Source organism: Spiroplasma endosymbiont of Danaus chrysippus, from assembly GCF_902809815.1.
In the GTDB taxonomy this organism is placed as follows: Bacteria; Bacillota_I; Bacilli_A; order Mycoplasmatales; family VBWQ01; genus Spiroplasma_E.
Window position 1 is genome coordinate 57,672 of the sequence record NZ_CADDIL010000005.1, and the last position, 57,671, is coordinate 115,342.

Annotated in this window: 66 protein-coding genes, 3 pseudogenes and 1 riboswitch (1 of these 70 only partly in view); of the genes and pseudogenes, 30 read left to right on the forward strand and 39 right to left on the reverse strand. The window is 23.8% G+C overall.

The genetic code is table 4. The features are described from left to right. Positions 1 to 50 precede the first annotated feature (50 nt). From SPIRDC1_RS10345 to SPIRDC1_RS06920, 3 genes are all read right to left on the reverse strand, one after another. Entirely contained in the window at positions 51 to 182 is a 132-nt protein-coding gene (locus SPIRDC1_RS10345) for a hypothetical protein (protein WP_255495963.1), read from the reverse strand. Between the two features lie 107 nt (positions 183 to 289). After that, positions 290 to 880 (reverse strand): ankyrin repeat domain-containing protein, encoded by a 591-nt coding sequence (locus SPIRDC1_RS06915; protein ID WP_174481159.1) that lies wholly within the window; start codon positions 878 to 880, stop codon positions 290 to 292. A gap of 165 nt (positions 881 to 1,045) precedes the next feature. Further along, entirely contained in the window at positions 1,046 to 1,783 is a 738-nt protein-coding gene (locus SPIRDC1_RS06920) for an ankyrin repeat domain-containing protein (protein WP_174481160.1), read from the reverse strand. A 354-nt stretch (positions 1,784 to 2,137) separates the two neighbouring features. Here SPIRDC1_RS06920 and parE point away from each other — a divergent pair, with 354 nt between their 5' ends. The 25 genes and pseudogenes from parE (at position 2,138) to SPIRDC1_RS07045 (ending at position 21,808) form a co-directional block, all read left to right on the forward strand. Then, on the forward strand, positions 2,138 to 4,060 hold the full coding sequence (parE, locus tag SPIRDC1_RS06925) for a DNA topoisomerase IV subunit B (RefSeq protein ID WP_174481161.1): 1,923 nt from the start codon (positions 2,138 to 2,140) through the stop codon (positions 4,058 to 4,060). 20 nt (positions 4,061 to 4,080) lie between these two features. Further along, the gene (gene parC, locus SPIRDC1_RS06930) at positions 4,081 to 6,594 is read left to right on the forward strand and encodes a DNA topoisomerase IV subunit A (RefSeq protein ID WP_174481162.1); all 2,514 of its coding nucleotides are present in this window, start codon (positions 4,081 to 4,083) and stop codon (positions 6,592 to 6,594) included. 159 nt (positions 6,595 to 6,753) lie between these two features. Continuing rightward, complete coding sequence (locus tag SPIRDC1_RS06935; RefSeq protein ID WP_199188869.1) at positions 6,754 to 8,193, forward strand: NADP-dependent glyceraldehyde-3-phosphate dehydrogenase; 1,440 nt, start codon at positions 6,754 to 6,756, stop codon at positions 8,191 to 8,193. Between the two features lie 246 nt (positions 8,194 to 8,439). Further along, positions 8,440 to 8,655 (forward strand): annotated as a pseudogene (locus SPIRDC1_RS06940) (lactate/malate family dehydrogenase); the annotation flags it as partial. 105 nt (positions 8,656 to 8,760) lie between these two features. Then, positions 8,761 to 9,756 (forward strand): IS3 family transposase, encoded by a 996-nt coding sequence (locus tag SPIRDC1_RS06945; protein WP_174479968.1) that lies wholly within the window; start codon positions 8,761 to 8,763, stop codon positions 9,754 to 9,756. A gap of 193 nt (positions 9,757 to 9,949) precedes the next feature. Then, positions 9,950 to 10,099 carry a 50S ribosomal protein L33 gene (rpmG, locus tag SPIRDC1_RS06950; protein WP_174481164.1) on the forward strand — a complete coding sequence of 50 codons (150 nt, stop codon included), beginning with the start codon at positions 9,950 to 9,952 and terminating at the stop codon, positions 10,097 to 10,099. Positions 10,100 to 10,182: 83 nt separating this feature from the next. Beyond that, a complete protein-coding gene (locus SPIRDC1_RS06955; RefSeq protein ID WP_199188870.1) occupies positions 10,183 to 11,259 on the forward strand; it encodes a M24 family metallopeptidase in 1,077 nt (358 codons plus the stop codon). Between the two features lie 2 nt (positions 11,260 to 11,261). Then, entirely contained in the window at positions 11,262 to 11,825 is a 564-nt protein-coding gene (gene efp / locus SPIRDC1_RS06960) for an elongation factor P (protein ID WP_174481165.1), read from the forward strand. A gap of 14 nt (positions 11,826 to 11,839) precedes the next feature. Next, positions 11,840 to 12,208, forward strand: coding sequence for a hypothetical protein (locus SPIRDC1_RS06965; protein WP_174481166.1), 369 nt, complete (start codon positions 11,840 to 11,842; stop codon positions 12,206 to 12,208). Next, positions 12,174 to 12,578 (forward strand): transcription antitermination factor NusB, encoded by a 405-nt coding sequence (gene nusB / locus SPIRDC1_RS06970; RefSeq protein WP_174481167.1) that lies wholly within the window; start codon positions 12,174 to 12,176, stop codon positions 12,576 to 12,578. The genes SPIRDC1_RS06965 and nusB overlap by 35 nt, the downstream gene beginning before the upstream one ends. A 309-nt stretch (positions 12,579 to 12,887) precedes the next feature. Beyond that, positions 12,888 to 13,556 carry a rolling circle replication-associated protein gene (locus SPIRDC1_RS06975; protein WP_174481168.1) on the forward strand — a complete coding sequence of 223 codons (669 nt, stop codon included), beginning with the start codon at positions 12,888 to 12,890 and terminating at the stop codon, positions 13,554 to 13,556. A gap of 657 nt (positions 13,557 to 14,213) precedes the next feature. Next, a complete protein-coding gene (locus SPIRDC1_RS06980; RefSeq protein WP_174481169.1) occupies positions 14,214 to 14,489 on the forward strand; it encodes a hypothetical protein in 276 nt (91 codons plus the stop codon). A gap of 131 nt (positions 14,490 to 14,620) precedes the next feature. After that, positions 14,621 to 15,487 carry a hypothetical protein gene (locus SPIRDC1_RS06985; RefSeq protein ID WP_174481170.1) on the forward strand — a complete coding sequence of 289 codons (867 nt, stop codon included), beginning with the start codon at positions 14,621 to 14,623 and terminating at the stop codon, positions 15,485 to 15,487. Position 15,488: 1 nt separating this feature from the next. Further along, positions 15,489 to 15,722 carry a hypothetical protein gene (locus SPIRDC1_RS06990; RefSeq protein ID WP_174481171.1) on the forward strand — a complete coding sequence of 78 codons (234 nt, stop codon included), beginning with the start codon at positions 15,489 to 15,491 and terminating at the stop codon, positions 15,720 to 15,722. Position 15,723: 1 nt separating this feature from the next. Then, complete coding sequence (locus SPIRDC1_RS06995; protein WP_174480363.1) at positions 15,724 to 15,930, forward strand: hypothetical protein; 207 nt, start codon at positions 15,724 to 15,726, stop codon at positions 15,928 to 15,930. Between the two features lie 21 nt (positions 15,931 to 15,951). Beyond that, on the forward strand, positions 15,952 to 16,206 hold the full coding sequence (locus SPIRDC1_RS07000) for a hypothetical protein (RefSeq protein ID WP_174480864.1): 255 nt from the start codon (positions 15,952 to 15,954) through the stop codon (positions 16,204 to 16,206). An 11-nt stretch (positions 16,207 to 16,217) separates the two neighbouring features. Continuing rightward, positions 16,218 to 16,544: a hypothetical protein gene (locus tag SPIRDC1_RS07005; protein ID WP_174481172.1), complete on the forward strand. Its 327-nt coding sequence runs from the start codon at positions 16,218 to 16,220 to the stop codon at positions 16,542 to 16,544. 209 nt (positions 16,545 to 16,753) lie between these two features. Next, positions 16,754 to 16,945 (forward strand): hypothetical protein, encoded by a 192-nt coding sequence (locus SPIRDC1_RS07010; RefSeq protein WP_174481173.1) that lies wholly within the window; start codon positions 16,754 to 16,756, stop codon positions 16,943 to 16,945. A gap of 2 nt (positions 16,946 to 16,947) precedes the next feature. Next, positions 16,948 to 18,000 carry a hypothetical protein gene (locus SPIRDC1_RS07015; protein ID WP_174481174.1) on the forward strand — a complete coding sequence of 351 codons (1,053 nt, stop codon included), beginning with the start codon at positions 16,948 to 16,950 and terminating at the stop codon, positions 17,998 to 18,000. Between the two features lie 11 nt (positions 18,001 to 18,011). Beyond that, entirely contained in the window at positions 18,012 to 18,926 is a 915-nt protein-coding gene (locus SPIRDC1_RS07020) for a hypothetical protein (protein WP_174481175.1), read from the forward strand. Positions 18,927 to 19,024: 98 nt separating this feature from the next. Then, positions 19,025 to 19,189 (forward strand): hypothetical protein, encoded by a 165-nt coding sequence (locus SPIRDC1_RS07025; protein ID WP_174481176.1) that lies wholly within the window; start codon positions 19,025 to 19,027, stop codon positions 19,187 to 19,189. Positions 19,190 to 19,266: 77 nt separating this feature from the next. Beyond that, a complete protein-coding gene (locus tag SPIRDC1_RS07030) occupies positions 19,267 to 19,551 on the forward strand; it encodes a hypothetical protein (protein ID WP_174481177.1) in 285 nt (94 codons plus the stop codon). 156 nt (positions 19,552 to 19,707) lie between these two features. Further along, the gene (gene thyA, locus SPIRDC1_RS07035; RefSeq protein ID WP_174481178.1) at positions 19,708 to 20,577 is read left to right on the forward strand and encodes a thymidylate synthase; all 870 of its coding nucleotides are present in this window, start codon (positions 19,708 to 19,710) and stop codon (positions 20,575 to 20,577) included. After that, positions 20,577 to 21,068: a dihydrofolate reductase gene (locus SPIRDC1_RS07040; protein ID WP_174481179.1), complete on the forward strand. Its 492-nt coding sequence runs from the start codon at positions 20,577 to 20,579 to the stop codon at positions 21,066 to 21,068. Before thyA ends, SPIRDC1_RS07040 begins: the two co-directional genes overlap by 1 nt. A 2-nt stretch (positions 21,069 to 21,070) precedes the next feature. After that, positions 21,071 to 21,808 (forward strand): lysophospholipid acyltransferase family protein, encoded by a 738-nt coding sequence (locus SPIRDC1_RS07045; RefSeq protein WP_233215008.1) that lies wholly within the window; start codon positions 21,071 to 21,073, stop codon positions 21,806 to 21,808. 44 nt (positions 21,809 to 21,852) lie between these two features. Here the strand turns inward: SPIRDC1_RS07045 and SPIRDC1_RS07050 are convergent, their stop codons facing one another. Next, positions 21,853 to 22,929, reverse strand: a complete 1,077-nt coding sequence (locus tag SPIRDC1_RS07050; protein WP_174481180.1) for a sulfite exporter TauE/SafE family protein — start codon at positions 22,927 to 22,929, stop codon at positions 21,853 to 21,855. Between the two features lie 497 nt (positions 22,930 to 23,426). Then, a pseudogene (locus SPIRDC1_RS07055) lies at positions 23,427 to 24,284 on the reverse strand (Mbov_0401 family ICE element transposase-like protein); the annotation flags it as partial. Between the two features lie 217 nt (positions 24,285 to 24,501). On the opposite strand from SPIRDC1_RS07055, the gene SPIRDC1_RS07060 reads away from it, so the two are divergent. Next, positions 24,502 to 25,740 carry an IS256 family transposase gene (locus SPIRDC1_RS07060; RefSeq protein ID WP_174479940.1) on the forward strand — a complete coding sequence of 413 codons (1,239 nt, stop codon included), beginning with the start codon at positions 24,502 to 24,504 and terminating at the stop codon, positions 25,738 to 25,740. 145 nt (positions 25,741 to 25,885) lie between these two features. On the opposite strand, the gene SPIRDC1_RS07065 is transcribed toward SPIRDC1_RS07060, so the two are convergent. Continuing rightward, positions 25,886 to 26,866 carry an energy-coupled thiamine transporter ThiT gene (locus SPIRDC1_RS07065; RefSeq protein ID WP_174481182.1) on the reverse strand — a complete coding sequence of 327 codons (981 nt, stop codon included), beginning with the start codon at positions 26,864 to 26,866 and terminating at the stop codon, positions 25,886 to 25,888. A 127-nt stretch (positions 26,867 to 26,993) separates the two neighbouring features. Further along, positions 26,994 to 27,081, reverse strand: a riboswitch (TPP riboswitch). Positions 27,082 to 27,282: 201 nt separating this feature from the next. Between SPIRDC1_RS07065 and SPIRDC1_RS07070 the strand changes: the two genes are divergently transcribed. Further along, positions 27,283 to 27,642 carry a hypothetical protein gene (locus SPIRDC1_RS07070; RefSeq protein WP_174481183.1) on the forward strand — a complete coding sequence of 120 codons (360 nt, stop codon included), beginning with the start codon at positions 27,283 to 27,285 and terminating at the stop codon, positions 27,640 to 27,642. A gap of 386 nt (positions 27,643 to 28,028) precedes the next feature. Here the strand turns inward: SPIRDC1_RS07070 and SPIRDC1_RS10540 are convergent. The 7 genes and pseudogenes from SPIRDC1_RS10540 to SPIRDC1_RS07110 all read right to left on the reverse strand — a co-directional run. Then, positions 28,029 to 28,563, reverse strand: a pseudogene (locus tag SPIRDC1_RS10540) (transposase); the annotation flags it as partial. A gap of 142 nt (positions 28,564 to 28,705) precedes the next feature. Beyond that, positions 28,706 to 29,266 (reverse strand): hypothetical protein, encoded by a 561-nt coding sequence (locus SPIRDC1_RS07085; protein ID WP_174481186.1) that lies wholly within the window; start codon positions 29,264 to 29,266, stop codon positions 28,706 to 28,708. Beyond that, positions 29,238 to 30,737, reverse strand: coding sequence for an AAA family ATPase (locus SPIRDC1_RS07090; RefSeq protein WP_174481187.1), 1,500 nt, complete (start codon positions 30,735 to 30,737; stop codon positions 29,238 to 29,240). The genes SPIRDC1_RS07085 and SPIRDC1_RS07090 overlap by 29 nt, the downstream gene beginning before the upstream one ends. Positions 30,738 to 30,847: 110 nt before the next feature. Beyond that, the gene (locus SPIRDC1_RS07095; protein WP_174481188.1) at positions 30,848 to 31,270 is read right to left on the reverse strand and encodes a hypothetical protein; all 423 of its coding nucleotides are present in this window, start codon (positions 31,268 to 31,270) and stop codon (positions 30,848 to 30,850) included. Positions 31,271 to 31,487: 217 nt separating this feature from the next. Then, complete coding sequence (locus SPIRDC1_RS07100) at positions 31,488 to 33,074, reverse strand: ankyrin repeat domain-containing protein (protein WP_174481189.1); 1,587 nt, start codon at positions 33,072 to 33,074, stop codon at positions 31,488 to 31,490. A 146-nt stretch (positions 33,075 to 33,220) separates the two neighbouring features. Continuing rightward, on the reverse strand, positions 33,221 to 35,944 hold the full coding sequence (gene mgtA / locus SPIRDC1_RS07105) for a magnesium-translocating P-type ATPase (RefSeq protein ID WP_199188871.1): 2,724 nt from the start codon (positions 35,942 to 35,944) through the stop codon (positions 33,221 to 33,223). Between the two features lie 405 nt (positions 35,945 to 36,349). Next, positions 36,350 to 37,345: an IS3 family transposase gene (locus tag SPIRDC1_RS07110; protein WP_174481190.1), complete on the reverse strand. Its 996-nt coding sequence runs from the start codon at positions 37,343 to 37,345 to the stop codon at positions 36,350 to 36,352. Between the two features lie 1,085 nt (positions 37,346 to 38,430). Here SPIRDC1_RS07110 and SPIRDC1_RS07115 point away from each other — a divergent pair. Then, complete coding sequence (locus tag SPIRDC1_RS07115; protein WP_174481191.1) at positions 38,431 to 39,873, forward strand: hypothetical protein; 1,443 nt, start codon at positions 38,431 to 38,433, stop codon at positions 39,871 to 39,873. A gap of 260 nt (positions 39,874 to 40,133) precedes the next feature. On the opposite strand, the gene SPIRDC1_RS07120 is transcribed toward SPIRDC1_RS07115, so the two are convergent. The 25 genes from SPIRDC1_RS07120 to SPIRDC1_RS07235 form a co-directional block, all read right to left on the reverse strand. Then, positions 40,134 to 41,372 carry an IS256 family transposase gene (locus SPIRDC1_RS07120; RefSeq protein ID WP_174479940.1) on the reverse strand — a complete coding sequence of 413 codons (1,239 nt, stop codon included), beginning with the start codon at positions 41,370 to 41,372 and terminating at the stop codon, positions 40,134 to 40,136. A gap of 210 nt (positions 41,373 to 41,582) precedes the next feature. Then, positions 41,583 to 42,050, reverse strand: a complete 468-nt coding sequence (locus SPIRDC1_RS07125; RefSeq protein ID WP_174481192.1) for a retropepsin-like aspartic protease — start codon at positions 42,048 to 42,050, stop codon at positions 41,583 to 41,585. Then, complete coding sequence (locus SPIRDC1_RS07130) at positions 42,038 to 42,307, reverse strand: hypothetical protein (protein WP_174481193.1); 270 nt, start codon at positions 42,305 to 42,307, stop codon at positions 42,038 to 42,040. Before SPIRDC1_RS07130 ends, SPIRDC1_RS07125 begins: the two co-directional genes overlap by 13 nt. A 47-nt stretch (positions 42,308 to 42,354) precedes the next feature. Then, a complete protein-coding gene (locus SPIRDC1_RS07135; RefSeq protein ID WP_174481194.1) occupies positions 42,355 to 42,510 on the reverse strand; it encodes a hypothetical protein in 156 nt (51 codons plus the stop codon). A gap of 3 nt (positions 42,511 to 42,513) precedes the next feature. Then, positions 42,514 to 42,792, reverse strand: a complete 279-nt coding sequence (locus tag SPIRDC1_RS07140; protein ID WP_174481195.1) for a hypothetical protein — start codon at positions 42,790 to 42,792, stop codon at positions 42,514 to 42,516. A 3-nt stretch (positions 42,793 to 42,795) separates the two neighbouring features. Further along, complete coding sequence (locus SPIRDC1_RS07145; protein WP_174481196.1) at positions 42,796 to 42,978, reverse strand: hypothetical protein; 183 nt, start codon at positions 42,976 to 42,978, stop codon at positions 42,796 to 42,798. After that, complete coding sequence (locus SPIRDC1_RS07150) at positions 42,978 to 43,178, reverse strand: hypothetical protein (RefSeq protein WP_174480441.1); 201 nt, start codon at positions 43,176 to 43,178, stop codon at positions 42,978 to 42,980. Before SPIRDC1_RS07150 ends, SPIRDC1_RS07145 begins: the two co-directional genes overlap by 1 nt. A gap of 105 nt (positions 43,179 to 43,283) precedes the next feature. Then, positions 43,284 to 43,853 carry a hypothetical protein gene (locus SPIRDC1_RS07155; protein ID WP_174480440.1) on the reverse strand — a complete coding sequence of 190 codons (570 nt, stop codon included), beginning with the start codon at positions 43,851 to 43,853 and terminating at the stop codon, positions 43,284 to 43,286. After that, the gene (locus tag SPIRDC1_RS07160) at positions 43,846 to 44,013 is read right to left on the reverse strand and encodes a hypothetical protein (RefSeq protein WP_174480439.1); all 168 of its coding nucleotides are present in this window, start codon (positions 44,011 to 44,013) and stop codon (positions 43,846 to 43,848) included. The genes SPIRDC1_RS07155 and SPIRDC1_RS07160 overlap by 8 nt, the downstream gene beginning before the upstream one ends. After that, on the reverse strand, positions 44,006 to 44,134 hold the full coding sequence (locus SPIRDC1_RS10350) for a hypothetical protein (RefSeq protein WP_255495900.1): 129 nt from the start codon (positions 44,132 to 44,134) through the stop codon (positions 44,006 to 44,008). The genes SPIRDC1_RS07160 and SPIRDC1_RS10350 overlap by 8 nt, the downstream gene beginning before the upstream one ends. Then, entirely contained in the window at positions 44,134 to 44,271 is a 138-nt protein-coding gene (locus tag SPIRDC1_RS07165; protein ID WP_174480438.1) for a hypothetical protein, read from the reverse strand. Before SPIRDC1_RS07165 ends, SPIRDC1_RS10350 begins: the two co-directional genes overlap by 1 nt. Then, a complete protein-coding gene (locus SPIRDC1_RS07170) occupies positions 44,264 to 44,989 on the reverse strand; it encodes an ERF family protein (RefSeq protein ID WP_174480437.1) in 726 nt (241 codons plus the stop codon). Before SPIRDC1_RS07170 ends, SPIRDC1_RS07165 begins: the two co-directional genes overlap by 8 nt. Beyond that, positions 44,989 to 45,165: a hypothetical protein gene (locus tag SPIRDC1_RS07175; RefSeq protein WP_174480553.1), complete on the reverse strand. Its 177-nt coding sequence runs from the start codon at positions 45,163 to 45,165 to the stop codon at positions 44,989 to 44,991. Before SPIRDC1_RS07175 ends, SPIRDC1_RS07170 begins: the two co-directional genes overlap by 1 nt. A gap of 15 nt (positions 45,166 to 45,180) precedes the next feature. Continuing rightward, positions 45,181 to 45,387, reverse strand: a complete 207-nt coding sequence (locus SPIRDC1_RS07180) for a hypothetical protein (RefSeq protein ID WP_174480552.1) — start codon at positions 45,385 to 45,387, stop codon at positions 45,181 to 45,183. 5 nt (positions 45,388 to 45,392) lie between these two features. Then, positions 45,393 to 45,575, reverse strand: coding sequence for a hypothetical protein (locus tag SPIRDC1_RS07185; RefSeq protein ID WP_174480551.1), 183 nt, complete (start codon positions 45,573 to 45,575; stop codon positions 45,393 to 45,395). Continuing rightward, positions 45,565 to 45,723 (reverse strand): hypothetical protein, encoded by a 159-nt coding sequence (locus SPIRDC1_RS07190; protein WP_174480550.1) that lies wholly within the window; start codon positions 45,721 to 45,723, stop codon positions 45,565 to 45,567. The genes SPIRDC1_RS07185 and SPIRDC1_RS07190 overlap by 11 nt, the downstream gene beginning before the upstream one ends. A gap of 134 nt (positions 45,724 to 45,857) precedes the next feature. Further along, positions 45,858 to 46,346: a hypothetical protein gene (locus SPIRDC1_RS07195; RefSeq protein ID WP_174480549.1), complete on the reverse strand. Its 489-nt coding sequence runs from the start codon at positions 46,344 to 46,346 to the stop codon at positions 45,858 to 45,860. Positions 46,347 to 46,698: 352 nt separating this feature from the next. After that, the gene (locus SPIRDC1_RS07200; RefSeq protein WP_174481197.1) at positions 46,699 to 47,208 is read right to left on the reverse strand and encodes a hypothetical protein; all 510 of its coding nucleotides are present in this window, start codon (positions 47,206 to 47,208) and stop codon (positions 46,699 to 46,701) included. A 4-nt stretch (positions 47,209 to 47,212) separates the two neighbouring features. Beyond that, on the reverse strand, positions 47,213 to 47,695 hold the full coding sequence (locus SPIRDC1_RS07205; RefSeq protein WP_174481198.1) for a hypothetical protein: 483 nt from the start codon (positions 47,693 to 47,695) through the stop codon (positions 47,213 to 47,215). 16 nt (positions 47,696 to 47,711) lie between these two features. Next, complete coding sequence (locus tag SPIRDC1_RS07210; protein ID WP_174481199.1) at positions 47,712 to 50,573, reverse strand: hypothetical protein; 2,862 nt, start codon at positions 50,571 to 50,573, stop codon at positions 47,712 to 47,714. After that, entirely contained in the window at positions 50,542 to 51,837 is a 1,296-nt protein-coding gene (locus SPIRDC1_RS07215) for a hypothetical protein (RefSeq protein ID WP_174481200.1), read from the reverse strand. The genes SPIRDC1_RS07210 and SPIRDC1_RS07215 overlap by 32 nt, the downstream gene beginning before the upstream one ends. A gap of 3 nt (positions 51,838 to 51,840) precedes the next feature. After that, positions 51,841 to 53,193: a phage terminase large subunit gene (locus SPIRDC1_RS07220; RefSeq protein ID WP_174481201.1), complete on the reverse strand. Its 1,353-nt coding sequence runs from the start codon at positions 53,191 to 53,193 to the stop codon at positions 51,841 to 51,843. Continuing rightward, positions 53,187 to 53,582, reverse strand: coding sequence for a terminase small subunit (locus SPIRDC1_RS07225; protein WP_174481202.1), 396 nt, complete (start codon positions 53,580 to 53,582; stop codon positions 53,187 to 53,189). Before SPIRDC1_RS07225 ends, SPIRDC1_RS07220 begins: the two co-directional genes overlap by 7 nt. Positions 53,583 to 53,743: 161 nt before the next feature. Further along, positions 53,744 to 53,950: a hypothetical protein gene (locus SPIRDC1_RS07230; protein ID WP_174481203.1), complete on the reverse strand. Its 207-nt coding sequence runs from the start codon at positions 53,948 to 53,950 to the stop codon at positions 53,744 to 53,746. 287 nt (positions 53,951 to 54,237) lie between these two features. After that, the gene (locus SPIRDC1_RS07235) at positions 54,238 to 54,504 is read right to left on the reverse strand and encodes a hypothetical protein (RefSeq protein WP_174481204.1); all 267 of its coding nucleotides are present in this window, start codon (positions 54,502 to 54,504) and stop codon (positions 54,238 to 54,240) included. 218 nt (positions 54,505 to 54,722) lie between these two features. On the opposite strand from SPIRDC1_RS07235, the gene SPIRDC1_RS07240 reads away from it, so the two are divergent. Then, a complete protein-coding gene (locus tag SPIRDC1_RS07240; protein WP_174481205.1) occupies positions 54,723 to 55,415 on the forward strand; it encodes a UPF0236 family transposase-like protein in 693 nt (230 codons plus the stop codon). Here SPIRDC1_RS07240 and SPIRDC1_RS07245 read toward each other — a convergent pair. After that, positions 55,402 to 56,543 (reverse strand): IS256 family transposase (locus SPIRDC1_RS07245; protein WP_233215009.1); only part of this gene is annotated, 1,142 nt, incomplete at its 5' end. The genes SPIRDC1_RS07240 and SPIRDC1_RS07245 overlap by 14 nt on opposite strands. Before the next feature lie 635 nt (positions 56,544 to 57,178). Between SPIRDC1_RS07245 and SPIRDC1_RS07250 the strand changes: the two genes are divergently transcribed. Continuing rightward, on the forward strand, positions 57,179 to 57,671 hold the 5' portion of the coding sequence (locus SPIRDC1_RS07250) for an ABC transporter ATP-binding protein (RefSeq protein ID WP_174481207.1). Its footprint extends 239 nt past the window's final position; 493 of the gene's 732 nt are visible here — the first part of the coding sequence; its start codon is at positions 57,179 to 57,181; its stop codon lies off the right edge, out of view.

Here is a 57,671-nt window from a genome sequence, read left to right on the forward strand (position 1 = left end):
TTTGGCATATAATAGTCAATAATTTTTTTCTATTTTCACTGGCATTTTTATTAATTTCTTTTTTTTTCAATTAGATTTCAATTTGGAGATGAAGGAATTAATTGTTTTATAAATAGTTTATTTTTATAAGTTAATTGATGTTCTTTTTTAGTAGTTAAAGTATTTTTTGATTGTAATAACATACAAGCATGATTTCATGCCGAATTTCCTGAATTATCTTTATAATCAATATCAACTGGTCATTCATTTATTAAATAAGTTACTAATTTTTGTCAATCATTTAATACTGCTATATGTAATAATGAATAATTTTCTTTTCCAAACTTGATAATATTAATAAAATCTTTTTTTTTAGAGAATGATTATTAAGTTCTGAATTAATATTTTTAAGTTTTTGATTTAAATTATGTTCATAGTTATCAATCATTTCAATAATTTCTTCTTGATTATTTTTTCAAATTTCATTATCATTTTGATTATCTTTTATTTCATTAGTTTTTTTTAGTTGTTCATTTAAAACATTATTAATGTTTAGTATCATTTCTTTAGCATTTATTAAATTTATTAAATTTGCTGCTTTTAGTTGATTTAGTTGATTTACTTGCATGATTATCTTTTTTATCTGTCAATGATTATATTTGGTTGCAAATAATAAAGCAGTATTACCATTTACATCTACATCATCAATATTAGCATTATTATGTGCTAATAAAGTTTTAACTATATCCAAATGTCCATTTTTAGCAGCTATCATTAAAGGACTGTAACCAGATTGATCTGAATAATTAACATTAACATTTTTTGTTAGTAAAGTGTTAACTATTTCCAAATAGCCTTTTCAAGTACTTCATATTAAAGCTGTATCACCTTTTTCATTCACATAATTAATATTGGTATTATGTACTATTAAACTATTAACTATATTTAGATAGCCATTTCGCGCGCTTCATATTAAAGCATTATTATTTATTTGATTTGTATGATCAACATTAGCATTATGCGCTATTATAACATTAGATATATCTAAATATCCGTTTCTGGCGGCTTACTTGAAAGCAGTGTAACCTTCTATATTTTCATGATTAATATTAATATTATGTTGCATTATTAAACTATTAACAATATTTAAGTGTCCGTTTCTAACGGCTCATATTAAAGTTGTATCACCATAACGATTTTCATGATTAATATTAGCAAAATTATCGATTAAGAGATTAATGATTTCATGGTGTCCGTTTCTGGCGGCTAAGATTAAAGCGGTTTCATCATTATCTTCATTTATATGATTAACATTGGCATTATGTGTTATTAATACATTAACGATATTTAAGTGTCCATTTTTAGCAGCTAGTGTTAAAGCAGTATTATTAAAATTATTAGAATGATCAATATTAATATTATGTTGCATTATTAAACTATTAACGATATTTAAGTGTCCATTTTTAGCAGCTAGTGTTAAAGCAGTTTCATTACCATTATTTTCATGATTAATATTAGCGTTATTTTCTATTAGTGTATTAACTATTTCAATATGATTATTTTCAGCAGCTAATAATAAAGCAGTATTACCAAATATATTAGCATGATTGATATTAGCACCATTTTCTAGTAAAGTTTTAACTACATCTAGGTGTCCATTTCAGTCGGCTAGTGTTAAAGCACTAAAATTATTTATAGTTAAATAATTAACATCAGCACTATTATTTGTCAGTAAAATTTGAATTGTATCTAAATCACCATTTCAAGCATTATTTATTAATTTTTCATTTAAATCGTCATTCATTTTTTTACTCCTTTAACAATAAAAACCCATTTACTTTGTAAATATTAAAATAAGTAAGCGATAAAATTCTATAATCTTTATAAGATTATTATATTTATTTTTTTTATGATTCAAATATTAACTTTTAAATTAATTAAAAGTTAATAGTTTTTTTATATTTATTTTATAACTGTTTTATTAATAATTAAAATTATTAGATAAATATTTATTTTAAATGTATTATATTAAATTTTGTTTAGAAACTCTTAACTTTAAATTATAAAATTGATTTAGTTATTTTATCGACATTATCTTTAAATAAATAAATATATGATAAAATGAAAATGAAATAAATTGTAGTAAGGAGTTTTTTTCATGGCAAATAAACCAAAAAGCAGTGTTTATAATGAATCATCAATTCAAATTTTAGAAGGTCTAGAAGCAGTTAGAAAAAGACCTGGAATGTATATTGGTTCTACTGATAATCGTGGTCTTCATCATCTAGTTTGAGAAATTGTTGATAATGGTATTGATGAAGCATTAGCTGGCTTTTGTACTAGTATTGTTGTTACTATTAATGTTGATAAGTCAGTTACTGTTGAAGACAATGGTCGTGGTGTTCCAACTGGTATGCATGCTTCAAAAAAAAGTACTCCCGAAGTTATTTATACGGTTTTACATGCTGGTGGAAAATTTGACACTAATAGTTATAAAACCTCGGGTGGTTTACATGGTGTTGGTGCTTCAGTAGTAAATGCTTTAAGTAATTGAATGATTGTTACTATTCATCGTGATAAAAAAATTCATGAAATTAAATTTAAAAATGGTGGTAAGATTGATCAAAGTTTAAAAATGATTGGTAGCACTTATAAAACAGGAACTAGGGTACAATTTTTACCTGATTTTCATCGTGTTTTTCTAGGTTGTGATTGAAATGTTCATTTATTTGAACAACATTTACGTGAAAGTGCTTTTTTAATTAATGATTTAAGTATTCAATTAATTGATAAGAGGACAGGTACTGAAGAAACTTTTCATTATGAAAATGGCTTAGTTGCTTTCATGCAATATTTAAATAAAGATAAAAAAAATTTATCACCAATTGTTAGTTTAAAAGGTAAACAAAATAATATTGATGTTGAAATTGTATTACAATATACTGAAGATTATAGTGAAACGTTAGTAGGGTTTGCCAATAATGTTAAAACTGTTGATGGTGGAAGTCATTTAGTTGGTTTTAAAAGTGGTTTAACGAAAGCTATTAATGAATATGCAAGAAAACAAGAATTATTAAAAGCAAAAGATAAAAATTTAGAAGGTAATGATTTGCGAGAAGGTTTGGTTGCTATTGTTTCATTGCGTATTCCTGAAAATTTAATTCAATATGAAGGTCAAACAAAAGGTAAATTAGGAACGCCCGAAGCAAGAATTGTTGTTGATAATATTGTTAATGAAAGATTTTCATTTTGACTTCACGAAAATAGTGATGCTGCTAAAAAAATTATTGATAAAGCCATTAAGGCTCGTGATATTCGTAATGCTTTAAGAAAAGAACGCGAATCATTGCGTAATAAAAGTAAAGATACGCAAAAATTTTTAGTAGGTAAATTGGTGCCTGCACAAAGTAAAAATCCTAATATTAATGAATTATTTTTAGTGGAAGGAGATTCCGCTGGTGGCAGTGCCAAGTCAGGTCGTGATCGTAAGTTCCAAGCGATATTACCGTTAAAAGGAAAAGTAATTAATGCCGAAAAAACTAAAGTAATTGATCTTTTTAATAATGAGGAAATTAGTATGATTATTAATGCGATTGGTGCTGGTGTTGGTAACGAATTTAGTATTGAAAATTGTAATTATAATAAAGTCATTATTATGACTGATGCCGATACTGATGGTGCCCATATTCAAATTTTATTACTAACTTTTTTCTATCGTTATATGCGAGATTTAATTACTTCGGGTAATATTTATATTGCATTACCGCCTTTATTTAAAATTTCTTTTAAAGAAGAAGAGCAAGAGAAACATTTATATGTTTGAAATGAGTTAGAATTAAAAGATAAAGTTGAAACAATTAAAGGTAAATATGACCTGCAACGTTATAAAGGTTTAGGAGAAATGAATGCTGAACAATTATGAGAAACAACTATGGATCCAAATGTCCGTCAATTAATTAAAATTACTATTGAGGATGCTCTATCAGCAGAAACAGAAATTCAAATATTAATGGGTGATAAACCAGAAAAAAGACGAAAATGAATTGAAGAAAATATTTCTTTTGAAGCTAGTGATTATTAAGAAAAAGGAGTTTATAAGTTATGAATAGTAAAGAAGAGATTCAACAAAATAATGAACAAATTTTATCTTATCCTATTGATGATATTGTTGCAGAACGTTTTGGTCGATATGCCAAATATATTATTTTAGAACGAGCATTGCCCGATGTCCGTGATGGTTTGAAACCAGTTCAACGTCGAATTTTGCATGCTATGAATGATTTGGGTTTAACCAATGATAAAGCATATAAAAAAGCAGCTCGTGTTGTTGGAGAAGTAATTGGTAAATATCATCCTCATGGTGATACAGCGGTTTATGCTGCGATGTGTAGAATGGCACAAGAGTGAAAGGTAGCATGACCATTAGTACAAATGCATGGTAATAAAGGTTCAATTGATGGTGATAATCCTGCTGCGATGCGATATACAGAAGCGCGTTTATCATTAATTTCAGAATTATTATTGAAGGATATTAAGAAAAATACTGTTAGTTTAATTAAAAATTTTGATGAATCAGAAACAGAACCAACAGTTTTACCTGCCTATTTTCCAAATTTATTAGTAAATGGTGCTTCTGGAATTGCTGTTGGAATGGCAACTAATATTCCACCTCATAATTTACAAGAAGTAATTAATGCAATTGTCATGAGAATTAATAATCCACAATGTAATTTAAGCGAATTAATGCGTGTTATTAAGGGTCCTGACTTTCCAACCGGAGGAATTATTCAAGGTATTAAAGGTATTAAAGAAGCTTATCGTTCTGGTAAAGGACGAATTGCAATTCGTGCTAAAACTCATATTAATAATGAAGGTGAAATTCCACAAATAATTATTACCGAAATTCCATTTGAAGTTATTAAACAAGATTTGATTAAAAAAATTGATGATGTTAAAACATTAGCAAAAATTCATGGTATTAAAGAAGTACGTGATGAAACGGATCGTTTTGGTTTACGAATAGTTATTGATTTAGTAGAAGATAGTAAACCTCAAGAAATTTTAAATTATTTATTTAAAAATACCAATTTACAAATTTATTATAACTTTAATTTAGTAGCAATCGCTAACAAAAAACCAGTACAAATGAGTTTAATTAATATGTTAGATTTTTATATTAATCATCAAATTGATGTTGTTACTAAGCGTTCACAATATGACTTAGCACAATTAGAACGAAGATTAGAGATTGTTAATGGTTTAGTTATTGCATTAAGTGAAGTTGATAAAGTAATTAAAATTATTAGAACATCAACTGACCGTATGCAAGCAAAATTAAATTTAATATCAGCTTTTAATTTTACTGATATTCAAGCAGAAGCAATTGTACAATTGCGTTTATATCGTTTAACTGCTACTGATATTCAATCATTAGTTTTAGAAAAAGCAGATATTGAAAGTAAAATTATTGTTTTACAAGAAATTCTTAATAATGAAAATTCACTACGTCAAGTTATTATTACTGAGTTAGAACAAATTAATTCTCATTTTTCTGGATTAAGAAAATCACAAATTCAAGGTGAAATTTCTGAAATTACAATTGATGAAAAAGCAACATTGCGACAAGAAAATGTATTTGTTAGTATTAGTTATGATGGTTGAATTAAGGTAATAAGTAGTAAAGTATTTTTACAAAATCTTGATAATCAAGATTTTGGACGTAAGCCAAATGATGTTATTATTGGTGGAGCAATGTTCAATAATTTTAATAATTTATTATTTTTTACAAATAAAGGTAATTATTTTTTAATACCAATTTTTAAATTAGAAGAAAATAAATGAAAAGATAATGGTATTCATGTTAATACGTTATGTAAACTTGAAGGAAATGAAAAAATTATTAGTATTGCGCAAGTTAATAGTTTTGAACAGCCAAATGTAAATATAGTAGTCGCTACTAGATATGGTTTAATTAAAAGAATGCCACTTTTAGAGTTAGCAACTACTAAATTTAATAAAACCGCCAAATATGTTAAGTTAAAAGAGAACGATAGTGTTATTAGTGTTAATAGTACTACTGGTCATGATTTTATTGTTATTAGTACTCGCAAGGGTATGACTTTAAAATATTTAGAAACAAAAGTTCCATTATTAACTAAAACTGCAACAGGTGTTAAAGCTTTGAAAATTAATTCTGAAGAAGATGAAGTGGTAGGAATGGCTTGTGGTAATAGTAATGATATTTATGCAATGTTAACATCAGTTGGAACAATTAAACGAATGTTATTCAATACTATTGAACAAACTTCACGAACAACAAAAGGCAATAAAGTAATAAAAGTTCCTAAAAGTAAAAGTATTAGTATTATTAAAACCTTCTTATCACCAGCAACATCTTTTATTAATATATTAACGAAAAAAGAAAAATGATTAGTGATTAAAGCAAGTGACATTAATCTTAGCAAGGTAAATGAAGGAACTGGCAAAGTAGTTGCTGATGATATTATTGCTGGTGGTAATAATTTAGTGATTGATTTAAAAACTGATGTTATTGATGCTGATATATCATCAATATCAGAAAATTTTAATACAAAAGAAAGCAACAATGGTATTTAAAATAAACTTTTTTATTGAAAATTATGAACTTTTTTAAAGAATTAGTTTTTTTGAATTTCATAATATAAATTTAAATAATAATTTTAGTTAAGAGTGAATAGGATAGGACTTATATCAATGCTATAATTATTATAGTAGTGATTTAAGGAGGAAGTATAGATGACAAATAATATTATTAAATATCAATCTCTAATTAATGGTGAGTTGTATGAAAATGGTAATTGAATATCAGTTATCAACCCCACTACTAATAAAATAGCAGGTCAAGTTCCTGCCTTAACTAAAGTTGAAATTAAAAAAGTATATGAATCTGCAAAATTTGCTCAAAAAAATTGAGAACAAATGCCTATTTTAAAAAGAATTTCTTTTTTAAATTCTTGAAAACAATTAATTATTCGCGATAAATTAATACTTGCTGAATTAATGACCAATGAAATTGCTAAAGGCACAAAAGCGGCTTGCAGTGAAATTGATAGAACAGTTGAATATATTGAATATACTTTACAAGAAGCATTACGTCTTCATCCTGAATCTTATACAGGTGATAGTTGAGGAAGTATGAACAAATTAGCTATTTTTGAATACGTACCAAAAGGAATTGTTCTTGCTATTTCCCCTTTTAATTATCCGATAAATTTATCAGTCTCTAAAATATTTCCAGCACTTGTGACCGGTAATAGTGTTGTTTTTAAACCCGCAACACAAGGATCATTGGTGGGATTACACTTAGCTAAATTAGCCAAAGAAGTTAACATTCCTAATGGTGTTTTTAATGCTATAAGTGTTAAAGGTAGTGAAATTGGTGATAGTTTAGTTGAAAATGAAGCAATTAACGTTATTTCTTTTACTGGTAGTGCTGTTGTTGGTAATCGTATTTCACAGAAATCTTTAAAAGCTGATTTGATTTTAGAATTAGGAGGTAAAGATCCAGCAATAGTGCTTAATGATGCTGATCTTGAAGATACAGCAACCAAAATCATTAAAGGTGCATTTAGTTATTCAGGACAACGATGTACTGCTATTAAGAGAGTGTTAGTACAAAGAACAATTAGTAGCAAATTAATTCCAATTTTAAAAGAAAAAGTTGAAAAATTAACTGTTGGTTTGCCCACAGATGATTGTGATATTACTCCTGTTATTGATCAACCAACAGTTGATAATGCTAAAAAATTAATTAAAGATGCTTTAGATAAAGGAGCCAATTGTTTAATTGGTAATAAATTTAAAGAAAATTTAATGTGACCAACTATTATTACTGACGTAACAACAAAAATGAATTTAGCATGAGAAGAACCTTTTGCACCATTGTTGCCGATTATTATTTTTGATGAAGTAAAAGAAGCAATTAATATTGCAAATGATTCACAATATGGTTTACAAGCTTCTGTTTTTACTACTAATATTAATAGTGCAATGAGTATTGCTAAATTATTAGAAGTTGGAAGTGTTAATATTAACGATCAGTCACAACGTGGTCCCGATCACTTTTCTTTTGTTGGTGTTAAGGATTCGGGACTTGGCGTACAAGGTATTCGTCCTTCGTTACTTGCTTTTACTAGACCAAAAGGGATTGTCATTAATTGAAAAACAAAAATTTAAAAGAAAAAATAAAACTTATTTTAATAAAAAAATAAGTTTTATTTTTTTATTAAAATAGTGGTAAGATAAAAATGTAATAAATTTTTGTCCTTGTTAATTAGATTTTTATTTTTTTAACATTCTTATATAAAAAGCATAATAAAAATATTACATATCATTGTAACTTTTATTTTAAAAAATAAGTTATTAAAATAGTGCCGAGGATAAAGTACTGTTACATGAAATGCAAAAAATATGGAGGTAAATATGGCAAAACGAAAAATTGTCCTTGTTGGATGTGGAGCTGTTGGTAGTAGTTTTATTTACAGTGCCATTAATCAAGGTTTAGTCCAAGAATATGTATTAATTGATGCTTTTGAAGGTATAGCTGAAGGTAATGCGATTGATTTTGCTGATTGTCAATCAGCTTTAGATCATCCTTTTATTTCAATTAAGGCTGGAAATTATAGTGATTGTAAAGAGCTACTTGCTACTTGCTACTTAGCCCTTTTTACTAGACCATTAATTTAAAAAAACTTGAATGTATTCGAAAAACAATTGTGTTATACAATTAACACTAATTTTGACATGAAAGGATTTTTAATAATGGATAAAATTAAACAAATAGCATTAGTAATTAACAAGTTAAATATCAAACAAAAAATTCAAATTATTGATGATAGCAAAAACCAATATTCAATTAGATATCTTTGCCAACATCTTCAACTAAACCGATCAACATATTATTTTGTAAAAAACAAACAAAACCCTATTAAAAAAGAAAAAAATCAAATTAGTAATTGTACACATAAATATCAAGAATTATGCCAACTTTTACTTGAATTTCATTTTACAAGAAAAGGACAAATTTATGGCTATTTACGAATTTTTTCAGCATTTAAAGAATGATTAAAACAATACAAACATATTATTTTAAATCTAGAATTATCAACAAAACAAATGCGAAAAATTATGAAAGATCACAATCTTCAAGGATTAAAACAAACTAAAAATAACTATCCTAAAAACAAAAAAAATCCAAATAAGTGAATACCTACAATGGATAAAGTAAACAAAGATTATAAAAGTACAACCTCTTCAAATCAAATTTGATCAATGGACACTAAACAAATAAATACTAAAGAAGGTTGATTATATCTTTTTGTAATTATTGATTTTTATTCAAATAATATTGTAAGCTATAATACATGTTCAAACAAATCCTATCAAGATTTAATCCTTCCTGCACTTGAAAAAATAAATCAACAATTCTCTTGAAACCAAGTAAAAAACGTTATTTTACACTCAGATAACGCCAACGAATTTTATTGTCAAGACATCACAAATTGAGCTGCTGATAAGCAAATAATTTTAAGCAAAAAACAACCTTATGATATTGGTGGCAATGTAATATCTGAAAACTGATTTTCTCATTTATCTCAAGAATGACTACCTAAAGGTTCAAATCAATATTTTTCTCTCAATGAAGCTATAAATGATGTAAACCAATATATTATGTTTTATAATTACGAAAGAATACATTCTAAATTTCTAAAACCACCAATTTCACAAATAAAAATTTAAAACTGTCTATCCAAAAGTGGTCCAGTATTTAGGGCTAACCACCACCACCCTGATATTTTTTATTTTTAATATTAGTAACATTTTTTTATATAAGGAAGTTTAAAAATAATTCCTTTATTTAATTGAACTAACTATTTAATTATGCAATAATATTGTATTGTATATAACTCAATTATTATTAAGGAGGCGCACAATGCGTGATGGATTAACTTTAAGATGTGAAGTTTGCAAAGAAGAAAATTATATTGCTGATCGTAATAAAAAAACTAAGCCTGAAAAATTAGAAACAAAAAAACATTGTTCTCGTTGTAATCAACATACACTACATAAAGAAAAGAAATAAGTTTTACTTATTTCTTTTCTTTAATTTGCAGTACAATATACTTAGTTATTAATTAATGATTTATTAAAAGGATTGAATTTAAAATGAAAAATTTAAATAAAAAAGAAATTATTGAAACAATATTAACCAAAAATAAAATAGATGCTATGTTATTTTATTCTCCCGAAAATCGCTTTTGATATAGTGATTTTATTTCAACGTTAGGTTATTTATTGATTAGCAAAAATGACGCAAATTTATTATTAGATGGAAGATATATTACTGAGGGAAAAGAAAATGCCAAAAATGTTAAATGCATTCAATTTAGTAATATTTTTTCTTCATTGAAAGATTTATTAAAATCACAAAAAATTAAAAAAATTGGTTTTGAAGCAGAATATATTACTATTGCTCAATTAGAAAGTTGAAAGCAAGAAATTAAAGATATTGAATTTGTTCCAATTTATGTTAGTTCACTAAGAATGATTAAAGATGAAATCGAAATTGCACGAATTGCAAAAGCGTGTGCTATTGGTGATTTGGCTTTTAATGAAGTTTTAAGCTTTATCCGACCTGGTGTTAGTGAAAAAGATGTTGAAGATATAATATTACGTTCATTTGTTAAAAATGGTGCAACAAAAGCATCATTTGATACTATTGTTGCTTCTGGAGAAAGAGGAGCAATGCCTCATGGTAAAGCTAGTAATAAAAAAATTGGCAATAATGAGTTAATTACTTGTGACTTTGGTTGTGTATATGAAGGTTTTTGTTCAGATATGACTAGAACTTTTGCGATTGGTAAAATTAATCCAAAATTAATTGAAATTCATGAAATAGTTAAGTCAGCACAAATGGCAGGAATTAAGGCTATAAAGCCGGGTATAGCTATTGGTGAAATTGATAAGATTTGTAGAGAATATATTAAAGAAAAGGGTTATGAACAATATTTTACTCATGGTACTGGTCATGGACTTGGTATTGAAATTCATGAATCACCTTGAGTTATTAAAAATGAATCTACTATTTTAGTTCCGGGAATGCTTATTACTGTTGAACCAGGTATTTATATTCCTAATTTAGGTGGTGTTAGAATTGAAGATGATATTTTAGTTACCAAAGATGGTTATCAAATTTTAACAAAATCATCTCGTGAAATTGATATTTGAAAGGAGAAAAAATAAAAATGATTAACGTTAATGATTTTAAACCAGGAATTACTTTTTTACATAATAAAACTGATATTTTAATAGTTATTGAATCAGCACATTCTAAAAGTGGACGTGGACAAGCGCATGTGAAAGTAAAAGCAAAAAATTTAAGAACACAAGCTATTATTAGTATTACTTTTACTGGTGGTGATACAGTTTATCCAGCTATTATTGATAAACGACCAGCAATTTATAGTTATGATGATGGTATGTATTCAGTTTTTATGGATAATGAAGATTATAATGAAATTAGGATTGATCAATCACGCTTATCATGAGAAAAAAAATTTTTAGTTCCTGGTAATGAAGTATCATTAAGGGTTTATAAAAATTTAGAAATATTAGGTATTGATTTACCTCCTTCGGTAGTATTAGCGGTTGTTGATGCTCCACCAGGAGTAAAGGGAAATAGTGTTTCTAACACGACAAAAACAGCTATTTTAGAAACTGGTTTACAATTACAAGTACCAATGTTTATTAATAATGGTGATAAAATTGTAGTAAGTACAGATGAAGGGAAATACAAAACTCGCGCTTAAGAAAGGTGAATATTATGGAAATACTTATTGAAGAAAGTAAAGTTGGAACATTAAAATTATCTTCGTTAGTTATTAAAAAATTTATTTATATGTTATTAATTAATGATAACTATCAATTAACATTAGAAGATGTTGAAGTTCTAATGTTAGAAACAAATGATATTACTGCTATTAATAATAATATTGTTATGCGAATAAAATTAATTGTTAATCCAAATGAAGATTTAGTAAATTTAAAAAATAAAATTAATAATTTAATTTTAAGACGTACTGAATCAGCTTTAAATTTATTTTTATTAAATATTCATATAATATTTATTGCTCAAACTAAGGAAGTAGAAATCAACAATGCAAGAACAAAAGAAGATAACCCAGCATCATAAAAGAATTGGCATGATGGAAGTATTATATCAATATTTCCTTGGAGGCCAATCACAACAAGCGTTTAAACAATTTCTTTTTGAAGAAGAAGGTAAGAGTTTAATTACTGAACAATGTGAGATATTAAATAAAATAATTGATTATGAATATGATTTAATAGATTTAATCAATAATAATTTAAAACAAGGATGAGATTTTGAAAATTTAAAACCAATTGAACAAGCAATTTTAATTTTAGCAGTGTATGAAATTGTCCATAATAAAACAGATAAAAAAATTATTATTAATGAAGCTATTATTATAACTAAAGCTTATTGTCCAAATGATGCTTATAAATACATTAATGGTGTTTTAGATAAAATAAATAATTAATTATAACTAGTATATGATTGAATTTAGTTAATAACTATATTTCTAATATAAATATATTATGTTATTTTAAAGATAGTTTTTTATTTTATAATCCAATATTTTTGTTCAATATAACTATTTTTTTAAAATTAATAGTTAAAAAATAAAAAAATAAAGTATAATATACTTTGTTAAGTATCATTTTTCACCGCAAGTGTAAAGTTTGATAATTTTTTTATTTTCTATGATAAGATATATAAAGATTTATATTTATTTATAAATCATTCAAATTTTATTTTTATATAAATTTCAGCCAATGAATGTTTATAAATGGATATTTCATATAATTTTTATGTTAAAAAGATTTTTTATGCTTGTTATGTTAAAAATGTTGTTTTGCCTATTGATATTTTGAAAAATGAAAGAAATAAATTAGGTGTAAAGAATATTGGTAATATTACTAAGTTAAGAAATAATAATGTTCGTACTAAATGCAAATTAGTTCAAAAAGCATTACATAATTTTTATAATGCAAGAATTTTAAGTTTTTTAACTTTAACTTATCATAAAAATGAAACTGATATTAAAAAAGCAAAACATGATTTACAATTATTCTTTAAACGTTTAAAGCGTTGATGAAATGACCCTAAACGTTCTAAACATTTGGGTGAATTAAGATATTTTTATGTTTATGAATATCAAAAACGTGGTGCAGTTCATTTTCATATATTATTTAATCGTAAAATACCTTATAGTATGATAACTAAATGATGACCACACGTTGGTAATAATAAAGGTATTGATTTAAAAGTTGTACATAAAGGAACAAATGAATTTGTAGTTAAGTATTTAAGTAAATATGTAACAAAAGTACAAGAAAATATTAAATCTTTAAATCAAAAAGATGTTGGTATTCAAGCATATTCTTTTAGTAGAAATTGTAAAAATCCGCTTGTAGTTCGTGGTACTAAAACTTTAAGTTTACAAGAATTAGTATAAGCATGTGAAAAAGCAAAAGAATTTTATTTATTTAAAACTAAACCGAATGAACAAGGTGTTACTCATTTAATTGGTGGAAGTTATGATTATGTTGCTGTTAGTGATTATTTTAAAGATTTTCAATATTATGTTAGTTTAGAAAGTTTGCGATTTAGGTATTGATTAAAAAATAAATTTAATAAAAATGAAGTTTTAGATTTTCTTTATAAAGTTTTTGATAAAAGTAAAATTGAAAAAATATTTTTAAAAAATCGTGTTTTACATTAATTTAAATTTTTTCAAGTAATATATATACTATATTTGTATTTTTTTGTTGTTTTGCTATACTTAATTTATAGTAAGTATTTTTTATTTTTCTTGGCTGGAATTAAAGAATGCTTACTTTTTTTTATTTGTATATTTATTGATATTTTTATAAAATTTAGTAATATATTATTATAAGTTTATATTGTTTTAGATTAGTTTTTAAATGATATTTAACTTATTTGAATTGGTAACAGTTCCAGCCAAGGAATAGTTAAATATTAATATTAAAAACTTTTTATTTATTAAATTAATTTTGTATTTATAATATTTTTAATTTAATTACTTAATTGTTTGCCAATTCAATCTATTATTTTTTTTTATTAAAATTTATAGAAAGGATTAGCAATTTTTATGTTTAAAACTCAATTAGTTAATATTGAAAAAGATAAGATGATACCCGATAAAAATAATCAAGGTAAATTTTTAAATTTTGATGTTTTAACCTTTTTGGAAATTAATAAACAAACGAATATTCCTACTGGTAAAGTAAGGGATAAATGTTATAATCCAACAGTTGTTAATGACTTTTCAAAATATTTACATAAATTAAATTTAAAAGTCGGTAATTATTATAATTTAGTTTTGGATTTATCCGGTACTATTGTAGATATTACTGAATGAAAATAATAATGTATAAACTAAGAATTTAATAAGGGGCTTATATATGGATTATATATTTTTCATTTTAAGCCCCTAATGGATTAGATTATAATTCATATATAAGCTCCTTATATTTTATAAAATAAGGAGTTTTATTTATGCCTATTAATGAATTTGAACAAACTAGTAATTATACTTTAACTAAAATTTTAAGAACTGGAATAAGCCCATTAAGTGCAATGATTGGAATTAGTGCTTATTATGGTCAATATTTAAAAGACCCAGTATTAGGTTCTATTAATTCTTTATTATTTAGTAAAAAGTTAGGAATTGATATATGAAATATTAATCAAAGACCAACTACTAGAAATAAAGTTATTAATAGTTATAAAAAGATATTTTTAGGATTAGGAACAATTGGTTTAGTTAATTATGCTAAGTTTGTTCAGTATGTAGATAAGTTAGTTTTTTTATTAAGAGATGAACCTTGTTTTTGACCACCTTGCCCTAGTGAACCCTCAAGACCAACTTATCCACCCTTTACAACTGTTAAACCAATAATTGATGTACCTTTTGTAGATTGAGATACTTATATATCTTTAAATAGTTTTGCTATAGCAAATGTTATTAGTGGTTTAACTGAATTAATACCTAATAGATTTCAAAATATAAGAAAAATAGCAAATATGGGTACTGGGGGTTGCTTGATTAGTAGTGGTGTTGCTATGAGTATTAATAATAATTTTAATAATTATTTTGCTATTCCTACGATTATTGCCGGAGCAAGTGAGATTATAAATACTTTATTGTTACCGTTAGAAAATACACATAATAATACAGAGTTACAAGAAGTATTTATTGATGAAAGAGCAAGGTTAATTAATGCTAGTGTTAGTGATTATCAAAGTACAAATGATAGTATGGTTGATGTTGATTTAAATGATGATAGTATGTCTGAGATTAATTTAGATAGAGCAAGTTTAAATTGGGATTATTCTTATGCTTATACGTTAGGTGGTGTTTAAAATGGATTTTAAGGAGATTATAAAATATGCTTTATATATTGGTGGGTTTTGTCTTATACTTTGATTTTGTCGTAATTGAATACATGAGGGTATACAGAAATTCAAACATAAAAAACATGTAAAGGAAAAAGAAAATGACCCTGATTGTATTTTTTGTCGTAAAGATTTTGAAAAGAAGAAACGTAAATTAGAAATGGAAAAACAACAAAAAGAATTAGAGAAAGGAGGTGATTAATATGCCCGCTGGATTATCAGCATTATTAAATATGATTGGTGGTGTTGGCCAACAATTATTAAATGCTTTTACTTATATTTTTGGTTGAGTATTTACAACTGGCGATGGTGGTACACTTACAAATTGACCGGTGTTAATTTCAATTGTATTTATGGTATTAGTGTTTATCAAACAATTTGTGGGACATATTATTCATGGAACACATTAGTAATTAGAAAGGAGTAAGTAAATGGTAAAGTTATTTTTTAGTTTGGTTTTTGTTTTACCTTTATTGGGTAGACTTTTACCAGTTGTTAATACTTTGGTACAAACTATTTATATGCAGTATTTAAGTTCTTTTGCTGGATTACATACTGTGACACTTTTTATTAAGTCGTTTTTTTATGATAGTTTATACACTTTACCTTTGCCTATTCTTGCTTTAATAAATGTTAGTTTTGTATTTTATTTAATTTTGGGATTATTTAGATTTACAAGACATTAGGATGTGAAATTATGTTTATACCTTTTATTACAACAGTTATGCATTTATTTGCTTCAATTTTTATGAAGTTTTTTAGTTTTCCACTTGGTGATTTAGGTTTTAATTTAGGTACATTAATGATATTTTTGATTTTGCTTAGATTTGCATTTAGGGTTATTTTACCCGAATTAATGTTACCAGCATTAGATTTAGGACAGAATGTTAAAACTATGGGTCGTGCTTCTGTTAAATTTTATAAAGGTTCATCATGAGTTGGTAAACAACTTGCTGAAAGAAAACGTTTAGATAATAAGGCTAAGTGTATTGAGAATAAAAAAGGGAAGTTTGTAGGTAAATAGTTATGTCTAATTTTGTTCTTAGTATATTGCATTTTATTTTTATATTTTCTAGTAAAGATATTCAAATATTTTTAAATCAACCAAATATTACTAATGAAGTTTATATTTTGTTTAATTTGACTTTTTGATTGGTATTAGGTGTATTTTTTAATTTTATTTATCGTAGTATTAAATTTGTTTTTAGGTCATTGTTTGGGTAGGTGTTAAGTATGAGTGTTTTAGAAATTTACAATAAAATACATCAATGTATAGTTGATTATTGAACTATGTTTATAGGAAGTCCGGTTGATGATTTTACTACTATTTTATGAAATTTAGTAGTTTATGGAACACAGTTTTTTATTGGATTTGTTTTGTTTTATGGTTCATGGTGAATTTTAAAATGTTTATTTGGTAAATAATTATGTGATTTAAGTTTGCAAAATTATTTTTTGTTGTAAATACTTCTGTTCAAGCACCCACTAGTTTAATTGCTTCAAATGACCCTAATGTTGTTAATTATGATATTACAAAAGAAATGGTTAAACACGTTAAGTATAATGATTTTAATGATTGAGCAACAATTCCATGAAATTCTGCTTATTTTGACATTGACCAACCGGATTTAAAATTAGTTAGTGGTGAATATATTGGTAATCAGGGTACTTATATATGTTCTTATTATAGTGATACAGTTGGTGTTCCAAAACAACAGATAAATATGGGGTCTGGCGTTTATACTTTTAATAGAAAACAATTGGATGAATTTTCACGTATTATGTTTAATCATAATTATGTTTCAGAAAAGAATACTAATCATTTGAATTTTGTTAATAACGATAGGAGAATTATAAATTTTCAAACACAGTTAAATTTTGAAATTGATAAACCTTTGAGTTTTTATATTCAAGGATTTATGTTTTATTTTGAATATGAACGTTTTAAAACTTTTACTGCTAATTTTACTTTTAGTTTTTTAGATTATGTTGGTGATACAAAGTATGTTTTTAAAGGTAAGGTTGATAATAATATTTATCAGCAACATTTATATAATTTTGTTACTTTGCCTATTCGTGTACCAAATTTAAAACATTTAACAGTATTTTTTGATGTTCACGGCGATTCATATTCTTATATGTCACCACAGTTAAATCTTGGTCAAGTTAATATTTTTTCAAGTGAAAAAGTTATGCCAGTTCCACCAAATAGTCCTTTTAACCCTGAGTATGAGCGTGTTAGTTGATATGATGTTTTTGGTCATTTACGTAATGCTTTTAGATGAGTACTTTATGGTGTTGTTGGTAAGGTTTTACCAGTGGAACCATTAAGAGAATTTTTTACTAAACTTGACGGATTATTGAGACGTATTTTTGATGATACTATTAGTTCTGTTTTAAATGTTGATTTTACTAGTGGTTTAGAACAAGTTTTAACTTTATGAGTATTTTTAAAAGCAGTAGGCTTTTTAGTTGGTTAGGAGTTGAAATAATGCCTTGATATGGTTATTTCTTTTTAGGAATTTTATTATTAATAATACTATATCCATTTTTAATAACTAGAAAAAATATAAAGATATTACAACGTGTAGGTAGTTATATTATTTCAGCACCACCACGTACTGGTAAATCTGCTCTTATTTGTTGTTTAGCACAAAGACATAAAGGTAGAGTAGTAAGCCCTATTCCTATAAAAGTTCGTAATGAATTTAGTCATGGTTTAGTAGGTTATGATGATGTTTTTAAGTTTAATCAATTAAATAGTAATTATGCTTTCAAAGAAAATGATATGCTTGTTTTTGATGAATTAGGTTTAAAAATTAATTCTAATGATTTGTCACCCGAATTTAGAGAAACACAAGAAAGTTTAGGAATGTTTTGTAAATTGATAGGTCATAATTTTAATGGAATTATGTATATGATTGAACAACACCCCGATAGAATACCAAAACAAGCACGTGAAAAAGTAGAGTATATTGTTCAAGTTAAAAGAATGCGTATTTTATTATTTTTAGTTAAGTTTAAACTTAATATTTATACTAATGTTGATGATTATAATAAAATTGTTTTATCTAAAAGACAGACTAAGAAAATAATTAAGCGTGGTGGTTTTCTTCCAAGTTATAGTGGTGAAACTATGACTTTTAGTTTATGATTTCCTAGGTCTTATTTACAAAGATATAATAGTCGTGCTTTAAATTATATTCATTCATTGAAAAGTGAATTAAGTAGTGTTAAAGACTATGAACAGTCACAAGCATTAGATTTTACTGTTGATGATATTAGAGCAGTAGGATTAGATAAGTTGGATAATATATTACAACCTGACAAGAAAGAAACTGAAAATACTCTATGTCGTGCTTGTTATTATAAAAATAAACATTCTAAGAAAAAAGTAGTAAGATAAATATATAAAATTAAACAAAATTAATATAAATATAAGTTTTAACCCATTACTTTATTTTTTAAAGTAAATGAGTTTTTGATTTACATAAGGAGAAAAAAATGAAATTTTTATTAGAAAAATTATATAAATTAAAAAATATTAAAAAAATAAAATTAACAATATGAAGTTTAGTTGGTATGGTTACTTTACAATCAAATAATATTTGGAATGTTTTAGCAACTAAAATTAACAGCGGAAAAGAAATTCTTTTTTTTTGATTTTAATTGATTAAAAAAAACAAATTTTTGAATATTCTTTGACTCCTAGTGTTATAAGTATTTCTATTGTTGGTATATTTTGAATGAATTTTATTCAAGTTGGTGCTATGAATTGTATTTGAAATAATATAAAAAAATCTTTATTTAATGATAATAAAGATGATAAGCAGGAATTATTAATAAAAAGTTTAGAAAAGTTAGAAGAAGAAATTAAAGAAATTAAAGAAAGTTATAATAAATTATTGTTAAAAATAGATATTAATGAGACAACTGAAACAACAGAATTATTAGAAAAAGATATAGAAAATATTAATAGTTTAAGATTTATTTATAAAAATGAAAGGAATTGTAATTCTTTAATTTTGTAAATTAGAATAAACCCATATTATTGGTCGAAGCCAACCAGAACCTTGGTCGGTTGGCCGCGGGGTTTAGCCCCGCTGGGGTGAGTTGCGAAGCAACGAGGGGCAAAGCTCCTATATACTTGATTTGATTTAATTTGATTTATGAAAGAGGTAATGATTATGAAACAATATTTAGATTTATGTCAATATGTTTTAGAAAAAGGATATAAAAAAGCTGATAGAACAGGCACTGGTACTGTTTCTACTTTTGGTTATCAAATGCGTTTTGATTTACAAAAAGGTTTTCCCATATTAACTACAAAAAAAGTTCATTTTGCTTCTATTGTTTATGAGTTATTATGATTTATTGCTGGTGATACTAATATTGAATATTTAGTTAAAAATAATGTTAGAATTTGAAATGAGTGACCTTATAAGAAGTTTATGGAAAGTAAAAAATATCAAAATGAAACTTTAGAAGAATTTGTTGAAAAAATTAAAACTGATCATCAATTTGCTCTTGAATTTGGTGATTTAGGACCTGTTTATGGTAGACAATGACGTAATTTTAATGGTGTTGATCAATTGCAGGAGTTAATAGAAAATTTAAAAAACAATCCTTTTTCACGAAGACACATTTTATCAGCATGAAATCCTGCAGAAATTAAAAATATGGCACTACCACCATGTCATACTTTAATTCAATTTTACGTTTCTGATGATAAAAAATTATCTTGCCAATTATATCAACGTAGTGCAGATATTTTTTTAGGAGTTCCTTTTAATATTGCTTCTTATGCATTACTAACAATAATGTTAGCACAAATATGTGGTTATCAGTTAGGAGAATTTATTCATACTTTAGGTGATGCTCATATTTATAGTAATCATTTTTCACAAATTAATGAACAATTAAGTAGAAAACCAAAATCATTGCCAATTTTAGTTATTAATAAAAATATTACTAATTTATTTAATTTTAAATTTGAAGATTTTAAATTAGAACAATATGATCCATATCCGTTGATTAGAGGTCAGGTTGCAGTATAATGGTAATTTTAGTTTGAGCAATGACCAAAGAAAAGGTAATTGGTTTTAATAATAAATTGCCCTGAAAAATTAAAGAAGAAATGCAATATTTTCAGAGCATTACTTTAAATAAAAATGTATTAATGGGTTCAAAAACTTTTGAAAGTATTGGCAAACCACTAAAAAATCGTTACAATATAGTTGTTACTAATCATCAAGAACGTTATCAACAATTTCTAAATGATAATAATATTATTTTCACAAATGATATTATTTCATATTTAAAACAATATCAAGGTAATAAAAAAAGAGATATTTGTATTATTGGTGGTGCTGAAATTTATAAGCAGGCATGAGATTATGCTGATTATTTATATGTTTCAGTCATTAAAAATTTATATAATGGTGATCTTTTATTTCCTGTTAGTAATTTTTCTGATTTTAAATTAATCAAAACAACAGAATTTGCAGAATTTGTAGCGAATGTGTATCAAAGAAAGGAAAAAAAATAATAATGAACATTTGAAAAGCAATTTTAACTTGACCTTATTTATTACAAACTTATAGTAAATCAGGTTCAATGACAAGAAAGGTATTAAAAGACCCAAGTTTAGTTTCTGAAGCAAAACGATATATTTGATTGAAAAAACGTGTGCGTTATATTAAGTGATTATATAATATTAAATTAACCGTTCATAACATTGAAAATTGACCAAAAAGAAAAGGTTGTGTAATGGTTGCCAATCATCAATCAAATTTTGATCCATTATTAGTATTATCGGTAAATGATTATAGTTTATATGCACCTTTAGGTTTTATTGCAAAAGAAGAATTAAAAAAAAGCCATTTGGCACGAAGATTTATTTTTTTAATTGATGTTTTATTTATTGATCGTAATAATCCACGCACAGCCATTACGACTTTTCAAGAAGCAAAGGAATTAGTTAGAATTCCGCGTACAATGATGATTTTTCCAGAAGGAACAAGAAGTCATCAACAAGAAATGCAAGAATTTAAAGCAGGTGCTTTTAATATGGCATATCAATCTTATGTACCAATTATTCCTGTTACTATTATTAATTCTTATCAAATTTTTGATCGAAAATATAAAGGCAAAAAAGATATTCATCTTATTTTTCATAAGGCAATTGAACCAAGTGAATTTATTAAATTATCTACTGATGTATTATCAAAGCAAGTATTTAATATTATTAAAAAAGGAATTGATGATTTTAGCAATAATAAAATTTAAGTAGTCATAATAAAAGGTTGTTAGTTAACAACCTTTTATTATGTTTAAGAGTCAATAATTAATTTCTGATGTGATTTTTGTTTTTTATAATTACGTAAATTTTTTACTGATGTAATTATTAGTGAAGAAGATGTATATCAAATTATTACGATAATTAATCATAGTAGGATATTAATAAATTGTTCTTTATTTAAGCCAAGACCATTTTGTAATAATAAAAATACACTTAAGTAAGCACAAATAACACCAATTGATCCACCTAGTGTGAAAGCAATTGCTGGTTTAATTTCATAGTTTTTATCTTTAATAAAACGTGTACCAGCAACTGGCATTAAAAAAGCTGCAGATCCCATCATAATTGGAAAAGCACATTCAGCGTTAAGACCTAATAAATAAGTAGTTGCCATTGCTGGAGCATAAATACCAATGCCTAATGCCATGAAAGCACCAAGGATAAAGAATATACTAATACCAACCAAATACTTTCATCAAATATCAAGACTATTATTATTACCCGCTGTTGGCATAATTCCAATTTGTTTTTGACCTAAAAGCATGATAATTGAAACAATAAATAATAGAACACCAATAAATAATTGTGATCAACTAAGTTTAATTTTATTTGCGATAATGGCGCCTAAATAGGCACCTAATGTTGCAGCAGAAATTAATGAAACTAGTGTTGGTCATGCTACTTGAATTAAAGCAATAAAAATAATTGCTTCTAAGCAAGTAGGAATACTATGACCAACATTCATAATTCCTAAAATTTTTTTATCATTACGTACTTGTTTTGTTAATTTTAATAAAATAATACTTACTGCAAATGAACCAATACCAATTGTGTCACAAAAATCAGCAATAAAACCAATTATTCCTAGTTTTCAAAATCGTTGTTTAAAATTATCTTCAAAATTATGGGTATGTTCTTTATCAAATTGTGAATAACTATTTTTTATAAGATATCATGTAAAAATTGCTACTATTATTAACAAAATAGTAATAAAAATAATAGCGACAATTGAGGGTTTTCAAATATTTGTTAAAAATAAACTAAGTAATAATACAAATAAAGAAATAGGAATTATTAATAAACTATAGTATATTGTTTTTTTATTCATATTTTTGTTCTTTTTTCTTTTAAATTTATTTTTGTGTTATTTAGAATTTTATCATGAAAAAATACAAAAAAATATTATTATTTTTTAATTTTTATATGTCTATTTTTTACTAAAATTATATTTTTAATGATTGGAAATAGTTTAAAACTATTTATTATTTTTTAACACTTTATTTATTAAAAAAAATAATAAATTAAATGGGAGCGTACCGATGTTGTCAATAATATTCAAATTTGTCTTAAAATTATAAAGTTAGACGAGAATAATTTTGACTTCAATATGCAATTGTAAATTAATCTTAACACTTAGAAAATATTAGTCAACAATAATACTTACTTTTATAAGTCAAAAATTCTTATTAAAGAAAACTTTAATAAGTTTTTAATATGTTATAATGTAATAAAGTCCTTTAAGATAAACCGTATACCGTTATGCTTACTAAGCGTATGTAAAGTACGTGGTCTCTTAGGCAAATCCCTTAATTAGGGATTTTTATTTTATAATAATTGTACTGCTGTGTTTATTTGATAGCATTTAAAATTAACCATTTTTGTATACATATCAATGTTATAAGTTCTATCACCAATCATATGCTTTAAAATTTGTTTAATATTAGTTTCAGTAAAGCAAACAATGTTTTCAACTAATGCTTGGTTTAATACACCATCTTTTGCATTAATAAAATAACCAACTTTTAATTTTTTATATTGTAAAGTTAATGATTGTAAAAAATCAATTAATTCATAATATTCACCTTTGGCAAATAAATTTATTGCATTTTGATAGTGTAATTTAGAAATTTGATTTTTTCTTCTTCCAGCCATGATACCAAGAAATAAAACATGAAAAGCATGAAATTTATCTAAAATAAATTTGGCATTTAAAATTGTAGCAGTTTTTCTAATTCATTTTGCACTGTCTCCACAAACTATTAAATTTGCTTGGTCAAAGTTTTCAAAAAATAAATTACCATATTTTTCTATTAATTTTGCGGTTTTTTCAGCACCAATTTCTGTTTTTGAAACTCTTATTTTACATACAGCTCTTTTATTAATTAATTTTCCATTTTTTTTACCAGTACACATTACTATTAATCTCATCGAACATTTTTTACAATTTTTAGTATTGTGTTTTTCATTAAACTTAAATTTTCGATGACCATCATCAATATTTACATATAAATTTTGATTTGGTTGTAATGGTATTTTGGGGATATTGGCTTTTGGTAATTCAAACTTTTTATATGTTCTACAAACTGTACTAGTACTTATTAAATCTTCAATAAAAGTATCACAAACATCACGATATTTTTTATCATCAGCAAAATATTTTAAAATTTGTTTAATAACATTTGGTGCAAGCTTGCTACTTAGCCCTTTTTACTAGACCATTAATTTAAAAAAAACTTGAATGTATTCGAAAAACAATTGTGTTATACAATTAACACTAATTTTGACATGAAAGGATTTTTAATAATGGATAAAATTAAACAAATAGCATTAGTAATTAACAANCTATGTTTAATTAATTCTAGTAAATATAATTTATATATCTAGAAAGAGTGAGTTACAGATGGCTAAAAAAGATAATCTTAATAACAATGATCCAATATCAAAAGCAGTAGATTTATTATTAGAAAATACTGAGGATTTAACAACAGTTTTTAAAGAGGGAGGCTTATATAAAGAATTAACTAAACGATTGGTAGAAAAAATGTTGAATTCTGAGATGCAAAATTATTTAGGACACGAAAGAAATCAACGCAGTAATAATGACAATGTTCGTAATGGTACAACATCAAAAAAATTAATAACTCAACAAGGTAAAATTGAAATTGATGTACCAAGAGATCGTAATAGTAATTTTGAACCAGTAATAATCACAAAAAGACAGAGAAGATTTGATGGTTTTGATCAACAAGTTCTTTCACTATATGCAAAAGGTATGACTTTATCAGATATTAGAATGCAGTTGCAAGAGTTATATGATGGCGCAGATATTAGCGAAAGCGTAATTAGTCAAATTACTGATGATGTCATTGATGATGTCAAAGCATGGCAAAATCGTCCATTAGATAGTGTTTATCCAATCATTTATTTTGATTGTATCGTAGTTAAAGTACGTCAGGATAAACGTATTATTAACAAATCAGTTTATATAGCTTTAGGAGTTGATTTAGAAGGTAAAAAAGATGTTTTAGGTTTATGAATTAGTGAAAATGAAGGTGCTAAATTCTGATTAAATAATTTTACAGAAATGAAAAATCGAGGCTTAAATGATATTCTTATTGCTTGTAGTGATAATTTAACAGGCATGTCAGAGGCAATACAATCAGTTTATCCTAAAACTGAACATCAATTATGCATAGTTCATCAAATTAGAAATAGCTTAAAATATGTTTCATACAAACATCGAAAGTCTCTAGTTATCGATTTAAAGCCAATTTATACAGCATGTAGTGAAGAACAAGCAATGCAAGCTTTAGAATCATTTGAAAGTAAATGAAATAAACAATATCCACAAATTGCTAAATCTTGATATAAAAATTGAGAAAATTTAATGGTTTTTATTAGTTATCCAGCAGAAATTAAAAGGGTAATTTATACTACAAATGCTATTGAATCTGTTAATAGCCAATTACGAAAAGTTATTAGAAATAAAAAAGTTTTTCCTAATGATATGGCAGTTTTTAAAATTTTTTACTTAGCAATTGAAAATATCACAAAAAAATGAACATTGCCTATTCAAAATTGAAATACAGCAATTGCTCATTTTATGATAAAATTTGAAGACAGAATTAATCTGAACTAGTACTTTGTAAAACAAAGAAACACAGATTACTAAAAAGCCTCATATCTTCTTTGATTATTTCATCATTTTTCATTATAATCACTCTTTTTATCAATTAATATTATAACGCTATTTAAAAAAAGAAATAGTAATTGGAATTACTATTCTAACGATATCTTTCTACATAGTGACTAACTAAACCACGATAAATAAAAGGTATTGTTAATTGCATAATTGGATAAGTAAACAAAAAAATATGAATAAAATTGTAAACTAATGAGTAAAAAAGAGGATTAAATCCTGATCAAATATTTTTACTTCCATCAGCATTAGTAATTTGTGATCAAATAAAATATCCTACTATTGTTTGTCAAAAATAAATAATTAAACAAACTAAAAAACAATGTAAAAAATAATTAATATAAGTAAAAATTGATTTATCAGCTTTTAAATTAAAACGTAATAATGAAATAATAGCGGGCGTTGTCATTGGCAAAAAATAATCTAATAAATAACTTCAAACACTAATAACATAACCACCACCAATAAATAATAATGATATTAAAGCACTAATCATACCCGTTAATCATCCACCTGCAAAGCCAATAATATAACTAATAATCATTAAAGGTATATATTTAATAGCAATACCGCCGCCGTATGGCATTTTTGGTAATAAATTTTGTTCAATAAAAGCACAAGCAATAGTTACACCAGTAAATAAACCAATAATTGTATAATCAATAACTAATCATCGTTTAATACCAAATGCAAATTTAAAATTAGTTCATCATCTTGTTTTTAAAATGGCAAAAGTTTCTTCTTTTTGTCATTGATAATGTTTAATTAAATTAAAAATTAATGCAATGGGATTGATACTAAAAATTGATAGTAATGTAACAATAACAATATTTTTATGCATATCTTCTATTTTAACTGTTCATGTAATAACAGATAATAAAATTGATGAAATTAATAATAAACAAATAATTAATATTAAATAAATTTTACTGCTATAAAATTGTCAACCAGTAATAGTAGTAACTTTAAAAAAGTGATTAATACTACTAGCAGGTAAAATAATAATAATAACTGTTAATGTTAGAAGAGTAATTAAACTAAAAATGGCTGATGCTTTAATTAACATTCCTACCCCCAGTTTGCTTTTAATTTTATTATAATTGATAGTTGTTAATAGTTGTTCTTTAAACATAATAAAATGATAACTCCTTTAATTTATCTTATCTAACAAAAAAGGAGTTATCATTTTTTAAAATATAAAAAATAAAGTCTCCCTCCGCTAGTACTAACTAGATCAGGTTATAGGGTATTTCTCAGGCAATGCCACCCCTGCTTTATATAATATATGCAAATTAATCCATATTTACTACTATTATAACATTCAAAATATTTTTTTAAATATAAAATAATTTTTTTACGATTTTTAGTTTAAATTAAAATTTGCTCTATTTTTATTTGAAATTTATTTGAAAAAAAATAAAATATATTCACTTCTTAAAAATAAGAAGTTATTGGGAAAAAATAAAAAGGAGTTTTTAAAATATGAAAAAGATATCAACACTAATTGCAACAACAATTTTAGCAACAGCAAGTACAAACAGTTTAAATACCTTATTTATCAATAACACAAATAATAAAATTAAAACAAATATTAAAAATGAAAATAATAATTGAAAAATAAATGAAATTAAATCTTTAACAACTGATAGAAATAGAAATATTTATGCACTTGCTAGTAATACTGTTTATAAATGTTTAGCAGAACAAACAGAGTTCAAACAAATGATAGTACCTAAAGAATTTGCTAATGGTAAATTTATAAAAACTGATAAAGATAAAAATACTTATGTCGCAAGGTGGTTAGCCCTAAATACTGGACCACTTTTGGATAGACAGTTTTAAATTTTTATTTGTGAAATTGGTGGTTTTAGAAATTTAGAATGTATTCTTTCGTAATTATAAAACATAATATATTGGTTTACATCATTTATAGCTTCATTGAGAGAAAAATATTGATTTGAACCTTTAGGTAGTCATTCTTGAGATAAATGAGAAAATCAGTTTTCAGATATTACATTGCCACCAATATCATAAGGGTGTTTTTTGCTTAAAATTATTTGCTTATCAGCAGCTCAATTTGTGATGTCTTGACAATAAAATTCGTTGGCGTTATCTGAGTGTAAAATAACGTTTTTTACTTGGTTTCAAGAGAATTGTTGATTTATTTTTTCAAGTGCAGGAAGGATTAAATCTTGATAGGATTTGTTTGAACATGTATTATAGCTTANTACAATCAAAATAAATGATTGGATAAACACTATCTAATGGACGATTTTGCCATGCTTTGACATCATCAATGACATCATCAGTAATTTGACTAATTACGCTTTCGCTAATATCTGCGCCATCATATAACTCTTGCAACTGCATTCTAATATCTGATAAAGTCATACCTTTTGCATATAGTGAAAGAACTTGTTGATCAAAACCATCAAATCTTCTCTGTCTTTTTGTGATTATTACTGGTTCAAAATTACTATTACGATCTCTTGGTACATCAATTTCAATTTTACCTTGTTGAGTTATTAATTTTTTTGATGTTGTACCATTACGAACATTGTCATTATTACTGCGTTGATTTCTTTCGTGTCCTAAATAATTTTGCATCTCAGAATTCAACATTTTTTCTACCAATCGTTTAGTTAATTCTTTATATAAGCCTCCCTCTTTAAAAACTGTTGTTAAATCCTCAGTATTTTCTAATAATAAATCTACTGCTTTTGATATTGGATCATTGTTATTAAGATTATCTTTTTTAGCCATCTGTAACTCACTCTTTCTAGATATATAAATTATATTTACTAGAATTAATTAAACATAGTTATTTTTGTAAGTCACACAGATTACTAAACATTCCCATTTTATAATCTAATTACGGTGCATTTTTCATTTTAAAATATAAATTTTACTTAACTTCACTAAAGTAGTCATCCATTTTAAAATAATCAATACTATGATCAAAAGTTGATGAATAAATGATTTTAAAATTTAAAGAAATGCGATGTTCTTTATTTAATTCATCAACTTTATTATTTAATTTCTTTTTAATTCTTTTGATATTTCTAATATTACGATCAGTTTCTCTTCTAATATTAAATACAAAAAAACATTTAATTTTGTCAAAAGAAATTTCATGTTTTTTATCAATATTATGTTGAAAACAAATAAAGGTATCAGTAAATTTTTTTGATAAATCATTAATAATGTCTTCATGAAAATGTTTTTGAATTTTAAATTCAATGAATAAAAATTCATTTCTTTTATTATAAGTGATAGCATCAATTGATTTAATACCACGTGAATGACTACAACATAAAAGTTTAAGATTATCACCATCAATTGCATATTCTTCAGAATCTGAAGAACATGTTTTAGAAGCAGTACTATAAGATAACAAACGAAATGTTTTTTTATTTTTTTTATAAATAAATATTAAATTATTTTTTAATGTCTCATTTAAATTCATATTCGTCTAACTCCCTATATGGATAACTTAAAGCTTCATTAATGTGATCTAAACTATTCTCTTCAATTATACAAGAATCAAAATTTTTATCTTTGTTAATAAAATTATATTTAAAATTTAAGTTTTTAAAGTCACGACTTGCTAGTGAAGTTATTGTTTCAAGAATATATGGACTATGTGTTGAAATAATTAATTTAAAATTAATAATTTTAGCAATATTTAATAATAGTTTAGTAAATAAATATTGTCATTCTGGATGAATATAGGCTTCAGGTTCATCAATAATTACTAAGTTACCTTCTTTAAAAAAGTCACTTTTAATCATTTCTTTAAATGATTCAATAATTTTTAATCCACGTGAGGAGTTAGCAAGTTTAATGGTAATACCATTTTTAGTTAAACTACCATTTTCAAAGTTAATTTTATTTTCATTACCAAAATAGTTTTCAAGTTCTTGATTAATTTTTTGTTTAATTAATACTAATTTCAGATTGCTATACTGTTCAATATTTTTTTGAATATTAATTTTATTTTTAAAATCATCTAAGTAGTGACACTTTTTAAATTTGAAAATGTTATTTAATGATAATTTTAATTTTTCACTCTCTAACATATATGATGATTGTTTTTTACTAAGAGTTTCTTCAATAATTAAATTTAAAATTTGGTCAGTATCACTAATATAAGTAGCATCAATTATTGGGTTTTCGATAATATTTTCTAAGTAATTAAACTCATGTTCTAAAGAAAATTTATTATTTTCATTAATATTAATTGTTAAACTTTTGTTATTGTCTAAACTAAGTTTTAAATAACTATCTTTATTATTATATTTTTTATTTCTTAAGTTTTCACCATGAAAGTTTTCACGAAGAATATTAGCCATTAAATATGAAATGATATCAGTATCTTTATTATTAAATAATTCTAAGGTTTGTAAAATATCATTATTAATAATATTAATTATATATTTAATAATTTTAATTTTGTAACTATCTTTATTAGTATCTAATTCAATTCTTTGTAATGTTTTGGTAATTAAATCATCATTTATTTTTAGCAATTGATGATAGTCTGTTAATAAATTAATTCAAAAATTATTAAATTTTTCAATTTTATAGTTAAAATTTGTTATTCATTTTTGCATAAATGTTTTATTATTTAAATTAATATTATTATAAATAGATTCAATTTCTTTAAATAAAGTACTTTCTTTTTCACTACTATTAAAATTTGTCTCAAGAAAATTACTACCAGTATTTTCAATTTGTGTAAAAGTATCTTCAGCAAAATTAAAAAAATTCTTAATTATTTCTGACTTAATATCACTAGTAGCAATTTTCACCATTGCAAAAACTAACCTACTTAAGTAACTTTTACCAGTATCATTAACACCAGCAATAATAGTAATATCGCCAATATTTAAATAAGTATCATTAAAAGGACCAATATTTTTTATTTTTAATTTCATTTATATCACCTATATATCATTTTAAACTATATAAATATAATAACATTTAACATTATTGAAATGTAGAAAAATAATAATAGTAAAAAATAATAAATATAAATTATTAAATTTTAATAAATATAGTAATTGTTAATTATTTCACAATTTTCGATTGCATCTCAAAAATTGTTATTTCTTTTATTTTTTATTTTTAAACAAATATTAGTAAAAATTAATAAAGTAATTACATAAAATAAAGTTGGTACTAAAATTATACAGAAAATAACTCCAATTTGTAATTCTACTCAATTATAATAATTTCCAATATTTTGACTTATATAACATACGTATTTTGGTGAATATTCTAAAATATGATATATGCTAGTTGTAGCTAATATTTGAAATCCATTTCTTTCTATATTTTCAAACTTTAACGTTGTTTCATCACGCATATGAGAATGATAATCACAAAAATCTATGAGAATTAAACCAGAAATTATAAGTAAAATAGTTAAAATAAATAATAATATTGTTATTATTTGTATTTTTTTCATTTCTTTTTATTCCCTTAAATCTAATATAATAAAGAAAATTAATATATATTTTGAAAAATAAAAATATTTTTATTTATACAACGTAACAATATTAACAAATTTAATTAACTTTACAATAATTTTTATCTATTTTTATAAATAATACGGAAACTATTTACTATTATTTTGCAGTTATTTTTATTAAAATATTAATTTTTAAGAAAAGTTTTAGTAGTAGTTATGCAATTGATAACTTTCTTCTTTTTTTGCTATCATTTTTTTCTGTATTTTCTAATTTACGTTTTTCTTTGTTAACTTCTTCTTTTGTTAATCATTCTTTTACTTTATTAAAATCTGTTTTCTTTTCTTCTGATCAATTTGTATCATCTTCATCTAATATTGCATCTAGGTATATCTTAAAAATTGCTTTTTCATTATCAGATAAATTTTGATCAGTTTGATATTTTTTGAAATTATGGATAGCAGTTACTCGTTGTTCTAAAACATCTTTTTGTAATTCATTAAAATTAGGACAATTTGGAAGTTTTTTAATAGATGTTATAATTTTTGAATCAACATATGATAAATCATCTAACATACTATCTACTTCTTCTTTTATCTCATTATCAAAAAGATAATTTTTATTTTTAAAAGGATTACTATCTATTTTGTTAATATCAGTTAATACACTATTAACCAAATAATTAGTAACTTCTTTTAAGTTATATTTAATAGCTAAAGTTCATCAAGTTAATTCTTCACTAGTTATATAATTATTATAATTACATTCATTTGTTATTAAAAAATCAATAATCATCATTTCAATTTGATTTTGATTTCTTGGTAATTGATGTAATCAATCAATTATCATATCTTCAAATTTAAAAGGTTTTTCATTATTTTTATTTTTAATATCAAAATTAATTTCTAAATCACCATGTTCATTTTTTAATAGTAGTGTTCTTATAATTTTTTTATTATTACTTTTAATTGCTCTATGTAATATAGTGTTATTAAACTCATCAATAGGTGTATTAATATCAAAATATTTCCAATTTTCTATTATTTCTAACATATCAAAATTGTTGTTTAGGATTGCTATTTCGTAAGGTATATTACCATTATTATCTATTTGATAAAAATTAGTTTTTTTAGTGATGGCAAAATTAATTCTAAAATCAGTTTTATTACCCTCTTTAGCAATAATATGTAAAAGATTTTGATTTTTATTATTAACACTATTAATATTAAAATGAGAATTATTTTGAAAATCATTAACTAATTCACGAATTTCTTCATTTGTCGGATATGCATCAGCTTTATTAATTTCTTGTATTAATAATTTGCAAAATGGAGTTTCATTTTGCAAATTTACTAAATTGGGATTAACTTGTGAATTATTAATTAGTTGCTTTGCTATATTTTTAAACTCTCCTCCAAGTTTTCAGTCTACAATATATTGTTTCATAATTGCTAAATGTAAGGGTGAATTTCCTTCAATATCTTGTTGATTTAAAAAATTTTTATCATTTTTTTTAAAATTTATTAATCAATTAATAAGTTTTATTTTATTAGTTGTAAATTCTATTAATTCACTTGAAGTTTCTCAACCTTCCTCATGTGGATCATAGTTATATTCATCTTCTATTTCTGCTCCTTCATCTAAATCTAATAAAAAACTATTATGAAGGGCATTTCTATTGTTATTATCTAAACTAATAACTTCCTCATCACTAATGTTTGGATTATTCATAAAATCTTCAATAATAGAAAATTGAATTCTTTTCTTTTGAAATTGATCAATAAGGTAATTTAATGTTAGCATACTTTTATCTGTTCCTATCTATAATATGAAATTCCTGTTACTTTTAATAAAGTAACAGGAATACAAAAACTTTCTTTAGTTTTACATTTATTTGTATCATAATTTTAAAAAAATCCAATACATTTTTCTTAAAATTAAAATTTAGTTTATAATCAGCGTTTATTAACCTTTATATATATCATTTTTAATAATTGACTAGCAATGAAATAAACAATGACAACACCAGCTAAATAAGCATAAAAAATTAAAGGAATTGGTGTTAAACCAATAGTAGCTCCTAATTGTGTATATGGAATACTAATGCCAATAATAGTAATTATAATTGTTGTTAAAAATAGTTGATGAGATGGCATACTTTGAATAAAAGGTACCTTAGAAGTTCGTAATAATTGTACAATTAATGTTTGTGAAATAACTCCTAAAATAAATCATCCAGTATGAAATAATGATTGTTGATATATGCCAGCAGCACTATTAGGATCTACATTAGCAAAATTGGCAAAGATATGTAAACCATATCCTAAAAATAAAAAGGTGGTTATATCAAATATTGAACTTAGCGGTCCATTCCAGAATGCAAAAGGTAAAATACTTTTTGCATTTCATTTTTGTGGTTTTTTAATAAAGTCTTCATCAACCCTATCTCAAGGAATTGCTAATTGAGAAATATCATATAATAAATTTTGTAGTAAAATTTGAATTGCCATCATTGGTAAAAAAGGTAATCAAATTGAAGCAATTAAAATACTTAATGAATTACCAAAATTAGAAGAAATAGTAATTTTAATATATTTTAAAATATTACCAAAAGTATTTCTGCCACTAATCACTCCTTGTTCTAAAACATCTAAATCTTTTTCTAATAAAATAATATCAGATGCTTCTTTGGCAATATCAGTAGCACTATTAACAGATATTCCAACATCAGCGTGATGCAAAGCAACAGCATCATTAATACCATCACCTAAAAAGCCAACAGTGTGATCATTTAATTTTAAAATGTCAATAATTCTTGATTTTTGTAATGGATCCATTTTCGCAAAAATAGTAGTTTTATTTACTAATGCTTGTAAATGTTGATCATCCATATCTTCAATGTCACTACCTAATAAAGGAATTCCTGGCTCTAATCCCACCTTTTTACAAATTGCTTTAGTAACAATTTCATTATCACCAGTCAAAATTTTAACATCAATTCCGTGTTGATTAAGAGTTGTTATTGCTTTAATAGCACTAGGTTTAGGTACATCTAAAAAACCTATATATCCTAATAAAACTAAATTAGATTCATCTTCTATTTTAAAAACTGTTTTGCCAGTGGCAAAATCTTGATAGCCAATTGCAATTACTCGTAAACCATCATTATTTAATTCCGTACTTAATTTTAAAACATTTTCTTTAATTTTATCAGTTAAGGTAATTACTTTCCCCCCAATTTCAACTTTAGTACAAATTTTTAATATTTCTTCTACTGCTCCTTTGCAAATTAAAGTATTATTAATTTTATCTTTTGAAAATACTATTGACATTCGTCTTCTTATAAAATCAAAAGGTATTTCATCAATTTTACGATAGGGCATTTCAACTATTTTATTATGATGAGCTTTAATGTGTTGGACAATTGTTTTATCAATATTATTTTTTAATCCAGTTTGTAAAGAACTATTTAAATATGCCATTTCTAAAACTTTGTTTGATTCAACACCTTCTGGATCTAAGTGTTTAACTAACTCAATTCTATCCTCAGTTAAAGTACCGGTTTTATCAGTGCATAAAACATCCATTGCACCAAAACTTTGAATACTAGTTAAATTTTTAACAATTACTTTTTTATGTGATAATCTAATTGCACCTTTTGCTAAGTTAGCACTAACAATCATTGGTAGCATTTCGGGGGTAATACCAACAGCAACTGATATTGAAAATATTAATGCTGTTAAAATATTATTTTTAGTAATTACATTAACAATAAATATTAATGGTACCATTACACACATAAAACCAATAAGAATGTAGGTAACTTTTTTAATACCTTTACTAAAACTAGTAACAGGACGTTTACTAGTTACTGCACTAGCAATTGATCCAAAATAAGTATTAACGCCTGATGCAATAACAATAGCAATAGCACCGCCCGAAACAATACTAGTACCCATAAAACATATGTTTTCTAATTCTAGGATACTACTTTTTTTATTATCATCTTTAGTATTAATAGCATGTTTTTCAACAGGAAATGTTTCACCAGTTAGTGCTGATTGATTAATAAATAGATCGTTTGAAACTAAAATTCGAACATCAGCAGGAATCATATCACCAGAAGATAAGAAAATAATATCACCTGGTACTAAATTTTCAATTAATACTTCTTTTGTAAAATTGGCAACACTATTTAAAGCATTAAAATCAATTTTTTTATTTTTATTACTAAATCGAAAAACACTGGCTGTTGTTTCAATTAATTGTCGTAATTTTTCTGAAGATTTATAGGAACGATAATCTTGAAAGTAAGATATAAAAACACTCAAAATAATCATTACTAAAACAATAATAGCACTGTACAAATCAACATTTTTATCAGTATTAGTATCAATAATACTGTAACTAATAAAATTATAGATAACTATTATCATTAAAACAATAATAAAAGGATTAAAAATATTGTGCATTAATTTTTTGTATCAAACAAATCGTTTATGAGAAAAAACATTTTTACCACATTTTTTAAGTCTGTCTTCTACTTCTTCCTTTTTTAATCCGTACATACTACCATCTAATTGTTGGATAACTTCTTCTTTCGATAGTTGCGAAAATTGTTTAAACATGGTTGTTGTTTTTTGTTCTATATGCTTCTTTTTAAAAAATTGCATTATCAACCAACCTTTCTTCAAACGTATAATTTAATTGTATACTAAAATCAAAAGAACTTTATTTTAGTGAATAAAGTTCTTAAAACTACCAAATATTTAAGAATAATATTCTTCTATTTTCAATAAATAATTTGTATTATTTTTAAATACAAATTATTTATATCAAAAATAGGAGTAAACATCAATGATTTAAAAGGAGTTGAAATATAATTATAAATCTTCTAATCAATTTTCTATATTTATTAATCAAATATGATAGTATTTAGTTAAACTTGATATGAGTTTTTAATATGAGTTTTTAAATATGAGTTTTTAACCTATTATTTTTATTTAAAAATAATAGGTTTTTATTTAGAAAAATGGGTGGTTAGCCCTAAATACTGGACCACTTTTGGATAGACAGTTTTAAATTTTTATTTGTGAAATTGGTGGTTTTAGAAATTTAGAATGTATTCTTTCGTAATTATAAAACATAATATATTGGTTTACATCATTTATAGCTTCATTGAGAGAAAAATATTGATTTGAACCTTTAGGTAGTCATTCTTGAGATAAATGAGAAAATCAGTTTTCAGATATTACATTGCCACCAATATCATAAGGTTGTTTTTTGCTTAAAATTATTTGCTTATCAGCAGCTCAATTTGTGATGTCTTGACAATAAAATTCGTTGGCGTTATCTGAGTGTAAAATAACGTTTTTTACTTGGTTTCAAGAGAATTGTTGATTTATTTTTTCAAGTGCAGGAAGGATTAAATCTTGATAGGATTTGTTTGAACATGTATTATAGCTTACAATATTATTTGAATAAAAATCAATAATTATAAAAAGATATAATCAACCTTCTTTAGTATTTATTTGTTTAGTGTCCATTGATCAAATTTGATTTGAAGAGGTTGTACTTTTATAATCTTTGTTTACTTTATCCATTGTAGGTATTCACTTATTTGGATTTTTTTTGTTTTTAGGATAGTTATTTTTAGTTTGTTTTAATCCTTGAAGATTGTGATCTTTCATAATTTTTCGCATTTGTTTTGTTGATAATTCTAGATTTAAAATAATATGTTTGTATTGTTTTAATCATTCTTTAAATGCTGAAAAAATTCGTAAATAGCCATAAATTTGTCCTTTTCTTGTAAAATGAAATTCAAGTAAAAGTTGGCATAATTCTTGATATTTATGTGTACAATTACTAATTTGATTTTTTTCTTTTTTAATAGGGTTTTGTTTGTTTTTTACAAAATAATATGTTGATCGGTTTAGTTGAAGATGTTGGCAAAGATATCTAATTGAATATTGGTTTTTGCTATCATCAATAATTTGAATTTTTTGTTTGATATTTAACTTGTTAATTACTAATGCTATTTGTTTAATTTTATCCATTATTAAAAATCCTTTCATGTCAAAATTAGTGTTAATTGTATAACACAATTGTTTTTCGAATACATTCAAGTTTTTTTTAAATTAATGGTCTAGTAAAAAGGGCTAAGTAGCAAGTAGCAANATTTTTATTAATATAATTTAAAAATTCCTAACTACTTAGGTTTAGATTTATTAAATTTTATAAATTTAAACAAATATTTTTAATTTATTAATTCTTGCTTGTTTTAATTTTAATAAATTAAAAAATGCTTCTTTTGAATAAATTTTTGCATTATTATTAGATATTGATTTTATTAAATGATAAACATCACTTTCAGCACTACAACCAATATTTCAAATAGCATTTTGATTTTCAATACCTTTTTTATTATTTTTAAAATATTCATATATTTTTTCATCAGCATTATTTTCTTTTAAATAATCTAATAATTTATAATAATTACCATTTAAAAATAATTTATAATAAGCATAATTTAATTTTTTATTATTTTCTTTTGTTCTTTTACCTTTTCCTACAATAAATACTTGTTTTAATTTTTGTAATGGATGTCATTTATCTACAGCATAATCAATTTTTAAATAATTAGCAGTAGATTTAAGATAAGTTGCACCATCACCAGTTAATTTTAAATTTTCATTAGTATAACCAATAAAAATATTATCTAAATTAGTTATTATAGATTTACCAAATTCTTTTTTAGTAATTCGGGCGCATAACTTTAATGGATAGATTCATAATTGGATAACAAAGAACGATATAACTATCGTTCTTTTTTTGTTAAAAGATTAAAACTTAATAAAACTGTCGTAGAAGTCTAATAGTGAGTACAAAATGTAAATACTTCTATATCAGAATAAAAGAGCATTTAATGTTAAGCAAGTTAAAATGTTACACTGTATCGCTTAATGTAATTATAGATTAAAAAATGAACATTGCCTATTCAAAATTGAAATACAGCAATTGCTCATTTTATGATAAAATTTGAAGACAGAATTAATCTGAACTAGTACTTTGTAAAACAAAGAAACACAGATTACTAAAAAGCCTCTTAGGTATTCCAGTAGGATTTATTATTACTCAAAATTCTCAACAATATAAAAATATGCCATTTTTTAATGGTTTTATGAGTGCATTTTTTGCAAGTAATTTAAGTTCAATTATTGGTAATAATGATAATAATTGATTTATTCCTTTAAATGTATTTAGTAATTCAAGTGAGTTTGCATTAGGTAAAATGTTAGGTTCACATGTTTCAACCACTGCTATGACAATGAAATTAAGTGATAGAGTTAGTGTTTATCCATGAGATCCTACTACTGGTAAGAAATTAAGTGTAAAAGAACAAATAAGTACAGTTGATTTATCACAAAAGAAAAATAATAAAGTTTATATTTTAGCAGAAGATACTGAATTTTTAGATATAGCTTCACCATTTACAAATGAAGATAAAGATTGTCAATGAAATCCTACAAGTAATGGAGTTATTGATGGTTCAAATTATGCTTATATTATTGATACAATTGTAACTCAATCATTACATCAAGGAGAAGAAAGACATACATTTTATAGTGATAATCCTTTTACTTATCAAGGAGATTATAATGAAATATCAGTTGCACAATTTCGTTATAATAATATGGGTTATTTAACTGGTAATGCTTTTAATTGAACAACTTTATATAAATTAAATCATGATGAATATGAAGAAAGTGAAGAAACTACATTTAGTTATCCAGCAAAAATATTACCACCAAGTCCACAAAATATAGCAAAATCAATAATTATTATTCCAAAAAATCCAACCTTAAAAATAGATTTGCCATTAAAAAATGTATTTACTATAAATGGTAGTAGATTAGATTATACACCTGATGATTGAAATGATTATGTTTTTTCAAAAATTAAACCATTACAAATTGATTTAGATATTAAGTCATTATTAGACCCTACATTATTAATTAATACGTTTAACGATTTACAAAGATATTACAAATCAATTGATTTATATATTAGTTGAGAATATGAAACCTATGATTGAAGCGAAGGAACTGAACCAAATAATATTATTTTAGATATTAACCAAACATTTTTAAATAAGACACAAACTATAACAAAATCATTAAATTTAAAAGAATTAAATTATTATTATGACAATAAAATATTGATTAAAAAAGAAGATAATAAAATTATTGATAGAATACATGATTTTCTTTATACTGGTTTAGCAACTATTGGAGTAAAGGTAAATAATATAAATAATTTATATAATTTATTAGATTCAAATATTAAAGTAAAAAGAGACCAATACCATGATTGACAAGGATGAGTAGAAGCATTAGAAATTCCACAAGATAATAGTTCAATGTATTTAGGTTTTAAAAAAATAGATAATAATTTAAAATTTCAAATAGAATTATTTCCTATATATTTGCAAGGAAACGGACAAGGATATTTCGGTGGTATTGGTAAAGTTAGTAAACAAAAAATTATTGCTACAAAAAGTATAACCTTAATAATTTCAAAAATTATATTAAATTCTAGATAATTATTTTATAAATATGTTATATTTTAATTGTTTAATTGTTTATTTTTTTAAAAGGAGTTTAAAATTGGATAGAAGTATAATTATATTAATAATAGTACTAAGTTTTATTGGTATTGTACTTATAGGTGCTTATATAATTCTCCCTATATGTTTTTGAATACAAGATAAAAGAAATAAAAGAAAAATAAAAAAAGATGAAACGGTACAATCTTAAAATAAGAGGCTTTTTAGTAATCTGTGTTTCTTTGTTTTACAAAGTACTAGTTCAGATTAATTCTGTCTTCAAATTTTATCATAAAATGAGCAATTGCTGTATTTCAATTTTGAATAGGCAATGTTCATTTTTTTGTGATATTTTCAATTGCTAAGTAAAAAATTTTAAAAACTGCCATATCATTAGGAAAAACTTTTTTATTTCTAATAACTTTTCGTAATTGGCTATTAACAGATTCAATAGCATTTGTAGTATAAATTACCCTTTTAATTTCTGCTGGATAACTAATAAAAACCATTAAATTTTCTCAATTTTTATATCAAGATTTAGCAATTTGTGGATATTGTTTATTTCATTTACTTTCAAATGATTCTAAAGCTTGCATTGCTTGTTCTTCACTACATGCTGTATAAATTGGCTTTAAATCGATAACTAGAGACTTTCGATGTTTGTATGAAACATATTTTAAGCTATTTCTAATTTGATGAACTATGCATAATTGATGTTCAGTTTTAGGATAAACTGATTGTATTGCCTCTGACATGCCTGTTAAATTATCACTACAAGCAATAAGAATATCATTTAAGCCTCGATTTTTCATTTCTGTAAAATTATTTAATCAGAATTTAGCACCTTCATTTTCACTAATTCATAAACCTAAAACATCTTTTTTACCTTCTAAATCAACTCCTAAAGCTATATAAACTGATTTGTTAATAATACGTTTATCCTGACGTACTTTAACTACGATACAATCAAAATAAATGATTGGATAAACACTATCTAATGGACGATTTTGCCATGCTTTGACATCATCAATGACATCATCAGTAATTTGACTAATTACGCTTTCGCTAATATCTGCGCCATCATATAACTCTTGCAACTGCATTCTAATATCTGATAAAGTCATACCTTTTGCATATAGTGAAAGAACTTGTTGATCAAAACCATCAAATCTTCTCTGTCTTTTTGTGATTATTACTGGTTCAAAATTACTATTGCGATCTCTTGGTACATCAATTTCAATTTTACCTTGTTGAGTTATTAATTTTTTTGATGTTGTACCATTACGAACATTGTCATTATTACTGCGTTGATTTCTTTCGTGTCCTAAATAATTTTGCATCTCAGAATTCAACATTTTTTCTACCAATCGTTTAGTTAATTCTTTATATAAGCCTCCCTCTTTAAAAACTGTTGTTAAATCCTCAGTATTTTCTAATAATAAATCTACTGCTTTTGATATTGGATCATTGTTATTAAGATTATCTTTTTTAGCCATCTGTAACTCACTCTTTCTAGATATATAAATTATATTTACTAGAATTAATTAAACATAGTTATTTTTGTAAGTCACACAGATTACTAAACATTCCCTAAAATAATGTATAATAAGATTACTTACTTATGTAAGTATATGAAATAAAAAGTTCTTACTGTTCTGTTGTTAGGTTGGCACCTAATTAAAAAGTTACCTTATTGGTAACTTTTTTTATATTGAAAATATGAATGCATTTCCGCTTATAGTTAAATGACCTTCAGCAATTTCTGGTACTCCTAATAATACTTCATATTCTTCATTTTCAAATACTTTACTATCCATACTACCAGCTCTTATAGGTATAAGAAAAGCATTATTTACAACATCAAACTTTCCTTCAAAATCAAGCCTTATTTTTTCATCAATTTTTATTCCTAAAAATATTTCATATAAATTTACTTCTTTTGGTTTATCATATATATTACTAAATCCAATTTTTCCGTTAGGAATTAAATTTAATTCTTTTACTAATTTCATTGAAATAAAAGACATACTAGAGCCAGTATCAATTAATGCTTTGCAATCTTTCATAGGTTTATTTCTATCAATATCGATAATTCCGTTTTGATTATTTGGTAATCCCACTACAACATCTATAATAGCTCTATTATTTTTAAATTGTTTTACTATTCTTCCCATTTTAACCCCACTAATTCTGTATTATTAAGTTTTTCTTTTGCTAATAGTTTTTGAATTGAAAATGGTTGATCATGAAATTTTTTATGTCCTTCAATACTTACTTCTTTATATGTTTCATAAAAATTAACTATATTTTGACTTTTTAATAAAGCATAATAGCCAATTTTATCTGGATTTTCTTTAATTAATTTTTCTTTATTTTTTTTAAATCATTCATAATTTTTATCAACTTCTTCTTGATATTTATCTTTTGTCATATTTTCACCACCTTCCATATATTACCATTTTTATAAATATTTTAATGTTATTTTTTATGTTTATTAGTTATTTCATTTAAATTTTTACTTAAATTTAAATAATTATTAATAATTTTATTTAATACTTTTTGTTCATTAGTATCTAATTTATTACTTATTTCATTAGTAAATTCAATAAGTTTTTCTTCAATTTCTTTAGTCATTATTTACTCCTTATTATAATTTAATCTTTCTTCTTTTGTTTTTGGAAAATGATTATATGCACACATTTCTTGATTATCTAATTTAATAAATACTCTAATTTCTTCTGGATATTGTTTATATGATAATACTTTTCAATCTGCTAATTCATAACCTAATAAAGTACGGTCATCATCTAATTCACTACTTCCACCATTTCATGAAAAATATATTTCTGTATTTTTTGTATATATTTTAAAAACATTATACTTATCACTATATTTTAAAAAGTCTCATAAATTCATTATTTACTCCTTATTTTTTATTTCTTTTATTTTATTTTTAAATTGTTTTTTATGAAAATAACACATATTAAAAAATTGAATTACACTATCTTCTATATTTAAAGTTTTTAAAGTAACTAATACTTTACTATTACAATCTTTAACAATACATTTAAGTAATACTTTTTCTTTTTTTTGTTTTTGCATTATTTAACTTCCTTAATTTGTTTTATGTTTCATTCAAAATCTTTTGAACAAATTTCATCACACATATTACATTTTAAATGTATAGAACATAAACAATGTAAAGATATACCAATATTACATCCTTCGCATTCAGTAAATCAATCTCAATTATCACATAATGATTTTGTATAATGTAATTCTTTTATTTTTTCTTTACTCATTTTTATTCTCCTTTTCTTCATCACACATATCACATTCTCCAAAATAATAATATTCTACGTTATAATAAATATAATGTTTACATGGTTTTAAATTATCTTTATTCATTATTTATTCTCCTTATTTAAATAATATCAACCAATTAATAAACTATCTGCTTCATCATGATTTGATATTTTTATATTTCAATTATTTTTTTTTATTAAATTTTCACACATAAACAAAGAAATATTTTTATCTCATTTATAATTTATACCATTTACAAATGTAATAGCAGAACAATATTTATCATTTTTTACATATCATTTCTTTCATTCACTTGGACTTATTAACATATCTTTTGTTATTAATTTATTAAATTGTCCAGCAATAAAACCACGTAAATGTTCTTGTGTTTCATAACCAATTCCATTTTTTGAATGAAAAGTACCACGTTCAATAATTAAATCAAAATTATTTTTAGAATTATTTAACTCATCTTTTAATTCTAAAGTTCCATATACAACATAATGCATATCTCTATTAAAATTATCAACACCATTTTTTTTAAAACTACAACTACTAATTAATATTGGTTTTCATATATATTTATATGTATCACAATATATTTTCTTTTCTCATAAAGTAAATCCAGTATTTTTTATACTTGGGTCAATTGAAAGTAAATAATTAGTCATTATCAAAGTCTCCATTTTCTATTTTTTCAATTCAATCTTCTACTTCAAATAATTTTGCTTGTAAATATAAAATCTTATCACTATTTGTTGATTGAGTAATTTTATCCCACAATAATTTATATCTATCACGCAGTGCGTTAATTAATTTTTCTTTATTCATTATCAAATTCACCCTTTTTTATAGAATCTATAATACTAATAAATGCTGCTTTTGCTCATCAATTATCACCAGTAAGTTTTAAATATTCATCTAATTTTTTAATTAATTTTTCTTTATTCATTATTTATTCTCCTTATTTTTATTTAAATATTTATTTTCTACATTTTCAGATAAATTATTAACAATTATTTCTAAACATTTAAGACATCAATTTTTACTTAAAAATATTCTTTTATTACATGTTCTACATTTATTCATAATTTCTATACTCATTTTTATTATTATTTTTTAAATTTTTAAATCTTTCACGAATTTCTTTAAATTTATCAAATAAAGTTTTTAAATAATTTTCACCCATTAATATTAAAAAATCTTTATTATTACTTGGATTTAATCTTTCCATATCTTCTCTGATACATTCATCAAATAAAACTGTATTTGTAATCATATATTTTTCAAAATAATCTAATTGTTTTTCACTTGGTTCTCATTTTTCATTTTGTATTTTTATATTATTATTAATATAATTATTTTGTGGTTTATTATTTTGTATTAAATTAACATTATCATTATCTGGGTCAAGTTCATCTTCACTTAATAATAATAAATTCATTAAAAAATATCTATAAGCATAAGTTTCTGCACTCCCTTTTGCTTTTGCTATATCTGTATTTTTAGCACAAGCAAGTATATCAAAATATTTATTTTCTTTATCATTATCTAAATCAATAATTGTATATCTTTTAAAATAAGTTATTTCTACTTCTTTAGTATCTAAATAATTAATTTTTCTATCAGTTGTTAATATATCTTCATGTGTAATAACAATATTTAATTCTTTACATAATAATTTAAATTTATTAAAAATATCACTTAATAATCAATATTTATAATTACCAAATTTATTAAAACCATTTTTAGGTGTACTACCAATTTCTAATTGTAATTTAAGTATTTTTTTATATAAATTATTCATTATTTATCACTCTTTCTATTTATTGCATTTTTAATTAAATTCTTTACAAAACTATTAATTGTAATATCTTCTTCTAAACACATCTTTTTTAATTCATAATAATCATTTTTATTTAATCTAATATGAATTTGTTTAATAATTAAATCTTCTGGTTTCTTTTTTGGGGCTGCTACCATTTCTATTCATCTCCTTTAACCTTTAAAAATTCTTTTATAATCAATAATTACTTGTTCTAATTTATTTACATCTTCATATATAAAATAATCATTACTAATTTTTAAATCCCCATCATTATCAATTTCAACTTCAAAATCTTCATATTTACTATTAAATTCTTCTTGTAATTCTTCAAATTTTTCTATTAATTTCATTGCATTTTGTAATTCTAATCTATTCATTATTTTTACACTCCTTTAAAATTTTCTAATTGTAATTCATTAATATAATATTCATATAAGTAATCTCAATTATTAGATGTTAAATACATATCTTCTTCAATCATGTCATCAATACATTTATTACAATAATATGTATTTTCAATTTCACTAAATCAAATATATTTTTCATTATGGATATTACATTTCATCATTATCACTCATTAATTTATAAAAACATTTATTACAAGTTCTATTTGCAAATGATGAATTTTTATGACAAATATCACATGAACCAAATATTTTTTCAATTTCTTCATATTTTAAATATATTCTTTTATCTTCTTTTAAATTCAACATAATTAATTACTCTCTTTCTATAATTTTTAATATTTCTTGTATTTCAATATATTTTTTATTTTTAAGTAATTTTTCATTACATAAATTTTTAATTAATTCTATTTTTTCAACATTTAATAACATATTAATTTCCTTTAATACTTTAAATAAAATATTTTTTCATTATGAGTATTTATATCTTTCATTGGTGTAACAATATAATTTATTGCTAAATCATTATCATTATATGGATTATTTATTTTAAAACTTTTCATATCTTGTTCTCATGTAATGTTATATTTAAAACATTCTTGATTTTTATCATTTGTAAAAATATAATAACCATTATATTGTTCATAAAATTCACAAGATATTAATTCATTTTCATTTGTAGTAATATCTGAAATATTTTTAATATATTTTAAAATATCACTACCTTTAATACTTTCAATATCTTTTGTAATTGATTTTTTACCTAATTTATAATTAAAATCTTCAATTATTTTTAATGTTATTTTTTTATTATTTTGATTAATAATAGTATCTTTAATTGGAAATCATGTTTCATATTCACCAATTTCTAATAACATACCTTTAGTTGTTTCTCTAACTTTATTTTTAATATCTAAATTAACATTAATCATTACAAATCCTTTCTACGTATAAGCCTTATCACCTACAGTGATAAAAGGCTTATATACTACTAACTAAATACTTCTACTACTATACGTATAGGCTTATTGCTACTATAGGTAGCAAAAGCCTTGGGGGTAGGAGGTCTGGAGGGAGGGGGAGAAAAAAATATCAAATTTTAAAAGAGCAACACAAAAATTACTATTGGTTAATTCCAGCACAATAGCCTAAATAATTTTTTATTTAGTTATGTAATAATTAATTACTTTAATAAAGTGCTGGTTTAATAAAATAATTAATTATAATTGTTTAACAATTAAAAATGAGAGTTTTATCTCTCATTTAAGTTTTTATTAAATCTAACTAAGGTTGCAATACGTCCGGATTAGTTGGTAATGCAATATTAATAATTCCATTATCTTTTGCTGTTTTAACTGCTAATGATAATAATTTAGCAACTAAATATATTTCTACTGATTTTGCTTTTGCATCAATTCAACTTGATGCTAAACTATCTGATACAAGAACATTACCATCTTCATATCTTGCACCTAATCTTTTTAAATCAAGTGTTTCTTCTTCAAAATTAATTTCTTTCTTTTTATCTAAAAGAATTTGAATTGTATTTAATGCTGTTTGATTATTAGCTCCAGCACCTGCTGTATAATCTTCAGTAATATTTCTTTTTGTAATATTATAAATAGCAGTACCAGCATCTAATTGTTCTCTATTTTCTATTGTAGCGTTAATAAGTGCTACTCTCTTAGAAAGCAATACTTTTAAATTTTTAATATATTTAACTGATAAATCTAATTTACCTGTTGGATTACTTGGGTCATTAATTGTTGTTGATTGTGTTGTAATAATTGCCATATTTTTAACCTACCATTCCTATTTTTCTAGTATCTACTTCATCTTCTTTTTCTTCTTTAAATTTATCTTTTACATCTAAAGAATTACTAATATTTGTATTTTTATTTTTATTAAATAAATGTGGAAAATCTTTATTTAATAATGTTAATTCTTCTTCGATATCTTCTTTATCTTCAAGATATCTTTTTAATAAATTAATATTTTCTTGTGATAAATCATATTTTTTATAACTTTCACTATGTCTAATTTCTCTATCTTTATCAGTTTTTTCTTTATATAAAGCATTATATTTTTCTTCTAATTCTTTATATTTTTCTTCTAAAGTTGGTTTTTTAGATTCTTCAGTTTCTGGTTCTTTTTTATCTTCAGATTCAGATTCTTTTTCAGTATTTTCTTCTGATTTTACTTCTTCTTTAGTTTCTTCTTGTTCATCTTTTTCTTTTTCTTCCATACTATTACCTTCTTTCATTTCATTTTCATTTAACATAATTACCACTACCTTTCTAAGTTACACTTTTAGGATTAATTACCAATGATGTAGTTTGTAAGTTTCAATTAGACTGTGCATCACGAACATATCCAACTCCTATACTTGGTAATGTAGTTATAAATTGATATTGAACTATGATTAAATTGTCATCTTTACTTTGATATGCTTTTGTTTTAAAAGCCATTATTTTAAATCATGTTGATGATGGTGTTGTATGACCACTACTTGGAGTATCATTTGTTCATAATAAATTATTAATATATATTTTATTTAATCTTTCTGCATTTGTTAAAGAAGCAATTTGAAAGGGTTTTCAACCATCTCATTTGTTATTATTTACATTAAATATTCAATTATTATTACTATCATTATGATTTCCAGAATTATTATTATAAGCATTATCATTATCTTGGAAAAGAGCAGTATCATTTTGATTATCTGGTAAATTACCAATATCAGTTAAATTAATTTTTATAGGAGTAAATCAACTTTTAGAATTATTATACATTCCTAAAGTATCATTATCATATAGAGTATTCATATTAAAATTAAATTTAAATGTTATACTTTCATAATCTTCTTTAAATTTATCAACATTATCATAACCATATTGATTTACATAAATACCAATACTATTATGAAATTTACCTTTAACATCTTCTAAAATATGTGGTCTCATTTGATAAGTATCAATAGTTATAGATTTTAATGTACCATCAATATTATTATTAATCCCATATTGACTTTGATTACTTAAGTCAATAAATATAGGATGCGCTCTTTCTATTAATGGTGGTGGTTGTATTGTTTGGGGATAATTAAATGGTTGGTCAAATTTAAAAGTATTATTTGCTAAAATAAAAGTATTTTGAATTAATCTACTATTATTACTTGCTTTACCAACTGTTTGATAAGTACCACTTCAAATACTAAAATTATCATTAACAGCACCACTTCTATTATCTGGCATTGAATAAAATGTTATTTTAAAATTACTTTTACCAACAACTTTAATATCAATCATATCAATTGCTCATTTTAATATATTTTTATTAGTAAAATCTGATTCTTTTAATAAAGGATTAATATCATTATCTGGTGGTAATAAATATATTTGTATTTTATCAGTTTTATCTAATTGAACTAAATTATCAGTTGTAAGATTATAACCCATAGAACTAGTATTATTATTAATATTAAATTTTGACATTGATAATTTATCAGTTAAATTAAATGTAAATGATGTCATATGACTTGCTGTTCCCAATACAGATTGAATAGTATCTGGAGTATCATTTCTAAATACATCTAATGGAATTAATGCTGGATTAGTACTTTGTGAACTATATAATAATGTTGTATAAAAATTATATAATTCAGCAGATATTAAGCCATTTATATAAGGAAATTGAGGTATTAATAAATTACTTGATAATTTAGCACCAATATCTAATCCACCAACAAAAGCATTCATAAATGAACCAAATATTGGTATAGTATTAAGATTAATTTTAATTGTTTCTCTTACTGTTAAAGGTATTTCACTAATAGGATTATAAATAAAATAATGTAATGCATTAATAGTATTTAATTGCTTAAATTTATTATTATTCATATTATAATGAGTATTACCAATAAATTTTTTATTATTTTTATTATAATATTGAAAATATGGATTACCAGCAGTTGCATAATTATAATCTTCTATTTGTGCACCATTTAAAAAATTATTATCTCAATAATTTACTAATCTATTTGATACATCAACTTTATTAGTATTTTTAGTTTTTTCAACATTAGTTCTTAAATGACCTTCATAATTCTTAGTTGCACCATCATCATAATTTGGTGCAATTACTTTTTGTCAATCTTGATAACTATCCATAACTGATTGTCCTTGAACAGTTAATACATAATTAGTTTCTGGTAATGCTTGAAAACTTACTGGGTCATATGTACTACACTGATATTGTCATGGAAATAATAATTTACTAGGATATTGTTGATATTTATGTTGTTTAGTATTAATAGGATTATTATCAATATCTCTTCCTCATAATGCAATTGAAATAGGTTTTACTGAACCATAAAAAGATATTTGACAATGAGTAACTGGTAATGGAGTTAAATAATTATCATCTAAAACAATATTATTATTTTCATCTAATGCTGGTAATGCTACTGGGTCAGCAGGTGCACCTAATTGCACATATTGATTAATTGCTAATCCACTATGGGCTAATTTATCATTTAATGAACTAAAAGTACATTGAATATATGCTAATTCTTTATTTTCATTATTATAAGTTTTACTAGCAACTTCAAGAATATATCATTGTCTATCAACTTTAATTGATTTATCAGTATTTATAATTTTATTAATTTCTGGAATCATATATAACTTATATAAATTTGAAACAATATTATTAATAAAATTAAAATTCTTTTTTTCATTTGGAATATTAATAACTACATTTTTAATTGCTTGTTCTTGTATAAAAGCATTATTTGCTGGAGTTGCTGAATAAGTAATACCTAATTGGTCACTTAAAATATTTCCATAAAATACATCACCAATTTGTAATTGTTTATATGCTTCATCTGGATTATCTTTATTTTGAATAGGATAATAAGAATGGTCTCATACTGCTTGTATTGCTTCTCTACCAGTAAAGATTTTACTAAATGAAGTATAATCATTAGGAATTGAAGTTGGTGGTTTATAACCAGTTTCTGTTGAATTTATCGCACCTAAAATAATAGTAAAAGGACATACACGAAATTGTAAATCTTTATTTTGTGTAAAGTCTTTTTCAATTTCACCAGTTGATTTTCAAACTGTTTTAATTAATTGATGATTTATTTTCGGTATCATTTTTAGTTTCTCCTAAAAAAGTATTATTAAATTCAATTTCTTCTTTTTGATATTTTCTATTTTCTTCAATAATTTGTTGTGCTTCTTCTTCACTAACACCATATCTTTTAACTATAATTCTTTTAATATTAGTAATTCCTAATCTTAATTCTGCTTCATCAATTTCAAGTGATTTTAATCTATCTGTAATAGTATTTTCTTTAATTTCAAATGTTCATTTAGATTTATCACCATCTAATCCCATTAATATAAAACATCTTTGAAATATTTCATTTCAATCACTTTGATTTAAAGTTCTTTTAATTCTTGTAGTTTCCATATCGCGAGAATTAGTAATTAATACTTCTGCTTCAGTTTTTTGACTAGTAGTATCATTTACTGGACTATATCCACTACCTTCAAATGCTTTATCAATAATAAATTGAATAAATTCTGCATATTTATCTAATATTGGACTACCTTGTAAAATAGCAATTGGTGGTGTTCCACTAGTACTTCCTAAACTTCTTAAATTTGCTTGTAAAATAAATTTACCTATTAATTTTTTTAAATCAAAAGCAGTTTTAGATTGATTTATTTCTTGTTCAGTAATATCTAAAAATACACGAGTAACATTATATTCAAGTTCATGTTCAATTGATTCAAATGTTTTATTTAACAATTGTTGTAATCTTTTAATTGGAGTCATATCTGGATAATAATCACCAATAACTCCGCCAAAGAAATTCTTTTTAGGTAAATTTTGCATAAATTTAACTGGAATAATTCCTAAATTATGATTTTCTATTAAAGGTAATTGTAAATCTTTACTAATTTTTTCTTGTAAACCATCTAATGTAATAAAATCACTAGTAAAATATCTAATTATTTGATTTGGAGTATATGTTGTTTTAACATAAATACTTTGGTCATCATATTGTAATCTTGACCAAGTACTAGCACCTTGTTCAGTATCTAATACTCTTGCTACTCTTGATTGAGCATATGGTTGAGCAAAATTTAATGATATTCTACCTGTTTTACTTTTATCAATTTGAACAATACTATAACCATAACCACTCTTTATATGACAATCTTGATAAAATAATGAATCTAAATTATTTCATTCTTTTAATTTTTCAATGGCTCTTTTATATTCAGGATATTCACTTGTAAAATTATAACCATTACCTCATAGTAATTTTGAAGCATGATTTGCTATAATTTCTTGCAAATTTATCATACATCAATTAGGATTTAATATTTCAGTATTATGATTATTCATATGTTACTTCCTTTCAAAATAAGGATTTATATTTGCACTTAAATTTCTAATATATGGCTCAATTGCATAATCAAAAGCATCACGTAAATGGTCATTACCTGCTAATGGTATTTGTTTAATGCTCTTAGGGTCTCATACAGCTAATCTAAATTCATCTAATAATGCTTGTGCATTCATACTAATATTTAAGCGTTCTGATGCCATTAAAGCCACATTCTTACCTATTCTAAACTCAAGTCTTAATTTCACACAATCTTTAAAATATAATCATGAATTAACTTGATATTTAATTGCTGTATCATTAAGCATTTCAATAAATGTATAATTACTAAAATCACAATATACAGTTAAACCATATTCATATAACAAATTATTTTCTTTTGCTAATTTAATATAAAACTCAACTACTAATCTTGCTAATTGTTTATTATCATAACGTACTAATTTATTTTCTATTTTTAAACAATCAATAACATTAACAAATTTAAAATTATAATCAAAACCTATTAATAAACATGCTAAAGCATCATCTTTAAAACCATAATCTAATCCAGCACTAAATCTATAACTTGGTTGTAATAAACGTGATATCTTATGAATAAGATGTGAATATATACCACCAGATTCATAACCTACTAAACCATGACTTCTTACTCTTGCAGATATTGGGTCTAGAGTTTCTATTTCTAATAATTGTTGTTTATCACTATCTTTTAAATGAGTATTTAATTTTCAATTTTGATAATGATAAATAGTATTATCAATAATAGTAAATTGTTCATATTCATTAATAATTTGTTTTTCATTTTGAGGGCATGAATTTATAGTTTTTTTAATAAATTCATTAAGAATTGACCAAGGATTACAACTTTCAATTTCTAATAATTGATTTGCTCCACGAATAGCATCTTTTAAATCTTGATAATCATTTTCAGTAATTTCATATCTTTCATCACTTCATATAATTACATAATCATATAAATAATTACTTGCTAATCCAGTTAATTTAACATTACTATTATCTTGTGAATGTAAATATTTACAAGTTATTTTACTACCATTAAATTCAATAGTTTTTTTAGTTTCACTAATAATAAAATTAATACTAGAATAAGTTGCTCTAATAATTTGTTTTAATTCTTGTCAACTATCATTTAATTGTTTTGACATATTACGAATTAAATAAGCATGAATATTAATATTTTCTAACATTAATAAAATACCAAGAAATTCAATATCACTAAATGTTTTACCAGATTTACGACTACCTAATTGTTTAATTTTATTAATATTTAAAGGTTGTTTTAAATACATTCTTTTAGCAATATCTAATAAATAACCAAAATTACTTAACATTTATTCTTACCTTTATTTTCTAAACTAATTGCTATAGGGGCTGTATTATCACTACTTTTTATATCAATTTTTGTAGATAAATGATATTCTTTCACAAATGCTCTTTCTAAATATCATGCAGTATTATTTGCATTTGCTTTTAAATATCTTTGTGTATTAATATGGCGTATTTGTAAATATGCTCAATTAATTTGTTGTAAAAAAGTATTTCTCTTTTTTTGTTTTCAACTATAAAGAGTATTTTCTGTAATATTTAAATAAACTAACATACCAATTTTAGTAGGTACTTCATCAAACTCTTTACAATGAATAAAATAATTTTCTAATGCTTCTCTTAATTTTTTAGCATCATTAAAAATTGTTCTTATTTTTATTTTTTCTTCTTGCACATAAAAATCTCCTTTCATATGCTTTAAAAACACAAAAATTTATGATATAATTAATATAATCTTTAAGTTAAGTGCGGCAAAAATAACTTATTAACTTTATTAATTACTTCATATATTTATTTATTTAATTTTTATAATATAATTATAACAAAAAATAACAATTAGTTGTTATTTTTTTCTTTTCATTTTTGTTTTGCTTCTTGATATGCTAATTGTTGTGTTGGTTGATAATGATTTTCAAAACATAATTTACAAATCACTTTTCTATTATGTTTATTATCACAAAATACATATGCTCCAATAGGATTTCTTGGTGTGATATGAAAAGTGGTGCATTTTTCTATTATAGGTTTTGTTTTTTGAAACACATATTCTTCTACATATTCATATTTTATTCTTTCGTTTTTAACTTTTTCAAAATGTTTATTTTTATCTTGTAATATTTCTTCTTCTGTTTTATTTTCAATATCTCTTAATCAAATTTCTCTTATGATTCTGTTTAATGCTTTATTTCAATTGCCATATTTGTTAATTTCTAAATAATCTTGTTTTTTTGACTCTATTAAACAAAAATCATTTACTTTAATTATTGAATAAGGATTACCATAAAATAATTCATATTCTTTATCTTTTAAAAATAATTTATATAAACCACCTAAAGGCTTATTTTTTTTATTTCCTTCAACATTTCAACTTTTATTAATATCACTTTTTTTTCTATTCTAATAATATTTTGGTCATTCTTTTTTAACTCATTATTATACTCTTTTCATATTTCATTTTCTAATAGTTTTTCATTTCCTTCTTTTCTAAGTTCGTCTCATTTTTGTTGTTTTTTTCTTCTTATTTTTTCTTCTTTTTCTCACTCATCTTCTTCTAAAAAGGTATCATCATTATTTTTTTTTCTTTTAAATCAACTCATTTTATTTTCCTTTTCTATTTATATTTTTCTTTATTGTACATTATTTTATTAAAAAAGAAAAGATAACTAATAAAAGTTATCTTTTAAACGTAAATAGAATTTTCAAGTTATTAAACGTTTGTTAAAATTATACTCTAAAACCAAACATTTTTCAACAATATTTTAACTAATTTGTTAGAATAGTTAGGACAAAAAAATAAATAGAAAGGTGTTAAAAAATGTTTAGTTTTAAAGAATTTCAAAAATATGAAATTAATAATATTTTAACAAAATATATTAAAATAATCGAGGATTATGATGAATATTTTTTTAAAAATAGAGATAAAAATCAATATAAAATTGATTCAAGAGTTAATAGAACAGTAAATACTCCCAATGGAATAGGAACTTTTAGACAAAGAGTTTATTGAGATACAATTAATAAAAGATATCATTATCCAATTTATGAAGAATTTGGTATTAAAAAAAGAGCAAGAATTACTAATGATTTATATTTTGATATATTAGATAATTTAATTGAAAATTTAATATCAAAAAAAGGTTATTTTAATATTCAATCAGAATTTAAATATACTTCTTTTTCTAAAAATCTTATTTCAAGAATTTTTAAAAATGCAAAAATTGAAAAATGAATACCAGAAGAAAAATTTAAAGTATTAGATAATGAAAAATTAAATATATGTGCAGATGATGCTTATATAACTTGTTGAGATGAAAATGGTTTAAAACAACAATATTGTTGTAGACTTTTAACTTATAATTTAGGAAGAAAAGAAATTTATTCATATAGAAATAAATTAGACAAGAAAATAACTTCATTTATGTTATTTAAAACTAATAATGCACCAAAACAAGAGAGGCTTTTTAGTAATCTGTGTTTCTTTGTTTTACAAAGTACTAGTTCAGATTAATTCTGTCTTCAAATTTTATCATAAAATGAGCAATTGCTGTATTTCAATTTTGAATAGGCAATGTTCATTTTTTTGTGATATTTTCAATTGCTAAGTAAAAAATTTTAAAAACTGCCATATCATTAGGAAAAACTTTTTTATTTCTAATAACTTTTCGTAATTGGCTATTAACAGATTCAATAGCATTTGTAGTATAAATTACCCTTTTAATTTCTGCTGGATAACTAATAAAAACCATTAAATTTTCTCAATTTTTATATCAAGATTTAGCAATTTGTGGATATTGTTTATTTCATTTACTTTCAAATGATTCTAAAGCTTGCATTGCTTGTTCTTCACTACATGCTGTATAAATTGGCTTTAAATCGATAACTAGAGACTTTCGATGTTTGTATGAAACATATTTTAAGCTATTTCTAATTTGATGAACTATGCATAATTGATGTTCAGTTTTAGGATAAACTGATTGTATTGCCTCTGACATGCCTGTTAAATTATCACTACAAGCAATAAGAATATCATTTAAGCCTCGATTTTTCATTTCTGTAAAATTATTTAATCAGAATTTAGCACCTTCATTTTCACTAATTCATAAACCTAAAACATCTTTTTTACCTTCTAAATCAACTCCTAAAGCTATATAAACTGATTTGTTAATAATACGTTTATCCTGACGTACTTTAACTACGATACAATCAAAATAAATGATTGGATAAACACTATCTAATGGACGATTTTGCCATGCTTTGACATCATCAATGACATCATCAGTAATTTGACTAATTACGCTTTCGCTAATATCTGCGCCATCATATAACTCTTGCAACTGCATTCTAATATCTGATAAAGTCATACCTTTTGCATATAGTGAAAGAACTTGTTGATCAAAACCATCAAATCTTCTCTGTCTTTTTGTGATTATTACTGGTTCAAAATTACTATTGCGATCTCTTGGTACATCAATTTCAATTTTACCTTGTTGAGTTATTAATTTTTTTGATGTTGTACCATTACGAACATTGTCATTATTACTGCGTTGATTTCTTTCGTGTCCTAAATAATTTTGCATCTCAGAATTCAACATTTTTTCTACCAATCGTTTAGTTAATTCTTTATATAAGCCTCCCTNTTTATCCATTATTAAAAATCCTTTCATGTCAAAATTAGTGTTAATTGTATAACACAATTGTTTTTCGAATACATTCAAGTTTTTTTTAAATTAATGGTCTAGTAAAAAGGGCTAAGTAGCAAGTAGCGATGATGATCGTGGAATAATTTATAAAACTGATAAAATAAGTCAAACTTTTGGAAAATTTCAACAAATACAGGATGGACATAGAATTGATAGTTTAGTAGTTGACAAGGACAATACTGTTTTTGCTGGTTCTTGAAATGGTCATCTTTATAAGATAAAAAATGGAATATATGAGTAATCTTAGAAACAAATCCAAACCACGAGGTTAAACGTTTAGTCATTGATAGAGATGGTGTTTTGTTCGCTGGTGTTGATTCAAATCAAATATATAAAAAAGTAAAAAAATCATCTATTTTTTGCAATATGTTAGGAATAGATAATGATAATGAACATATTCTTGTCTTAACAATTAATTCAGAAAATACCTTATATGCTGCAGGAACTGAAGGAATTTTGTATTCAAATAAAAATTTTAATTAAAAAAATGTTGGTTCTTATGATATAAAATTAGTTTTTTTTAATGCTATACTTATTTATAAAGTTTAAAATAATATGAAAGGAAGCAATTATGAAAGTAATTAAGGTTAAAAATATTACGAAGTCGTATAATGGTAATGTTGTACTCGGACCTATTAATTTAGAAATTGAGAGTGGTAGTTCTGTTGCTATTTTTGGTGCTAATGGTGCTGGTAAAACTACATTATGTGAGATTATTAGTAATACTAAAAATGCAAGTACAGGAGAAATTGAATATAACTTTAATAAAAAAGATATTCCATATGTTGTTGGAATAAATTTTCAAGATCAAGTTTATCCTAGCTTTATAACAGTTAAAGAATTAATAAATTTTTATCAGAAGATTTATTTAGATAAAATAAAACCCGAAATTTTTAATAGTATGTTAGATAAGTTTCAATTAAAAGAATTATACAAACGTAAAGTAAATAGTTTATCGGGTGGTCAAAGACAAAGAGTTAATTTATTTTTATCATTATTTCATCAACCAAAAATTTATATTGGTGATGAGATTTCAACTGGTTTAGATGTTAAAACAAGAATTG